A 57671-nucleotide genomic window follows, 5' to 3' on the forward strand; every position below is an offset into this window, starting at 1 on the left:
GCCAGCTTCGGCAGCTTGACCATCAACGCCGACGGCAGCTACCGCTACGTCATCGACAACAGCAACGCCACCGTGCAGGCGCTCTCCCCTGGCCAGACGCTGGTCGAGCAGTTCACCTATCAGGTGGTCGATACCGACGGCCTGACCGCCGTCACCGTGCTGGTGATCACTATCCAGGGCGCCAACGATGCGCCGGTGGCCGTCGACGACCATGGTACGGCCAGCGCGGGCGCTACCGATGGCAGCCCGGCGCCAGTAAACGCCAGCGGTAACGTGATCACCGGCGATGGCGGCGTCGGTGCCGACACGGACGTCGATAACCTTGACCACCCCACCGCGACCCAGCTCAAAGTCGATGGCGTGCGCAGCGGCCTGGAAGTCACTGGTGGCACGCTCACCCCAGTGGCCAACGGCGCGCCGGCCACTATCACCGGTACGGTTGGCCGCCTGGCGGATAACAGCCTGATCAGTGGTAACTTCGGGCAGTTGATCCTCAATGAGGACGGCAGCTACACCTTCGAGGTCAACAGCGCAGACCCAACCCTCCTTGCTTTGACGGCTGGGCAAAGCCTGGACGTGATCTTCACCTATCAGATCCACGACAGCGGTGGCCTGACCGACCAGGCGCAACTGGTGATCACCGTCACCGGCGTCAACGACCCACCCGTGGTCAACTCGGTCACGGTTGACGCCATCGAGGCGGGCGGGCCCAACAACACAAGCCCCGGCCTGGATCCGAGCGGCAATATCCAGGGCGCGTATACCGACCCGGACGGCGATACCCTGAGCGTCAGCACCGTGGTCAGCCCGAATGGCATCAATGGCACACCGGGCCAAGCCCTGGCTGGCAACTACGGCAGCCTGGTACTCGATGCCCAAGGCAACTACCGCTACATGGTGGACAACAGCAACGCTGCGGTCCAGGCCCTGCGCACCGATGCCGATCGGCTGACCGAGGTGTTCCAGTACAGCGTCAGCGATGGCAACGGCAAAGTCGTCACGGCCACCTTCACCGTGGTCATCCATGGCCGCAACGACACCCCCGTCGCAGCCGATGACAACGCCATTGCCATCGAAGCGGGCGGCACCAATAACACAACGCCTGGCCAGCAGGGCAGCGGCAACGCGTTGAGCAACGACAGCGACGTCGATGCCGGCGACAGCAAGACAGTCGATGGCATCTACCTGGGCACCCTCGCCGCAGGCGGCACGTTCATTGAGGTGTCTGCGGGCCCGACCCTGGTAGCCGGCACCTACGGCACCCTGAGCATCGATGCCAACGGCAACTACGTCTACACCGTCAACGACAGCCTGGCCACCGTGCAGGCGCTCAAGGCCGGCGAGCAACTGCGCGAAACGTTCACCTACCGCATGCACGACACCGACGGCGCCGCCGCCCAAGCGCAGATCAACATCACCCTCGAAGGCCGCTACGACACCCCAGTGGCCCACGACGACTTCGCCTACGCCGTGGCGGTGGACGACGATGGCAGCGGCGGGCGCAATCCCACCGGCAATGTGCTGAACAACGACACCGATGTCGATGCCAACGACAGCAAAGTGGTCACCGCCGTGGGCCTGGACGAAGAAAGCAGCAACCCGGCCCTCGACCCGCTGACCGGCAGCGCCACCGTCACCACTACCTACGGCACCCTCACCCTCAACGCCGACGGCAGCTACCGCTTTGTGGTCAACTCCAACGACCCCGAAATCATTGCCCTCGGCCCGCTGGGCTTCGTCATCCAGCGCTATACCTACCAAGTCACCGACGGCGGCGGGCTGAGTGACACCGCGACCTTGACCGTCTTCATCCGCGGCGAAAACCAGCCGCCGATTGCCGGCCCCGACCAGGGCTTGGCCGTGGAGGCCGGCGGTGTCGACAACAACATCCCCGGCAGCAACCCCAGCGGCAACGTGATGGACAATGACAGCGACCCGGACACCGTCAACATCCTGTTCCCGGAAACCCTCGAAGTGCTGGCGTTCTGGAGTGGCGACGGCCCGCTGCCGGGCAATGCCAGCCTGGTCGGGCAAACCCTGCGCGGGCAGTATGGCGATCTCACGCTCAATGGCGACGGCTCCTGGCTCTACGTGCTGGACAACAGCCTGCAGGCCGTTCAGCAACTGCGCGTCAGCGGCCAGACCCTGGTAGACAACTTCACCTACTTACTGGCCGACTTCTGGGGCGGCACCGCCAACGGCCTGCTGACCATCACCATCGACGGCCGCAACGATTACCCCGTGGCCAATGACGATACCGCCATCGCAGTGGAGGCCGGCGGCGTGAACAACGGCACGGCTGGCGTCGACCCCCGCGGCAACGTGCTGGATAACGACACCGATGTCGACGGCGTGCAGTACGGCGAGACCAAGACGGTGCTGCAATACACCGGCGAAAATGGCCAGACCGCGTCTGCCGGGCAGGTGCTGCAGGGTCTCTATGGCACGCTGCTGATCACTGCCGACGGCAGCTACCAATATGTCGTCGACAATACCAACCCCACCGTGCAGGCCATGCGCAGCGCCGGCGAATCGCTGCGGGAGGTGTTCACCTACCGCATGCGCGACACTGCAGGCATCACTGCCGATGCCCGCCTGACCGTGACCATCCAGGGCGCCAACGACAACCCGGTGGCCCGCGACGACAGCAACACCGCCAGCGATCAGGTGCCGGCACCGCACACCAGCGGCAACGTGCTGCCCAATGACAGCGATGTAGACGGCGGCGACGGGCTGAGCGTGACCGGCATCCGCAGCGGCCAGGAGGCCGGTAGCGGCACTGTCGGCGTCATCGGCCAGCCCATCAAAGGCCAGTACGGCACCCTGGTGCTGAACGCCGATGGCAGCTACACCTACACCATCGACCTGAGCAACCGCGACGTGCTGGCGGTGGCCGGCCTGGGGCAGGTGCTCAAGGACTACTTCACCTACACGCTCAGCGACCTGGCAGGTGCCACCGACCAGGCCCAGTTGACCATCACCCTGGATATCTCCACCCCGTACATCCCGCCAGGGCCGTACGTGGACCGCGACAGCCGCACTGGGCTGTCGTCGCAGCCACTGCCAGACGTGACCCCGGCGATCTTCGTGGCACCGGTGGTGCAGCGGGTCGACGAAACTCTGACCCTGTCCGCCTGGGGCGCCGACGGCAGCGATGTGCGCCTGTTCGCCACCCCCGAAATCGAAAGCCAGTCGCTCGGCAGCCAACTTGGCCAGGTCCATGGCCAGTTCGTTGCCCGCGCTGTGGCCGAGAGCCGGCGCGGCAGCGCGCAGGAACAAGATTGGGTCGACGGCCGCCACGGGGTCATCAGCCTGACCGCCGATGGCCTGCTGCCGGACCCTTCGCTGTGGGCACCGCTGCCCACTGACATGGCGGCGCCACCGGAGCAAACGCCACAGCCTGCGCACGGCTTCCGTGCGCAATTGCGCGAAGCCGCCCAGCGCCGCGGCAGCAATGCCCCATGAAGCTGATGCCTATTTCACGGAAGGATCAAGGACTGCCTATGTCAGTATCAACATTGAAAAGCCTGAGCACCTTCACCGCTGTCAGCATCCTGCTCAGCGCCTGCTCGGCCTTCGAACCCAAGCCGTTCACCGAGGACGAAATGCGCCAGCGGGTGATCGAAGACCAGGCGCGGATGTACAAGGAACAGGAGCCGGTGAACGGGCCAATCACCTTCTACGAAGCCTCGGCACGGGCGTTGAAGTACAACCTCGACTACCGCCTGAAGCTGCTGGAAAGCGCGCTGGCGTCGGACCTGCGCGATGTCTCCAGCCACGAGATGCTGCCGCGCCTGGTCGCTTCGGCCGGTTACGCCGGGCGTAACAACGATTCCGGTGGCACATCGATCGGCATCGAGGACCGTCAGGTCAGCTTGCGCCCGTCCACGTCCGAAGAGCGCTACCGCACCCTCTACAGCCTCGGGCTGTCGTGGAGCCTGCTGGACTTCGGGGTCGCCTACTTCCGCACGCAGCAGAAGAATGACCAAATTCTGATGGCCGAAGAGCGCCGTGAAAAAGTCGCGCAGAATGTGTTGCAGGACGTGCGCAACGCCTACTGGCGCGCCCTTGGCGCGCAGCGCCTGCTGCCCCAGGTGGACGGCCTGCTGATGCGCACCCACCGCGCCCTGACGTCGGCCCGTGAAGCCGAGGGCAAAGGCCTGCTGCCACGCCAGGACATCCTCGCCTACCAGCGCGCCCTGCTCGATTCGGTGTACATGCTCACCGTGCGTCGCCAGGACCTGGAGTTCGCCCGCGCCGAACTGGCCGCGCTGATGTCGCTACCGCCCAATACCCGCATGGTCTTGGCCGATACCAGCGAACCGCCGCTGCCGCAGCTGAAAAGCAACGTCGAGCAACTGGAGCGCCTGTCGCTGGAACGCCGCCCGGAAATCATGGAAGAGTGGTACCGCAAACGCGTGAGCATGAACGACCTGAAGATCGCCAAGGCCCAACTGTGGCCTAACGTGAGCTTCAACTATGGCTACGAGTACGACTCCAACAAGTACCTGTACAACAGCGACTGGAACCAGACCGGTATCAATGTCTCGATGAACCTGCTACGCCTGCTGCAATACCCGGACATCACCGCGGCGGAGAAAAGCCAGGAGAAAACCGACGACATGCGCCGCACGGCCCTGTCGATGGCAATCCTCACCCAGGTCCGCGTTGGCCTGCTGCGCTACCAGTTGGCGCGCCAGGAGGTGGAGTTTGCCGACGAGAGCCTGCGGGTGGACCAGAGCCTGCTCAACTACGCGCAGTCGTCGCGCAGTGCCGCGCTGGGTAGCGAACTGGAACTGATCCGCGCCGAAGGCCGCCTGCTGCTGTCACGTTACCAGCGCGAAGCGGCCTACTCCGACGCCCAAGCTGCCTGGGGCCGGCTGTACAACTCGATCGGGTTCCAGGTCATGCCCAAGGAAATTGCCCAGCATGATGTAAAGGCCCTGGCACGTGAGATCCAGAACACCGTTGAGCAACAGACCCGCGACAACCTGCTGGCCGCCGGCCAATAAGGCCTACATTGATGCAGAAACAGGCAGACCTGCCTGTTTCTGCATGCGCTCATCCAATCCCGACGAAGTTCGCGTCATCGTTACCCTGGAACTCATTGCGGCACGCACATTCGAACTCCGCCTCGGCGCGTGTCGAAAAGCTCAGGCTGAGCCGCACTTTCTCTTGTGTATCGTAAAGGTCATAGCCCTCCCCCAAGGCACTGGGAAAACCAATGCGCCGAGGGAAGATCTCTTTATGGCGAGGTACCGCGGGAACCACAACGAAGCGCATGTGCATGATCAGCCCTCTCCGGCAGTTCTTTAGTATTAGTCTGCATATGGGAAAGACTCAAGCTGGCTCATGCAAAGAATGCGGTTAAACCCAAAAAGCTCAGGATTATTGGAGCCATAAATACCGGGCCGGCGGTTGTTCAGGCGTTTTGTCAGAATCCCCAACAATAAATGCACCGCCCAAGAATGCCCCGAAGTCACAACTGAACACAGACCTTCCTGTGTGTGAACAGAGGTATGCAGTCATGGCGAACAATCAAGACTGGGGTGCAAACCAAGGCGGCAACGCCAATACCGGTGCCGGCGATGCCGGTCAGAAAGGCGGCCAGGGTGCCGGGGGCGACATGCCCGACAAACAGAAAGGCGGCCAGCAACCAGGACAGAAACCTGAAGACAAGATGAACAAGGACTGGGACCGCTCAACTGACACGGGGCGCCAAGGTGGGCAGCCCGGCACTGACCAAGCCAACCGCCAAGACCCCGCGGACAAGGGCCGCATGGGTGGCCAGGCCGACCAAGGGGATGCTCAGCAACGGGATGAAGACCGCTGATGCCTTTGGCCCCGGGGTGGCAATACGGCCCTGGGGCTAAAGTTTGAAACGCACATGGATCGTGCTTTTTGCTTGCGCACGGTCAACCGTGATCGCCTGGTTGCCATAACCCGAATAGCTTTTAACCAAGCGCATACCCAGGCCGGTACCCGTTGGTTTTGGGTAGGACTCCGGAAAACCATCGCCCTCGTCGGTGACGGTGATCAGCGCATGATCCCCTTGGCCACTCACGCTGACTTCTACCGTGCCTTTGCCATACTTCAAGGCGTTGGTGATGAGTTCGGAAATCACCAAACCCAGTGGCGCCATCCGTTCGGCGGGTAGGATGAACGTGTCCGCGTTGAGCAAGATTCTGCGCTCGGCCAAGGCTTTGCCCAGATCACCCAATAACGCCGCAAGGTAGTCACAGGCCCGCACGGCTTGGGCCTCGGCGTTCTGATAAAGCCGCTCGTGCACGCTGGCGATGGTCAATACCCGAGTCGCCGCCGTCTCAAGCTGCAGCTTTACCGCTTCATCCTGGGCCATGTTCGCCTGCAGCAACAGCAACGTGTTGACCAGGTGCAGGCTGTTTTTGACCCGGTGATGGATTTCTTCCAGGTACAGGTCGCTTTTGCTCAGCTTGATGTTCTGCGCGTCGATCAACGACAGCAGCTGGGCTTCATGATGACGTCGCTCGGTGATGTCGCGTGAAACAGCGATCATCTTTTGAAAGTCCCCTTGCTCGCCAAAAATCGGCGCAACCGTCACGTCCCACCACTTAGGCTCCTGTTGCTGGGTTGGGCAAAAAGCCTCGAACCGGGTCGACTCGCCGCCTGTGACTTTACTGATCGCTTCCAGCACCAGGTTTCGGGATTCGTCAGGCCATAGCTGCGACCACGCCACACCGCGAACCTGTGCCAGGTCGCCAATGTGCATCAGGCACATGCCGGCATCGTTCATGAATTCTATGTCGCCGCTCGCGGACAGGATCTTCACGCAATCGGGGCTGGCGTTGAGCACGCTCTCCGAATAAGGGTCGGACGAATGCATCTCCGAGCTTGCAGAAATTCGCTCGACCGCCATGGAGATGACGTTGGAGATGCCCTCCAGGAACACCAGGTCGCTTTCGATGAAGTCTTCGCCATTGCTGCTGTCGGCTTCGAGCACGCCGAACGGGGCGGATGGCCCGCGAATGGGTACGTTGATCGCACGCTCGATGCCGTACTTTTTAAGCAATGAAGGGGTTCTGAAGCGTTGCTCCTGCCCCAGGTGGTTCGACAGCACTGGCCGGTAGGTGGAAATGGCATAGCCTGCGGGGCTGGCAATGTCCCCGCCCACCGTGGCATGCCCGATGTCGGCCTCATCCCAACCCACGCCATGGGACAGCAAAAACTCGTCGCTGTCCGCCACCGGCGTGAGCACCTTGGCGAATGGCGTCTCCATGCCCTTGGCCACGACATCGCACGCCAGCGTCAGCAGCGCATCCAGGTTAGACGACTTCAGTGACATGACGCCGTACTCGACGACCAGTTCGTGCTGCCGCCGGAGCCTGGCATGCGACTTCTGCAACGCGGCGCGAATGGTTTCGTCGGGAGATTGATGCTGCATGGGGACTATTTCCAGAAACGAGATAAAGATGCACGCTGAAGCGCTTTCGCCAGTGCGTCAGCACTGTGGTTTACACCGCGCATTGCCCTGATGCAACAACGAAATCAGTCTAACCCCGCCGCTCATGCGCGCCGAACACATGGCAGGTCATCTGCTCAACTCACCAAGATGGCCTGATGGTGTTCGATAGAGGGTATGGATACCTCCTCTCGCCGGGCGGCAAGCCACGCCCGCATGCGCTCGGTATCGAAAATCTGCCCCTCCTCCATCATCACTAGAATCAGTGATTGAGACATTCTGTAACACCCGCATTGCGAGCAGCGTCGCTCTTCCCACCCGAGCGGGCATTCGACGGAATCAGCATGTCCAGCGCAAATCAGACAACTCATGAAGCCCCCTTATGCTCTTTTTGGCGTGGGAAGTTGTGTACAGGTCGACAGGATGGGTCGCATAACGGTTAGGCATGAGATTTTCATGCCAACTTTAAAATCCCCCTCATGTCATGACCGCACATCGAGTTGTGCTAGCCAAGGCTAAGTCGCACCTTGTCGAGCAGATCACCAATCTGGAAGGGTTTGATCAAGAGGTCCATCCCCGTTTCCAGAAATGCCTGCCGATCCAGCGCCGTCTCGGCGTAACCGGTCATGAACAAGACCGGCAGCCCAGGGCGGTAAGTACGCGCCATGTCGGCAAGTTCGCGCCCACTCATGCCCGGCAGCCCGACATCGGTCAGCAACAACTCGATGTCGGCGTCTTCGCGCAGGTGGTCCAGCGCTTGCTCGATGGTCTCGGCCAGGGTGCAGCGATAACCCGCGTCGGCCAGCACTTCTGCAACCGACAGGCGCACAGAGGCCATGTCTTCTACCACCAGCACATGCTCGCCAGCGCCGCGCTGGTCCAATTGTGGCACCTGTGCCTCACAGGTGACCTGGTGGCTGCTGGCCGGCAACATCAACGTCACCTCGGTCCCCTGCCCTGGCACGCTGCAGATCGACACATGCCCACCCGACTGGCGGGCGAAGCCATAGATGGTCGATAGCCCAAGCCCGGTCCCTTGGCCGACCGGTTTGGTGGTGAAGAACGGGTCGAACACCCGCTCCAGCACCTCCGGTTCGATGCCGCCGCCATCATCGCGCACGCTCACCGCCACATAGGGGCCGTCCTGCAGGTAAGGGTTGCCATGCGACCAGCTCGCCGCGGTGTTGACCCAGATATGCCCGCCTTTGGCCAGGGCATCGCGGGCGTTGATCACCAGGTTGAGCACCGCACTCTCCAGCTGGATCGGGTCGACCAGGGCGATGGTCGGCTCGCTGGAAAGCTCCAGTACCAGCACGATCCGTTCGCCGATGGTGCGGGTGATAAGCTCTTCAAGCGAGCGCACGCGCTCGTTGATGTCCACCGGGCGGGTGTCCAACGGCTGCTGGCGCGCAAATGCCAACAGCCGGTGGGTCAGCGAGGCGGCGCTCATGGCTGAACTGAGCGCGGCGTCCGCGTAACTCGGGATCTTTTCCAGACGGTTCTGCGCCACCCGTTTGCGGATCAGCTCCAGGCTGGTGATGATGCCGGTCAGCAGGTTGTTGAAGTCATGGGCAATCCCCCCTGTCAGGCTGCCCAAGGCGTCCATCTTTTGTAACTGCAGCAGTTGCGCCTCGGTCTGCGCCCGCTGCGCCATTTCTCGCGCCAGCTGGGTGTTGGCGTCATCCAGGCGTGCCAGGTGCGAGCGTTCGCGGTGGCGGTGTTCGGTGACGTCCTCGACGAACACCAGGCAGAACCCTGGCGCTCGGTAGGGCGAAAGCTGCCACTCGGTGTCCCGTGGCTGGCCGTGCACGCTCATGCCCAGCGTGCCACGCCAGCGCTGGCCAGCGGCCAGGTGCTGGCGCAAGGCGGCGATGGCGGTTTGCTGACCGTCGACAAAGCACTCCTGCAGCGCCTTGGGGTTACGGTTGTCTTGGGTCAGCTGGGCGAATGCATGGTTGCACTCATGCACCTTGAGCTCGGCATCGAGCACGGCGATGGGTGCCGAGACATTGGTGAAGATTTCCCGAAAGTTGGCCTCGCTTGCACGCAGCGCCCGCTCGGTATCGCGCACCCGCATCAGGGTCCGCAGGGTCGCCACCAGCACATCCGGGTCCACTGGATGCACCAGGTAAGCGTCGGCACCGGCATCGAGCCCGGTAATGATGTCGCCGGTCTGGATCGAAGCCGCCGACACGTGAATCACCGGCAACAATGCAGTCTCAGGGTCCGCGCGCAGCAACCGGACGATATCGAAACCGCTCATGTCCGGCAGGTTGACGTCGAGGATCAGCCCGTCTATCTGCTCGCTGCCGATCATGGCCAGCCCCTCGCCACCGGTGCCCGCCTCCAGCACCTGGTAGCCATGCAGGGCCAGGCGCCGACGCAGCGCATAACGCGTGGCGACGTTGTCGTCGACAATTAGCAGGCGAATGTCAGGGTTCATCAACGCTCTCCTGGGCCAGCGCCAGCGGGATGACGACAAAGAACGACGACCCTTCGCCCGGCACACTGTCCACCCCTACTTCACCGCCCAGCAAGGCCGCGAAGCGCTTGCACAGTGACAAGCCGAGGCCGGTGCCGCGCAGGCGTTTCTGCAGCGGCGAGTCGATTTGGGCGAAGTCTTCGAACAGCCCGCCTAGCAGCTCAGGTGCGATGCCGATGCCCGTGTCGGTCACAGCAAAACGAATCTGGTCGTTGCCCTGCAAGTGCGCCGACACCCGCACTTCGCCACGGGTGGTGAACTTCAGCGCGTTGGAGATGAAGTTGCGCAGAATCTGCGCCAGCTTCTTGTCATCGGTATACATCTTCGGCAGCCCGTGTGGCTCCTCAAAGATGAGGTCCACCGAGCCCATGTCGACGATCGGGCGGAACATCCCGCGCAAGGCAGCGAACAGGTCGAGCATGTCGAACCAGGCCGGCGAAATGGTGATGCGACCGGCTTCGATCTTGGCCAGGTCGAGCAAGTCGTCGACCATGTCGCTGAGTTCGCGCGTGGCGTTGCTGACGAACGCCACCTGCAATTGTTGCTCCTTGCTCAGCGGCCCATCCACTTCGTCGGCCAGCAGGCTGGTGATGCTCAGGATCGAGCCCAGGGGTGTGCGGAACTCGTGGCTCATGTAGGAAAGGAAGCGGCTTTTCAGGTCCGATGCCTGGCGCAACTGTTCGGCCTGGGTATCGAGCTCGGCGTAAAGCGCCAGCACACCCTGGTTGGTTTCTTCCAGCTCTGCGCGCAGGGCTTGGTTTTCGGCCTGCAGGTGTGCCACGCAGGCAGCCTGCTCGGCCTGGTTGTCGTCAGGCATGCACCGTCTCCAAATCGAGGACCAGCACGGTCACATCGTCCCGCCCACGGCAGAAGTCGCGATGCAATACCGCCGCGATCACGGCTGGGTGGCGGAGCACGAGGCCCGGGTAGGCTTGAAGGTTCCAACGGGACTGCAGGCCGTCACTGAACATGATCAACAGGTTTCCCTTCACGTGAGCGTAGTCGAACACTTGCCCTTTGCGGTATTGCCCGCCGACGATGCCGGGGTGCGAGGCCAGGCCCCGCGGGCGTTCGCCGCCGACCAGGGTGGCGCCGATGTTGCCGATACCGATGAACGCGACACTGTCGCGCGCACCCTCGTACTGGGCAATCGCGACGGCCCCGCCGCGCGTGCCGGCCATGGCATGGTGCAACTCGCCCAGCAGCTGCTGGGGCGCGCTGAAGGGGCTTTGGGCAAAAGCCTGCGCGCCTGCCTTGGCGGCGCGTTCCGCTTCTTCGCCATGGCCCAGGCCGTCGATCAACAAGGCACTCACGCGCTGCTCGCCGAGGGTCACGTGCCACGTATCGCCACAGGCTGGGTCGTCATGCAATGAATGCTGGCTGACGCCCAGGCGAATGTCCTTGGGCGTGCCGTCTTGTTTATAGACCCGCGCCAGTACCACCGCGCCTTGTGCGTCGGTGTGCACATCGAATACCTGTGCCAGGCGGCTCACAGCGCCCAGGCCGATACCTTGGGTGCCCCCGGTGGAATAGCCATCGACCAGGCAGTTGGCCAGGTCGAAGCCATGGCCGCGGTCTACCGCCAGCAACTCGATGCCAGGCTGTTCGCCATGGGCAAGCACGCGCAGGTGCAGTTCGCCGCGTGCGGCGTGCTTGAGCACATTGCTGGCAAGTTCGGTGGCGACGAGGGCTGCCCGGCCTGCATCGGCGGCATCGAAGCCCTGTTGTTCGGCAAGTTTCTGCACCACGCGTCGGGCGTGACCGACCTGGCTGGCATCGTCGAGGCGCAGCACCTGGGTCAGGCTTGCGCTCAGGCTCATATCCATCGGGTGATCATTACCCGGGTACCTTGCCCGGGCGCGGTGTCCAGCTCAAATTCGTCGACCAGGCGTCGTGCGCCGGTCAGGCCAAGGCCCAGGCCGCCGCCGGAGGTCCAGCCATCGGTCAGGGCCAGTTTGATGTCGGCAATACCCGGCCCTTCGTCACGGAACACCAGGCGTACGCCGACACGGCCGGCCTCTTCGATGACCTCCCAGTCCATGTCGCCGCCCCCGCCGTACACCACGGTGTTACGGGCAAGCTCACTGACGGCGGTGACCAGTTTGGTCAAGTCGACCAGGCGCATGCCGCAATCGCTGGCGATCTTGCGCGTCAATTGGCGGGCCAGTACCACGTCCTGCTCGATACGTACCGGCTGGCTGCCACGCTCGCGGGTGCTCATGAGTGGCCTACCCGCTTACGCAACAGGTGCATGCCGCGATCGACATTGAGCGCGGTGCTGACACCCGGCAGGGTCAGCCCTAGCTCCACCAGGGTGATCGCCACCGCCGGCTGCATGCCGACCAGCACGGTCTCGGCATCCATGATGCGCGACAGCCCCGAGATAGTGGCAATCATGCGGCCGATGAACGAGTCGACCATGTCCAGTGCCGAGATGTCGATCAGCACGCCACGGGCCGAGGTGTGTTCGATGCGATCGGTCAGGTCGTCCTGCAGGCGCAGCGCCAGTTGGTCATGCATATCGACCTGGATGGTCACCAGCAGGAACTCGCCCATTTGCAATATGGGGATTCGCTCCATGGGCTCAGCCCCGCTCGCCAGCAGCGGTACCCAGGCGCGCCAGCGCCAGCTTCAGGGCATCGGCGAGGTTGGACTTGGTGGTCAGCGTGCCCAGGTCCAGGCCCAGGTGCACGATGGTTTGCGCAATTTGCGGGCGCACGCCGCTGATAATGCAGTCGGCGCCCATGAGGCGGATGGCGGTCACGGTCTTGAGCAGGTGCTGGGCCACCAAGGTATCGACTGTTGGCACGCCCGTGATGTCGATGATGGCGATCTCGGAGCCTGTGTCGACGATGCGTTGCAACAGCGACTCCATCACGGTCTGGCTGCGATGGGAGTCCAGGGTGCCAATCAGTGGCAACGCCAGGACGCCTTCCCACAATTTGACCACGGGGGTCGACAGCTCCAGCAGCTCTTCCTGCTGACGCTTGATCACGGCTTCGCGATTCTTTTGGTAGGTGCGAATGGTGTGCAGGCCAAAGGCATCGAACAGCGACGAAATCTCCCACAGCTGCTCGGCCAGCAGCTGCGGCTGCTCGCGGTAATGGGCTTGCAGCAAGTTGAACAGCGGGCCCTTCAGCGCAAAGATGAAGAACGCGGTCTGATGGGACTCTTGGCCCACCTGGGCGCGGCTGGCAGACAGCTTCTCGAGGAAGCGGCGTGTCTCTTCCCAGCCTTCGGCAGCGATGTTGGTGCCGCTTTCATTGCGCAAGCCGTCGACCACCAACTGGAGGAATTCACGGGTTTCCTGGCGCAGGTCCTGTTCGCGGATGTTCCGCGTCGCCCCGTTGGCTTCGAGTGCGGCGTGCCACTCACTCAGCAGCTGCGCCTGATTGCTGACAATCGCTTCCAACGTACTGTTTTGCAGTGCTGCCATGTCGAGTTAGCTCCGTAAAATGCGTGGCCGGTGCCCCATAATTCGTACCGGCTCCGAGAAGTGACATTTGCCGAGGGAAATAGTTGTGGCGACTGGCAATTAATTGCATTGCGCCATCGCACGTGCCGCTAACTCTAGGCCAAGAATGCCTGGCGCGTTGCGAATCGAAGCCCGCCTACACCGGCAACTCGGTGGTGAGCTTGATTTTCTCCATGGGCACTTCGGTCTTGACGTTTTGCACCACACTCAGGCTGGTCAAGTGAGCGATCTGGAAGCGGCGATAGGCCTCAAGGTCCGCTGCTACCACTCGTAGCAGCAAGTCGCAGTCGCCCGCCATGACGTGGCACTCCACCACTTCGGGCAGCAGCCGCACGGCCTCGACGAACTCATCGGTGGTGTCCTGGTCCTGGCGCTTGAGCCACACCCGCACGAACAAGGTCAGGCCCAGCGCCACTTTGGCCGGGTCCACCAGCGCCACATAGCGCTCGATAACGCCGGCTTCTTCCAGCAGGCGCACCCGCCGCAGGCACGGTGAGGGCGACAACCCCACCTGTTTGGCCAGTTCCTGGTTCTGGAGGCGGCCGTCGCGTTGCAGCGCCCGCAGGATACGTCGATCGATGGCGTCGAGCTTGATTGGCATTGAAAACCTTTGATTGGAATATTTCGGCAGCAGATGCCGAATAATCACGCCAGTAGAGCCACTACGCAACCCGATTTCAGCGATTCATTGGAATAATTTGCCCCCACTGGAGGTGACCATGAATGCCCTTGAATCCGTAGTTGAAGATCCCCCTGCAACGCCAGAACGCGAATGCCCCGCTGCCGCGTCCACCGAGCCACCACCGCAATCGAGCCCGCGCACCGGCGCCACTTCTTCGAGGGGGTGTCAGTGGGTGGCCTGGGTCAGCTTCATCACGCTCGGCGCGTTGATCGGGCCGCTGCTGGGCGACCTGCACCCCTACGGCTTGGGCACGGCGTTTGCCGCCGTCTTGCTGGTACTGCTCAAGGGCCTGTGGAAAGGGGTGCACGCCGCCCTGCCCTGGCTGTTCAGCCTGGTGACTGCAGGGCTGTTCTACCTGCTGATTCCCGGTGGCGGGTACGTGCTGGCGGGCACGCTGGCCGGTCTGGTCAGCGCGTACCTGTGGGCCAAGCCATCCACCCAGGTGCTCAACGCCGCCCCTGGCTGCGTGCTGGTTGCCGTGATCGCGCCCGCCTTCGTTTCTGGCCACCCCGCAGACCTCATCGCCCTGGCACTTACCGCTTATGCCGCTTCACGGTTTTCAATCTTGCCAGTGATGCTGCTCGCCCTCGCCGTGACCGCTGCGATGCGTGCGCTACTGCCCGCCTGACGCCAGCACGCCGGCAGCCGGCAAGCTGTCGAGAAATGCGCCAATCTGTTGGCTGCCACGCACGTGCACGACAGGCACCTGCGGCCCTTTCGCCAGGCGCTGCGCCTCGATGCCTGGGCGGTAGCCGCGATCGAAGTTCCACACGAAGTTCAGGAAAGTCAGGAACGCCCGGTCGAGTTTCTCTGTGCAACCGGCGGGTAGGTCTGGACGGGGCCGGTTCATGACGCTGCGCAGGATCACCCGGGTGAAACAGGTAAGCCGGGGCGTATCGAGCCAGATGACCAGGTCGGCACGGGGCAAGCGCAGGTCGAATGTGCGCCGGGCGTAGTTGCCTTCACACACCCAGCTGTCCCCTGCTGTCGCCTCGCCGACCCGCTGGCGGAACTGCTCGGCATCCGGTTCGACCCAGCCGGGCTCCCAGAACAGGGTATCCAGGTGAACCACCGGCACGCCGAGCCGCTTGCCCACGGCACGAGCAAGGGTGGATTTACCACTGCCGGCATTTCCCAGAATCACAATCCGTTGCATGGCGGCTTCCTGTCGCGAAAAAGCCGACAATTGTGCAGGTTCTGGAGGGGCAGTCCAATCCCTACACAAAAATAGACTTCATTGGTTTAGCCGGCTTCCATAGGACAGCACATAACTTATTGGTTTAGCAGGGACCTGTGGGAGCAACTGTCTGCGCAATTTCTAAAAATTAACGCACGTGGGAGCGGGCTTGCCCCGCGAACACCGGCGAAGCCGGTGCCATGCACCGCGTAGCCCCATTCGCGGGGCAAGCCCGCTCCCACGTCAATTTTTAGAAATTGCGCAAGACAGTTGCTCCCACAGGATTGGGGGCTTGCTACAGACTGTTCCTCTACACCCCCATGTGCATCTCGCGAATCAGCTTCTTGTTGATCTTGCCGATGCTGGTCTTGGGGATGTCAGTAACGAAGTGCACCTGCCGGGGGATCGCCCACTTGTTGATCTGGCCCCGGTCGACGAACTGCTTGAGGTGCGCTTCGAGCATCGGCTGGTCAAGGCTGTCACCGGGCGCGCGGACCACCAGGGCAATCGGCCGCTCACCCCACTGTTCATCGGGAATGCCGACCACCGCCACGGCGCTGACCGCCTGGTGCTGGCTGATCAGGTTTTCCAGGGTCAGCGAGCTGATCCATTCACCGCCGGTCTTGATCACGTCCTTGATGCGGTCCTTGATCTCCAGCACGCCGTGGCGGTCGATCGAGCCCATGTCACCGGTGTGCAGCCAGCCGTCCTGCCACAGCTCGGCGCCTTTCTGCGGTTCGTGCAGGTAGCCCTGGGTCAACCAGGGCGAGCGCACCACGATTTCCCCCAGCGACTCACCGTCGTGTGGCATGTCGTTGCCTTGCGCATCGACGATACGCAAGTCGACCATCGCCACCGGGGCGCCGGTCCTGATGCGCTGCGCGACCTGCTCGCCCATGGGCAAGGCCAAGTCTTCTTCGCGCAAGTGGGTCAGGGTCAGCAGCGGGCAGGTCTCCGACATGCCGTAGCCACTGTAGATCAGCATGCCGCGCTCGCTAGCCTGACGGGCCAGGCCGTGGGTCAGCGCGCTGCCACCGAGCAGAATCTTCCAGCGGCTGAAATCGGTGTGCCGGCCTTGCTCGCAGTCCAGCATCATCTGCAACAGGGTCGGCACACAGTGCGAGAACGTCACCCCCTCGTCGCGGTACAGCCGGACCAGCGTGTTCGGCTCGTAGCGCCCCGGGTACACCTGCTTGACCCCCAGCACCGTGGCCACGTACGGCACACCCCAGGCGTGCACATGGAACATCGGCGTGATCGGCATGTACACGTCGCTCGAACGCAACAGCGGCTGGCCGTCGTAAGCGGCAAAGGTGCCCAGTTCGTTGAGGGTGTGCAGCACCAACTGACGGTGGGAGAAATACACCCCCTTGGGGTTGCCCGTGGTGCCGGTGGTGTAGAACAACGTGGCCACCGAGTGCTCGTCGAAGTCGTCGAACTCGGCCTGGCAACTGGCACTGGCCAGCAGCGCCTCGTACTCGCCCAGCACTGGCAGCGTGGTGGCCGTGGCCTGTTCGTCGGTCAGTTGCAGGTAACCTCGCACCGTGCCCAGCTGGCCCTGAATCTGCTCCAGCAGCGGCACGAAATCGTCGTGTACCAGCACCAGGTCGTCTTGCGCATGGTTCATGGTGTAGGCGACCTGCTCCGGCGATAGCCGCACGTTCACTGTGTGCAGCACGGCGCCCAGCATCGGCACGGCAAAAAAGCACTCCAGCGAGCGGTGGCTGTCCCAGTCCAGCAGCGCCACGGTGTCGCCCGCCTGCACCCCGGCAGCACGCAACACATTGGCCAGGCGCCGAACCCGCTGGTCGAGGTCGCGGTAGGTGTAGCGCAGCCTGTCGGCGTAGACGATCTCCTGCTCAGGATGCTGCCGAACCCCCGACATCAGCAGGCGCTTGATCAGCAAGGGGTAGGCATAGGCACCGGCTGCCGGCGGCATTATTTTTGTCTTGGCCATGAAGGTAGATTCCAGTTTCCGTGTTCGTTTCAACTAATAGGGCGCTCAAGCGCTCATCCGTGTGTGCGCCCGGGGTTCGCTCACCTGCTCACCCGGCGGCGCGGTAGGCGCGCAGGGTTGGGGCGCAGCCGCGACAAAGCGTTTGTCCGGCAGCAGGAAGTACGACAGCGCGGGGATCAGCACCAGGGCGCCGAACATGTTCCACAGGAACATGAAGGTCAGCAGGATGCCCATGTCGGCCTGGAACTTGATCGGCGACCACGCCCAGCCGACCACCCCCGCCGCCAGCGTAATGCCGACCAGCCCCACCACCCGGCCGGTGAAGGCCACGGCGTTCTGGTAGGCCTCGCCCAGCGAACGACCTTGGCGTTGGTAATGCAGCTGCACGCTGAGCAGGTACAAGGCGTAATCCACACCAATGCCGACGCCCAGGGCGATTACCGGCAACGTGGCCACTTTCACGCCAATGCCCATCACCACCATCAAGGCCTCGCACAGCACCGAGGTCAGCACCAGCGGCAACAGCGCTACCAGGGTCGCCCGCCAGCTGCGGAAAGTGATCAGGCAGAACAGCGTCACCGCCAGGTAGACGAACAGCAACATGGTGCGGTTGGCTTCACGGACCACAATGTTGGTTGCCGCCTCGATGCCGGCACTGCCGGCCGCGAGCATGAACTGGCGGTCGGGGCTGCTGTTATCGCGGGCAAAGCGGTCGGCGATGGCCACCACGTCGTCCAGGGTCTGGGCCTTGTGGTCTTTGAGGTAGGCGATCACCGGCATCATCGAACAGTCGGTGTTGAACAGCTCCGGCGCATTGACCGACGCTTGCTGGGCGGCGTAGTTGAGCATGTCCTGGTTGCGTTGCAGGCTGCTCATCTTCGGGTTGCCCTCGAATGAGCCCGCCGTGATCTGGCGCACGGCATTCACCAGCGACACCGTGGTCTGCACGCCCGGGTACTGCTGCAGCTCCCAGGCCAGGCGGTCGGCAAGCATCAGCGTCTGGTAGCTGAGGCAGCCTTCCGGCGGGGTTTTGATCATCACCGCGAACAGGTCGCTGGACAGCGCGTAATGCTGGGTGATGTAGGCGTTGTCGCGGTTGTAGCGGGAATCGGCGCGTAACTCTGGCGCCCCGCTGTCGAGGTCACCGATCTTCAACTGCAGGCTCACCCAGAACCCACCCACGCCCATCAGCGTGGCCACCAGCACGGCGCCCGTGGCCCACTTGCGCGTGGTGAAGCGGTCGAGCGCATCCCACAGTTTGCCGAAGCCGCGGTGCTCGGCAGCGCGCTGGTCGATGCGCAGCGCCCGTGCGGCGGCCTTGCGGCCCACGCCGACGTAGGACAACGCCACCGGTATCAACAGCAACGAGGTGAAGATCAGCACCGCGACACCAATACTGGCGGTGATTGCCAGGTCCTTGATCACCGGGATGTCGATCAACATCAGCACGGCAAAGCCCACGGCGTCGGCCAGCAACGCAGTGACCCCGGCCACGAACAGGCGGCGGAAGGTGTAACGCGCGGCGACCTGCCGGTGCGTGCCACGGCCAATGTCCTGCATGATGCCGTTCATCTTCTGCGCCGCATGGGACACGCCGATGGCGAAAATCAGGAACGGCACCAGGATTGAATAAGGGTCAATGGCATAGCCCAGCCAGCCGACGATACCCAGTTGCCACACCACCGCCGTGAGCGAACAGAACACCACCAGCAAGGTACTGCGCACACAGCGGGTGTACAGGAAGATGATCACCAGCGACGTGAGCACCGCCAGAGCAAAGAACATCATCACCTGGACCAGCCCGTCGCTCAGGTCGCCCATCAGCTTGGCAAACCCGATGACCCGCACCTTGTACTTGCCATGGCCCTCTTCGCCGGCCTTGCGCGCCGTGCTGTCCCCCGCGTACTCGTACTTGTCGCGCAGCTGCTGCTCGAGCATCTGCGAGAACTGCCGGTAATCAATGCCGCGGCCGGTGGCCAGGTCGTGGTCGAGCAGTGGCACCACCAGCATGCTCGATTTGAAATCGGTCGCCACCAGGCTACCGACAATGCCAGCGCGGTTGATGTTCTGGCGCAGTTGATCGATATCGGCGGGCTTGCCCTGGTAATCGTCGGGCATCACCGGGCCCCCCTGGAAGCCTTCTTCGGTGACTTCGGTCCAGCGCACCCCTGGGCTCCACAACGACTTCATCCAGGCGCGGTCCACGCCCTGGGCCAGAAACAGCTCGTCGTTGATCTGCTTGAGCACGTCCAGGTATTCAGGGTCGTAGATATCGCCCTGGGTGTTCTCCACCACAACCCGCACCGCGTTGCCCAGGCCGCGCAGCGACTTGCGGTTATCGAGGTAGTTCTGGATGTAAGGCTGGCTCTGCGGGATCATTTTTTCGAAGCTGGGCCGCAGCTCAAGGCGGGTCAGCGCCAGGTACCCCAACACCCCCGTGACCAGCACCATAAACAGCATGAACAGCGGGCGGTAATTGAAGACCATGCGCTCCAGCACGTTGCCGGAACGCGGGTCGAAATCCCTCAGGTCGCGGATGACCGGCAGGGTGTCTTGCTTGATGTTGGCCATCACTGGGTTCTCTTGGAATGCTTGGAGGCTTATCGGGCGGGCAGCACGCGTACACCGCGCTCGCCTACCAGCACGGTGGCATTTGCGCCGGTCTGCAGGGCGCCGGCCACCGGTGCCGGCGGCACCTGCGGTTGCACGGCAAAGCTCAGGCCGCCGTCGCGGCTGCGCAGCACCTGCCCGCCCTGGCTGAACAGCCAGTAGTCACCGTGGCTGTCGAGGCTGGCGGCGGTGATGCTCTGGGTCACCCCGGTGTCCACCTTGGCCCAGCTCTGCCCGCCATCGAGGCTGCGTGCCACATGGCCGCGCAGGCCATAGGCGAGCACCTCGCCAGGCTTGCCGAACACGCCAAACCAAGTACCTGGGTAGGGGCTGGGCAAGGCGACGAAGCGCTGCTGGCCGGCATCCCACTTCAGCAGCAGGCCCTGTTCGCCAACCAGGTACAGCGCATCGCCAACGGCGCGGATCGCATTCAGGTGAAAGCCTTGCGGGTTGTCGGTGCGGTCTTGCATCGGCACCCAGGTGCTGCCGCCGTCGTCGGTGCGCAGGATCAGGTTGAACACCCCCACCGCGTAGCCGTGGCGGGCGTCGGCGAACCACACACCGAGCAACGGCTTGTCGGCGCCCTCCTGCTCCAGGCGCTGGCCCTCGGCGGCGAACTGCGCCCATTGCGCGTCCTCGGGATGGGCCTTGGCCAAGGCCTGGTAATGGGCCGCCACCAAAGCGCCAATCTGCCGGCCATCGAGCTGCACCGCCCAGTTGGCGCCGCCGTCACGGCTGTGCAGGATCACCCCATCGTTGCCCACCGCCCAACCTTCCAGGGCTGTGGGGAACGCCAGGGCATTAAGGTCGGCACTGACCGGCACGCTGGCCTGGTGCCAATCCTGGCCCTGGTTGTCGGAATACACGATATGGCCACGCGGCCCTACCGCGACCAGTCGCTCACCGGCCAGTGCTACATCGCGCAGCGCACTGTGCACCACCAACGCACTGGTTTTGGCCGGCAAGTCCAATACATCGACATAGGCCGCCTGGGCCCCACCGCAAGCGCCGCCCAAGGTGAGCGCGACGGCCAGCGCCAACGGCGTAAACGTGTTCAAAGTAGCCATGCCACATCCTCTGCAAACCCTGCCGGCGGCCACCTGTGGCCAGCCGGCAGGCTGATCGTCGGGGTCAGCGAATACCGGCGCCGGCCAGGGCTTCCGGCGACCACTGCGCCTTGGACAGAGGGGCGATGTACTCGATACCGCCGTGCGGGCCGATCAGGCCATTGACGTTGTAGCTGCCACCCACCAGGTCGTAGACCACATGCGGGTTGTTGTTGGGGATCTGCACGTCGTAGCTCTGCGTGAAGAAGCTGAACGAGCCGCGATACAGCTGGCCACGGGCGTCGTACTGGTCGGAGGCCAGGGCGAACCAGCTGTCCTCGTCGAGGTAGAAGCGGCGCTTGGCATAGATGTGCCGCGCATTGCCCTTGAGCGTGCCTTCCACTACCCACACGCGGTGCTTCTCCCAACGCACCTGGTCAGGCGCCAGGTGGTTCGGCGTGGTCAGGGTTTTCGGGTCGTGGATGTAGGTCAGCCGGTAGGTGTTGTACGGCACGTACATCTCGCGCTTGCCTACCAGGTGCCAGTCGTAGCGGTCCAACGCGCCGTTGAACACGTACACGTCATCGAACGTGCCCGAGCCGGCGGTGCCCGGGTTGGGGGTGTCGTAGGCCAGGTTCGGCGCCAGCTTCACACGGCGCTGCCCCGGCAGGTACTGCCAGGCGCGACGTTCTTGCACCAGCGGGTTGGCGGCGTCCTTGAGCATCATCGACTCACCGGCACGGCGCGCCGGGCCTTCGAAGTACAGCTTGGTCTGGAAGTAGATGTCCTTGGCTTCGATGACCTTGTTCAGGTCTTCGTAGATCGGGTAGGCGTTGTAGGCCAGGCCCGTGGTCGCCAGGGCCGCGACACCGGCAGCGTCGACGTTCCAGGAGTCGTACTTGGCCTTCTGCGCCACGCCTTGGTAGCGCAGCAGGTGGTTCCACATAGCCTCGGCACCCGATTGCGGCACCGGGAACGGCACGCCGGGCAGGACATTTTCGATGGCCATGCCGTCCTGTAGGGACTTGGCATTGGCGGCGTTCTTCAGGGTGTTGTCGAGCAGTGCCTTGGGCAACGCGGCAGTGCGGTGGCTGGGGTAGACGTCGATGTGGAAAGTGGGGAAGCGCTTGGCCAGCTCCACGGTGGTGGCGGTCAGCGCGTCCTTGTACTGGTCGACGTTTTTGCCGTCGATCACCAGCAGCGGCTTTTCAGTGGCAAAGGGGTCGGGGCGCAGGGTATCGCCTTGCTTGAAGCCAGCGGGCGGGGTGTTCAGGCCGCCCTGGTAGGCCGGGATCGAACCGTCGGCGTTGCCCGCCTTGTCAGCACCCACCGCGGTCAGGTCCTTGCCCAGCCGGGCGACATCCTGGGCCGGGGCGGCCGCTTGGGCGCCCCCGGCGATAACGACCGCAAGCGAGGCCGACAGCAGGCTATTGAGATACTTCATCAGGTTTCTCCGCTTGTTGTTGTAATGGAGTTTCAGAAGGTGGTCTTGAACGAGGCAGTGACCATGCCGCGGTCCTTGAGCAGCGGCGCCAGGCCGGCCTGCGACGTGATCTGCCCGGGGATGCACTGGTAGCGCCCGTTGGTGCCTGGGGTGTTGTTGTCGGTACCGCTCGAGCAGGTATCGAACTTGCCGAAGGAGTCGACGTACTTCAGGTCAAATTTGTATTTTTGGTAGACATCGGCGGCGATCCCCACCGAATAGCTGCCAGAGTCCTCGTTACCGCCCAGCTGGATGGCCGAGTTGCCCTTGAGGCCGACGTTGTAGGACAGCGGCATCGACACATCGACCCCCGGCAGCGCCTGGAACCAGGTCGGGGTGAAGTTGACCGCCAGGGTGTAGGCGTTGGTGGTGACTTTATCGACGCCGTGGTAGGTGGAGTCGCCCTTGAAGGTCTGCTCACCCTTGTCGACGCTGACCAGGTGGGTCATCGCGCCCTCCACGGCCAACGACGATGCATTCCACAGCGGCGTGGCACCAAACGACACCAGGCCATTGAGCACCACATGGAAGGTCTTGCCGCGGGCCAGCCCGGTTTCACCGTGGCCTGGCACCTCGCCGATCAGGTTGGTGCCGCCGGCGGTGCCGGCCAAGGCCTCGTACAGCGGCCCGTTGATGGTGCTGAAGTTGCTGATCAGCGGCATGTTCTCGCGGTAGTTGACGTCCAACCCCACGCTGACCGGGCCGACGCTCTTCGCCAGGCTGATGCCGTAGATGTCGATATCGTCTGCGTAAGCGGCCATGTAGCTGCTGCCGGCCAGGCTGCCGGTGTGCAGGTTGGGGGCGTTGATCAGCACCGCCGGGGTCGGGTCGGAGGTGTTGCGGTAGTAGAAGCCCAGGGTGCCGTCGAGCCATTCCGGGCTCCACTTGGCCATCAGGCCGAAGTCACCCGTGTTGTGGGGGCGAATGTCATGCCCGCGCGGCGCGCCGTAGAAGGCACCGGCACCGCCGACGGCATTGGGCACCGGCAGCCAGAAAATCTCACCGCCGTCGCCCAGCATGTCATAGGCACCCATGTAGGTACCGCCTTCGGGCAGGCGCGAGTTCTCGAACTCGAGGAAGTACTGCGCCGCCAGGGTCAGTTCAGGGTTGACCGTGTAGCTCAGCGACAACTGCTTGCGCGGCAGGAACAGTTCTTTGGTTTCGGTACCCGGCACGTTGTACAGCTTGGCCAGGTCCAGGGCCGACTGGCCATAGTTGATGCCGTTGGCGGCGTTGAACAGGGTCTCGCCCCAGTACACCGAGTGCCAGCCCAGCTTGCCGCTCAGCATCGACTCGTCGCCGATTTCGGTGTTGTAGAACACGAAGGCATCCAGAAACTCGCCCGACGGCCCGTTGTAGTAACGGTCGCTGTAACGGCTCAGGCCATGGTGGCGTGCTGGGCCACCGGCCAGCACGGTACCCGCCGGCAAGCCACCGGCCGGGCGTGCCAGCACCAGGTTGCCAGCGTTAACCGCTTGGCCGGGGAACGGGTTGGAATTGGACCCCACGTCGTCATAGGCATGGTCGTACCAGCTGGCCGCACTGACGCGCATGCCCATGGTGTTCTGATAGACCACATCCAGCTCGGTGAGCAGGTCGAGGCGCTGGGTGACCGCGCTGCCGACACTGAAGTTCTTGTCACCGTCATTGAGGTTGGCGGTGCGGGCGATCTTGGCGTTTTCGCCTTCGACCCGCTGGCCGTAGCTGAGCTTGGCGGTGTTGTCGAAGCGCACGCTCCAGTCGGGGTTGGCGATGTCCAGCTGGAATGCCTGGGCAGCCGGCGCACCGGCGAACAGCAGCAACGTAGCCATCACGTTACGGCGGGGAAGGCAGAAGAGAACGTTTTTATTGTTGTTCATGCGATGTCTCTGCGTGGGGGTTAGGCGCGGCTCAGCGGTCGAGTTGCTGTATCAGGGCCTCGGCTTGGGGCCATGGGCCGTAGCCCGAGGCAGGGTTGAGGTGGCCAACGGCACCGAGCTCGACCAGCGCGCTGCCCCACTGCGTGGCCAGGCCGGCGACTGCGCTCAGGCTGGCCAGGTGGTCGTTGCTGCTGGCGGCTACCAGGCTGGGGAACGGCAGCGGGCCGCCTGGCAATGGCGCCCAACCCTGGGCGCGCAGGGAATCCGGGGTGGGATAGCCTTGCGGCCAATCGCTGTGCAGGTCTGGCGGTGCGGCCAGCAAGGCGCCCTTGATCGGCCGCTGATAGCGCGCCGCCCAATGCGCCACCATCAGCACGCCGGCGCTGTGCGCGACCAGGATCACCGGGCCCTCGATTTGCGCCAGCTCACGCTCGATCGCTTCGACCCGTGCCGTGCAACTGAGCTTGTCGGTTTCCAGTGGCGGCACCGCACGCACCTTGGCCAGGCGCGCCTGCAACAGGGTCTGCCAGTGTTCAGGTACATGGTCGCGCAGACCGGGAACGATCAGCACGGTGGCGGCGGTTTGCAGTTTTTCCATGTCAGGGCCCTTGCTCTGTTCACTCGGTCGATTGCCGACTGCTTGAGGGCCAGAGTAATGAGTCGGTCCGGCACACGCTTTACATTGCGCGTCACGGATTTTTCAGTTGATGACACGGCCGACGCGGCCGCCCGCAGCCCCCTCGCCACGGGCGACCAACGGCAGGAAAATGGCTTTGCATCTGATGACACAGGCGCTATAAGTGACTACCCGCCAGCGCAGCGGGATGCCCATCAAGAACACGTGGAAAACAACAATATGACCGTGCTCGCCCGAGCGGCTTCGCTCACCAATTACCTGGAAGTTTCCCGCCACCTGGGCCTCAACGGCCACGGCCTGCTGGCCCAGGCTGGCCTCAGTGCGTCCTTGCTCGAAGCGCCTGACCAGCGCATCCCGGTGGCTGCCGCCATCAGCGTACTTGAAGAATCGGCGCGGCTGTGCGGCTGCGAAGCCTTCGGCCTGCGCATGGCCGAACTGCGCCAGTTGTCGGATTTTGGTGAGGTCAGCCTGCTGATCAGCCACCAGCATTCGCTGCGCGATGCGCTGCAGGTGATCGTGCAGTACCGCCATGTGCTCAACAATGCGCTGGCGATCCACATCGAAGAAACCGGCAAGACGGTGATCATCCGCCAGGAGGTCATCACCGAGCAGCCGATACACAGCCGCCAGGCCATCGAGCTGGCCATCGGTGTGATGCACCGCTTCTGCTCAGCGCTGCTGGGCGCCCACTGGCACCCGATCAGCGTCAACTTCACCCATGCCGCCCCTGCCGACGTGGCCATCCACCGGCGCATTTTTGGCTGCAAGCTGGAGTTCAACAGCGACTTCAACGGCATCGTCTGCTCGGCCTCCGACCTGGACACGGCCAACCCGCAGGCCAACGAAGCCATGGCGCGGCTCGCCCAGCGCTACGTGTGTACGCTGCAGGATGACGGCAACCCCTCTCTGGTGCACGAGGTGCGCAAGTCGATCTTTTTGCTGATGCCCATGGGCCGCGCCACCATCGAACACATCGCCCAGACCCAAGGCATGAACGTGCGCACCTTGCAGCGCCGGCTGGAAGAAGAAGGCGCCACCTTCAGCGAGCTGGTCAATGGCGTGCGCCGCGACCTGGTGCTGCGCTACCTGGAAAGCCCCGGCTATTCGCTGGGGCGTATCGCCGACATGCTCGGCTATTCCATGCACAGTTCGTTCACCCGCTGGTTCATCAGCCAGTTCGGCCAGCCACCGGCCACCTGGCGTACTCAGCATGACCTGCCCACGCCACTCAAACGCGCCCGCAGCGCGGCCCAGGGGCCCGTCACCACGCGCTGAGCGCGTGGTGTTACAAGCCGAAGCGCAACAGCACCAGCACCAGCGCCACCAAAAACACCGTCTCGCCGACCATCAGCAAAATCGGCTTGATGCCCACGGCGGCCAGCTCCTTGAGCTGGGTCTTCATGCCCAGGGCACTGATCGACACCACCAGGCACCAGCGCGACAGCTCGTTGACCCCACCCTGCACGGCCAACGGCACCCAACCGGTGCTGTTGATGCAGGCCAGCGCCAGAAACCCCACCGCGAACCAGGGCAGCAATGGCGGGCGCTTGCCTGCGGTGTCGGTACCCTGGCGGCGCGAGATCATGGCCGCGACAACAATCACCGGCACCAGCATGGCGACGCGCATCAGCTTGACCACCGTGGCGGTGTCGCCGGTTTCGGGCGACATGCTGTAGCCCGCCCCCACTACCTGGGCGACATCATGGATCGTCGCGCCAAGAAAGACCCCGGCAGCCTGTGGCGACAGGCCGAGCGCGTTGGCGATCATTGGGTAGAGGATCATCGCCAAGGTCGACAACGCCGACACACCGATCACAGTGAACAGCGTCGCCCGCTCTTTTTGCGGGTGGCTGGGCAGCGCAGCGGCCAGCGCCAACGCCGCCGAGGCGCCGCAGATCGCCGTGGCGCCACCGGTGAGCATGCCGAACAGGCGCTGGAACCCCAGGGCCTTGGCCGCCACCATCGACACGCCGATGGTCACCACCACCAGAATCACCACCAGTGCGACAGCCTTCCAGCCCAGGCCTGCCATCTGCTCCAGGGTGATGCGCATGCCCAGCAATGCCACGCCCAGGCGCAATACCGTGCGTGCGGTGAATTCGATGCCGGCTTTGCATTTGCCATCGCTGGCCAGAAAATTCAGCGCCAGGCCTATCAGCAGGGCAAACAGCATGACTGGCGCGCCATAATGCTCCGCCAGAAAGCTCGCCGCCCCAGCGGCAATCAGGCTGACGCTAAGCCCCGGCGCCAACTCCCGCGCGCGGTGGTTGACCTGGGCAAGCGCAAGGGTGCTCATGACACCTCCTCCTGGCCGGCGATGACGATAAAGACCTGGTCGCCCTCCACCTCCACCGGGTAGCTGGCCACTTTGAGTGCCTTGGAGTTGAGTAGGTAGCCGCTGGCAAGGTCAAAGCGCAGGCCATGGGCGCGGCACTGGATCACGGCGCCGTCCAGTTGCCCGGCGCACAACGATGAACCCTGGTGCGGGCAGCTGTCGTCGATGGCCAGCAAACGCCCGTCGACATTGAACAGCGCCAGGCTTTTGCCCCCGTGTTCGAACAGCACACGCTCGCCGACGCCGGGCACGCGCTGGGCCGGTACCTCGATACGCCCGTTCACGCCTGCACCCCCGCCGAACGCGACAGCGCCAGGTGCATGGCGTCGAGCAGTTGTTCTGCCGGTTGGGCACCGAACACGCGCAGGTGGTCGTCGAAGACGAAACACGGCACGCCCCTGCTGGCGATGTCGGCGTTGGCACTGATGAACGGCCGGCCATCAGCGCTCAGGCTCCCGGCCAGCGCGGCAGGCGTAAAGCCGCACTGTTCGGCGATGCGCAACAGGGTGTCGCGATCGCCCAAGTCTTCGCCCTCGCGGAAATACGCGGCAAACAGCCGCTCCAGTAGCGCCTCGACCTGTTGCTCGCTGCCCAGTTCGACCGCATGCAGCAGCAGGCGATGGGCGTCGGCAGTATTGGGCATGCGCGCGATCCGGCTGAAGTCGATCAGCTCGCCCACGGCACGCGCAGCGTCCTGCACTTGCCCTTGGCGTTGCCGCACCGCCTCGTCGCTGCCCAGGCGGCGGCGGTAGAATTCGGCGAACGGCTGGCCGGTGGCGGGCAGGTCGGGCAACAGCTGCACGCCTTGCCAGGCCAGGTTGACCTCGACCTCGGGCCGGGCTTCGCGCAACTGAGCCAGCGCGGTTTGCAGTTGCCGCTTGCCGATCAGGCACCACGGGCAGATGAAATCGAAATACACGTCAATCGACAGCGAATGCTTCACGTACGGGCCTCCAGTACAGGCTCGACAGGCGCTTGCGGGCTATTGCCACAGGCCAGGCGCGCCATGTCAGGGTGGTAGTGGCGCTTGGCGTAGAAGAACACCCCCGCGGCGGCGATGCTGATCAACGGCACCAGTTGAAAGGCGGCTTGCAGGCCGATCAGGTCGGATACCTTGCCGGTGATCAACGGGCCTGTGGCCAGGCCGAGCAGGTTGTTGCTCAGGGTCAGGGTGGCGAATGCCGTGCCATGCACCGTGTAGTGGGTCAGGTTGGCGACCATGGCACTGGACGGGCCATTGGTGCCTGCGGCAATCATCATGCCCAGGCAGATCAGGACCAGTTGCGGCAGGCCCGCCGGCATGGCGAAGGCCACTGATAGCAGCACACAGCTGCCCAGGCAGTAGGCGATGGCCAGGCTGATCTTGCGATCAGGGCGATCGCGCCCCATGCGGTCGCACAACATGCCGCACAGCACGATGCCGACGCCGCTGCACAGCACGATGATTGCTGCCACGGCGCCGGCCCGGTCGGTGCTCATGGCGTAGTAGCGGTTCAGGTAGCTGGGGATCCAGACGATCACCGTGCCGCCGACGAACAGCTGCAAGCCGCTGCCGACATAGGCACTGATCACCGAGCGGCTTGAATAGAGGGTGCGCAGCGGGCGCAATGCCTTCAAGGCGGCCTTGTCGGTGGCGCTTGCCTGATTTTTCGGGGCAATGCGCGCCTCGCGCACGATCAGCGGGTAGAGCAGCGCCAGGGCCAGGCCGAAAAACGCCATGCCGGCGAACGCCCAGCGCCAACCCAGGTGCTGGGCCATCACCCCGCCCAAGGCCATGCCCAGCACCGAGCCGAACATGCCACCGGCCATGAACGACCCGGCCAAGGTGGCACGCATCTCACGCGGGAACACCGCTACCACCACGGCAATACCGACGCTGCCATAGGCAGCTTCGCCGACACCGACCAGAAAGCGCGCGATGAACATCTGCTGGTAGTTTTCGGCAACTGCGCAGCCCAGCGTGGCCAGGCTCCACATCACCGCCATGAAGGTCAGGCTCTTGATGCGGCCGATGCGGTCGGCGAGCAATGACAGCGGAAAGGTCAGCAGCCCGACCATCAGGGCAACGATGCCGCTGAGCAGGCCGAGCTGGCTGTCGCTGAGCTGCCATTCCTGCTTCAACAGGGGGAACACGGCGTTGAGCACCTGCCGCGACATGTAGTCGGAGATCAACAGGCCGAAGGTCAGGGCAAAGACGATCCAGGCATAGCGCCGGGGGATGCCCAGTGATGTATCCGTGCCTGGGTCCGTCGCACCGGTGTGATAGGTGGCCATGCTGCCTCCTCGGGTATCTGGCTTGGGTTGTTTTTGTTGTTATGAACAAATGCCAAAATCTGTGCTGCGGGTGCTGGCCTCATCGCCTCGCGTCAGACGCGCGCGCCTTGTAGGAGCAGCCTTGCGCTGCGAAGAGGCCGGTGAAAGAACCGCGAATCTTCGCAGTAATCACGGGCCTCTTCGCAGCACAAGGCTGCTCCTACAGGCTGCGAAGAGGCAGAACCGCGAATCTTCGCAGTAATCACGGGCCTCTTCGCAGCACAAGGCTGCTCCTACAAGGGAGTGAGGCCAGTGCCTTAGGCGCGCTGTGGCACGCCCTTCTGGCCTGGCCGGCGGTTCGGCGCCATGCCGTTGGCCAGCAAGGTTTCCTCGACGGATGCGTACTGCTCGCCGATCCGGTAGATCACCCGGGCTTCCTTGCCATTGGCCACTTCACGCCCCAGTTCATGCGCCACGCGCACGGTCTGCTGGATCTGCTGCACCGAGGTGAACGGCTTGCCGTGCTGGTCGATGATGGTGTCTTCGATACCACAGCGCGGGTGCAAGCCCATGGCCAGGGCCATGGTGTTGAACGGCAGCACGTTCTTGAGCAGCGACTCTGCGGTCAGGGTGCAGCCATCCGGCGCACGGTGCACAAAATTGAAGAAGTTGAACGGGTTCGGGCCATCGAAACCGCCACCAATGCCGATCCAGGTCAGGTTCAGCGGGCCTTTGTAAACGCCCTTGCGCACCAGGCGCTCGAGGGTTTCCAGGGCATGCATGCCGGTCAGCTGGAAATGCGGCTGGATATTGCTGGCCTGCAGCCGACGCAGGTGCTCCTCGACCCAGGCCGGCCCGGCGGGCACGGTCATTTCACTATAGGCGGCCTGGATCCCAGGGTTGGCCAGCGATGTACCTTCCAGATATTCGGGGTACAGCAGCTCCATGATGTTCATCTGGGTGGTGTTGATCGCCACCGTCACCTGGTCAGGCTTTGGGGTCAGCTCGGCCAGCATGTGGCGGGTGTCGTCGCTCAGCCACTTGGCCGCTTCACCCTCGCCTTCCGGCGCGAACGAAATCGAGCCGCCGACCTGGATGATCATGTCCGGCACCGCTTCACGCACCCCGGCGATCAGCTCGTTGAACTTGGACAGGCGCTTGGAGCCGGTGCCATCGAGTTCACGCACATGCAGGTGCAGTACAGTGGCGCCGGCTTCGTAGCAATCGACTGCCTTTTGCACCTGCTCGTCCATGGTCACCGGAATGTCCTGGGGGAAATCGTCGGGCATCCACTCGGGGCCATAGGGGGCCACGGTGATGACTACCTTTTCCATGTTTTCCGGGTGCAGCGAGTCGTCGAAGAATTGCATGTCTGATCCTCAGTCTTGTTCTTGTCTGTTCAGAAAGTGCTGTCGCCCATGATCCCGGCTCGCTCCATCTTGCGGTGGCAGGCCGGGTAGTCCATGACGGCGTAGTGCTGGGTGCTGCGGTTGTCCCAGATGGCGATGCTGTTGGGTGACCAGCGCCAGCGCACCTGGTACTCGGGGATGTACACCTGGCTCACCAGGTAGCGCAGCAGGTCGGCGGCGCCGGGGTTGGCGTCCTGGCCGAAGCGCACGCGCTCGGGGGTGTGGTAGTTGGTGAAGTGGGTGGCGAAGGCATTGACAAACAGCACCTTCTCGCCGGTTTCCGGGTGGGTGCGCACTACCGGGTGCTCGGCATCGGGGTAGCGGGCCTTGAGCGCCAGGCGCTTGTCGGTCGGCATGGCGGCGCCGAAGCTGGCCTCGATGCTGTGGCGGGCGCGCAAGCCCTCGATGCGGGCCTTGATCTCGGCCGGCAGGTTGTCGTAGGCCAGCACCATGTTCGCCCACATGGTGTCGCCGCCCACCGGCGGGCATTCCACGCAGCGCAGTACGCAGCCCATTGGCGGGGCTTCGCGCCAGGTGGCGTCGGTGTGCCAGGCGTTTTCGTAACGGTCGGCCGGCTGGTCGGGGCGTTTGTAGATTTGCACCAGGCCCGGGTGCTCCGGGTCGCTGCCAGCGACGGGGTGATCCTCCAGCTCACCGAAGCGACGGGCGAACGCCACGTGCTCGGCGCGGCTGATGGCCTGGTCGCGCAAGAACAGCACCCGGTGCTTGAGCAGCTGGGCGCGAATCTCAGCGAACAGGCCGTCATCGTGAATGGCATCGGCCAGCCTGACGCCGACCAGTTCGGCACCGATGGCGCAGGTCAGTTGTTCGACTTGCATGGCAGTGCCCTCAAATGACGAAGATCGACGAGCCGGTGGTCTTGCGCGACTCCAGGTCACGGTGCGCCTGCACCGCATCCTGCAAGGCGTAGTGCTGGTTGATCTCGATGCGGATGCGGCCGCTGCTGACATGGTCGAACAGCTCGGTGGCCAGGCGGGTCTTCTCTGCCGGGTCGGCGATGTAGTCGGCCAAGGCCGGCCGGGTCATGAACAACGAGCCTTTGATCGCCAGCAACTGCGGGTCGAACGGTTCGATCTTGCCGGACGCGGTGCCCACGCACACCATCAGGCCACGGCGCTTGAGCGAGTCCAGCGAGCCCATGAAGGTGTTGCGCCCGACACTGTCGAACACCACGTTGACGCCTACGCCATCGGTCAGCTCGCGCACGCGCTGGGCGACGTCTTCGTGGCTGTAGTTGATGGTGTGGTCGCAGCCATGGGCGCGGGCGACTGCCGCCTTGGCGTCGGTGGAGACGGTGCCGATCACGGTCAGGCCGAGCAGCTTGGCCCACTGCGAAACGATCAGGCCGACGCCACCCGCCGCCGCGTGCAGCAGGATGCTGTCCCCAGGCTTGAAGTCGTACAGGCGGCGCATCAGGTACGAGGCCGTCAGGCCGCGCATGGTCATGGCGGCCGCCGTCTCGAAGGAAATGGTTTCCGGCAGTTTGATCAACGGCGCGGCGGGGATCAGGCGCTCGGTGCTGTAGGCGCCGAGGGTGTTGAGGAAGCCGGTGTAGGTCACTCGGTCGCCGACCACCACATGGCTGACGCCCTCACCTACTGCCTGCACCACACCCGACGCTTCCACGCCCATGCCGTTGGCCAGCGGGATCGGGTAGGTGCCATTGCGAAAATAAGTGTCGGCGTAGTTCAGGCCAACCGCCACATGGCGCAAGCGCACCTGCCCAGGGCCGGGCTCGCCGACGTCGACGTCTTCGTAACGCAGGACCTCAGGCCCTCCGGTTTCGTAGAAACGTACCGCTTTGGCCATGCCAATCTCCCTTCTTGTCATTGTTGTTGAGCACACAAAGTGCGTCTTGAGGGGCAATTTAGGCCGTTGTGCCAAGCGCCGCTTATCATCGGACGACAACGGTTTTACAGTTGATGACAGCGCGCCTGGCGCAGGGGCTCAGAACGCCGAAAGGCCGCCGTCGACGGCGATGGCTACCTGGTCCTGATAGCTGTCGTGCTTCATTTGGCGGCCCCCGTGGCCGCGCGGGCGAGGATCTTTTTCGCCAGGCTCATCCGGTGCACTTCGTTGGGGCCGTCATAGATGCGGAAGCTGCGGGCATCGCGGAAGATCCGCTCGACGATCGACTCGCCGGTAACGCCCTGCCCGCCCAGCACCTGCACACTGCGGTCGATCACCCGCCAGATCGCCTCCGAGCTAAGCACCTTGGCCATGCTCGACTCGACGTTACCCCGCTCGCCCTGGTCCAACACCCAGGCGCAATGCCAGATCGCCAGGCGCGTGGCATGCAGGTCTATCTCGTTGTCGGCGAGCATGAAGCCCACCCCTTGGTGCTCGCCCAGCGGCTTGCCGAACGAGACCCGGCGGTTGGCGTAGGCACAGGCCTCGTCATGGGCGCGGCGGGCCTGGCCCAGCCAGCGCATGCAGTGGGTCAGGCGCGCTGGCGCCAGGCGCACCTGGGCGTAACGGAAGCCTTTGCCCACTTCGCCGAGCACATCGCTGGCCGGAACCCGCAGGTTTTCGAAACGCAACACCGCATGGCCGCCGGCAAAGCAGCTGTCCAGCGAGTCCATCATGCGCTCCAAGATGAAGCCCGGGCGGTCGGTGTCGGTCAGGAACATCGTCGCGCTGCCGTCTTCCATGCGCGCCATGATGATCGCCAGCTGCGCGCCTTCGGCCCCGGTGATGAACCATTTCTGGCCATTGATGATGTAGTCGTCACCGTCACGCACGGCCAAGGTGGTCAGCATCGAGGGGTCGGAGCCGGCGCCCGGGCTGGGCTCGGTCATGGCGAAGCACGAGCGGATATGGCCCTGCACCAGTGGCCGCAGCCAGCGGTCTTTTTGCGCCGGCGTGGCCACCTGCTCCAACAGGTGGATGTTGCCCTCGTCCGGGGCGTGGATGTTCAGGGCCAACGGGCCGAGTGGCGAATAGCCCGCTTCCTCGAAAATGATCGCCTTCTCGACATGGCTCAAGCCCAGGCCACCCATTTCACGCGCGGCATGCGGGGTCAGCAGGCCGTGCTCGCGGGCCCGATCGAGCAGCGCCTGGCGCAGTTCGGGCGAGGGGCCGTGGGCGGTCTGGCGGCGGTCGTGCTCCAGGGGGATGACGCTTTCGGCAATGAACTGCCGGGTCTTGGCTTGCAGGGCGAGCAGCTCGGCTGAAAGGGCGAAATGCATGGTGGGGTTCCTTGTAGAGGGAAAGGCTCAGGCGTGCAGGCGGCGCGGGTCGATGGCGGCATGCAGGTGCTCCATCACGGTTTTGTCGATCGAGGCCTTGCCGGGGTCGTACGGGGTGTAGTTGAGGGTGCGGATGAACGCGTGCTGTGCTTGCGTGCCGGCGATGTCGATATCGACGATGTTCAGGCAAGCAGGGTCTTGTTCGAAGGCGGCCAGCCCGCCCAGCCCCGCGCCGCTGGCCCAGGCCAGGAGGATGCGGTTGACGGCGTCGTGGCTGACCAGCAGCAACGATGTCCAGCCGGGCTCGGCCAGCAATTGCTGGAAGCTGTCCAGCACCCGTTGCTGGAACGCCACCCAAGGTTCGCCGCGCAAAAAGGCGGCGCCGGGGCGGTCGGCCAGGTGATAGGCCTGGGCCACTTCGCGGTGCAGGCAGCCTGGGGGTATTTCCCGCAGGCGGCCGGCCCGCACCTCGCGCAAGGCGGCGCGCTGCTCCACCGCCAAGGTGCGCGGGCCCAGCAGTTGGTCGAGGGTCTGGCGGGTGCGCGGGTAGTCCGAACACACCGCCCGGTCGAACCGGGTGTGCGCCAGCACCTGGCCCAACGCCTGGGCCTGGGCCACGCCTTGCGCGGACAGCGGTACATGGCGCGGGTCGAGGGGCCGGCCATCGGCGTCGAAGTAATCGACATGGCCATGCCGAACCAGGTAGCAGCGGCGACGCTGGGCGGGCTGGTCAGTCATGGGCCAGCACCTTCGGGTTGCTGATGCTCAACTGCGCCCGGTTGATCGCCCGCAGCGCCGCCAGTAAACGTGTTGGGTCCTGATCGTAGGCGCCTTGGCGAATGCGCCGCGCCAGCAACGCACGGGCCTGTTCAAGCCCCGTCGCTGCCTGGCAGTGCTGCGTCAGCAAGGCTGCCAGGGCCTGGCGCTCGACCTCGGCACAGTCCGCCGCCTGCGCCAGTTCGCGGCTGGCGATCAACATGGCGCTGGCAACCATCCGACCTTGATATTGCAACACTTTCGGCAACGCCGGCAGTAAATGGGTGAGCAGGGTGTCGCGCGCCGTCACAAGCAGGTCGCGGGCATCGGGCTGGTTCATGCGTGGCCTCCACAGGTGAGCAAGAGGATTTCCTGTTCGAGTTCGCTGACCATCCGCCCGGTCAGCGCCAGCTCCAGCGAGCGTTGCTGGCCAGACACATGGCGTTCGGCCTGCTGCAGGGCGATTACCGCCCAGCGCAGGTGGGCCATGACCTGCCAGAAGCGCAGCGCCTGGCTGTCCAGTTCCAGCGCCGACACGCTGCGGTATCCGGCGAGCAAGTCCTGCAGATGGCCGATGCCGCCCGCCTCCAGGTCCGGCCGGCCGAAGCGCCAGCAGCGCGCAGTGAACCAGCCCAGGTCTTCACGCGGGTCACCCCAGCCAGCGAACTCCCAATCCAGTACGCCGGTCAGTGCACCGGCCTCGACCATGTAGTTGCCGGTGCGGTAGTCGCGGTGCAGCAGGCACGTGGGCAAGGGCGCAGGCTTGTTCAGCTCACACCAGCGCAAGCCCCACTCCAGCACCGGGTGGCTGCCTGGCAAGGCATCCAGAAACTGGCGGTACTGGTCGACGCTGGCTTGCACCGTGTCGGGTGCAGCGGCGGGCAGAAACGCCAGCGCCTGCTGCGGCGGGCGTACCTGATGCAGGCGCGCCAGGTTGGCGCCCAACTGCCGGCACAGTGCCGGGTTGCCCTGGGGCGCGTCTTGTGCGGACGTCAGGCGGTGGCCACTGGCAGTGCCGGCCAGCGCCTGCATGATGAAAAAGTCGCGGCCGATGACCTGCGGGTCCTGGCACAGCCAAAGGGGCTTGGGTACGTTGACACCGGCTTGGTGGACCACGTCGAGCACCGCGAACTCCTGCTCGCGGGTCATGCTGGCGGCTACTGCGGAAGCGGCGTCGGTGCGCAGTACCCAACGCTGTGGTTGGCCTGCGACTTCGGCCTCGAGCAGCCAGTTTTCCTGGATGGCACCGCCTGACAATCGCTCGCTGCGGGTGAGGGTTACGGGGTGGCTGTCGAGTTGGTTTTGTAGGTAGGTAGAGAGCTGTGAATGGGCGTCTGGGATGTCGATGCGTGCGCTGGGGGGGAGCGCGGGATGGGTGATGGGCATGGTGGGTCCAATTGGCTGGTCGTTCGTGGACTAGCCGATTGCAAGATGATTGCCAGGTCGTTTTTTGGTTTTATTATTTGTTATTAATCAATGGGTTATTTCGATTTTTTGGCTTGATTTCATGGCGGATTTGACCGGGGCGGTTCAAATTTGAACGGGTTGTTCAGGGCTGATGTGTTCGCCACAACATTTGCAGCGCCTGGGAGATCGAGCGCCGCCCGCGCGGCGCTTCGCAGCACAAGGCTGCTCCCACATCTGTTTCGGGCCAGTGAGGCCTGTGAGATTTGCGCGCGACCGCCTTAGGAATAATTGGCCCGAGAAAAATGTAGGAGCAGCCTTGTGCTGCGAAGCGCCGCGCGGGCGGCGCTCGATCTCCCAGGCGCCAAAAATGTTGTGACAAACACCCACCACCCCCTACGATACCTGGCTGACCCGACGGAGCACTGCTCGCCATGCACCTTCCCGCGCTCAAACCCAACCAGCTGCGCCCACCCGCCGAACCACCCAGGGCCTTACAGCGCACCCGGTTGCTCGACCACCTGGCCAGCGCGCTGGACGACGGCGCTGTCATCCTCCTGCAAGCGCCCTTGGGCTACGGCAAAAGCACCCTGCTCGCCCAGTTCGCCCGCCGCCTCACCAGCCCCTTTGCATGGCTGCGCCTGACCCGCGCCGAAAACCAGCCCCTGGCCCTGCTGCTGCACCTGCACGCCGCCCTTCAGTTGCCGGCGTCACACCGCGAGTCCCCCCAGGCCGAACAGCTGTGGAGCCACATCCTCGCCGACCTCGAAGCCCGCCAGGCCCCGGTGACGTTACTGCTCGACGACCTGCACCTGCTCAACGCCGCCCAGGCCTGGCAGTACCTCGACACCCTACTGCACGACCCGCCGCCAGCACTGCGCCTGCTCGCCGCCAGCGAAGGCCCGCCGGCGTTACCCCTGGCCCACCTGCGCCGCGACGGCCGGCTGGCCGTGCTAAGCGCGCGTGAACTGGCCCTGGACAGCGAAGAGACCGGCCAGCTGGCACTGGCCCGTGACGTCCGCCTGGGCAGCGACGCGCTGTACCAACTGCGCGCCGGCAGCGAGGGCTGGCCCAGCGGCGTGCTGTTCTGGTTCGAGGCCTACCGCGAAGCGCTGCAGAGCACCGGCCAGCCGCCCGGCGACCTGCGCCCGATCACGCGTCAGGCCTACGCCCATGCCCGGCAGTTTCTGGAAGAAGAACGCCTGCAGCGCTTGCCCACCGCCTTGCGCGGCTTTCTTGAACACACCGCCGTGGCCCAGGTGTTCGATGCGGGGCTGGCGGGTGAATTGGCCACCGATACCGATGTGACGGCGGCGCTGCGCCAATTGCAGCGGCTGGACCTGATCATCGAAATGCCCCAGGCCAGCCACGCCGAATACCGCTACCACCCTGCCCTGCGCAACAGCCTTTACCAACGCCTCGAACAACGCGACCCGCAGCGCCTGCGGCAACTGCACCGCCAAGCCGCGAACTGGCTGCTGGCGCAGCGCCGCTTCACCGAGGCGATCTACCAGTTCGGCCGGGCCAGGGACCTGGACGCCGTGCTCGGCATCGTCGACCGGCATGGCTTCGAGCTGTTGCGCGAAGGTAAGGTCAACACCCTGGTCGATGTGCTCGACGAGGTGGCCGGCCATGCCGGCAACGACAGCTTCACCCTGGCCGTGACCGAAGCCTCCACGGTGATGGTCACCAACGACATCGCCCAGGCCTGCCAGTGCCTGCACCAGCTGTATGCCCTGCAGCGCCGCCACGCTGTGCCGCGCCACCCCGAGCGGGTGCAGCAGACGGTGATGTTCCTGCGTAGCCGCCTGGCCTACCTGGGCGGCAACTTGGCGCACGGCTTGGCCTTGGCTGCGCGTGCATTGCAGCAATTTGGGCAGCATAACGCCGCGCGCTCGGTGCTGTATTTCGACCGGGCCAACTGCCTGGCGGCCTTGGGTGAACTGCAACCGGCCCACGCCGAAGCCAGCCGCGCCCTGGTCGAACTGCAAGGCTTCGGGCTGAGCGGCTATACCAACTTGCTGCAACTGCTGCTGGGCCAGATCGAACTGGCCCAAGGCGCCAGCGAAGCGGCCTGGGAACGCCTGCAAGGCATGGCCGAGCAGCCCGCTGCCGGCAGTTCGGGGCGTTTCTATGAGCTGTTCCGCCACTTGGGCAAAGGCCTGGCCCTGCTGCAAGCCAACCAGCTGAGCCAGGCGCGCCACGCCCTGGCCCAGGCAGAAGTACTGGCGCTGGGCTTCCCGCACAGCGCCGCGCTGCCCTGGGTGTTCCACCACCAGGCCTGCCTGCACTGGGCGCTGGGCGAGACCGCCCAGGCCAAGGCGCGCTGGCAAGAAGTGCGCCGGCTGGCCTTGCAGTTCCGCCTGTTCACCCTGTACCGCCAGGCCGGGGCCTGGCTGGCGCGCCTGGCGCTGCGTGACAACGACACCGACTACCTGCCCGGCTGGCTTGACCAGTGGCACTGGTGCAGCCGCCAGTATGACCAGCAGTTGCTGCCTGAAGAGTGGCTGGCCTATGCCTGGGTGCAGCGCCACCTGGGGCAGCGCGACAAGGCGCGGCAGATCCAGGCGACACTGCACACCCAGGCCGAAGCGAACACCAACCGCCGCCTCTTGCTCGACACCCTGTTGCTCGACGCAGCCCTGCACCAGGACCGGGGCGCCCACGACCAGGCCCTGCACAGCCTCGAACAGGCCTTGCAACTGGCGTGTGAATACGGCTTCGGGCAACTGTTGCAATACGAAGGCGAAGCGTGCCTTGAACCCTTGCGCACATTGCTGCTGCCACAGGTTCGCGAGCGCCTGGCCCTGGCGGCCCCGCCACCGTCACGCGAGCGCCTCAATGCCCTGTTCCGCCCCCTGCTGGCAGGGCGAGACAGCACCGACAGCGCGTTGATCGTGCCGCTGTCGCGTCGTGAACTGGAGGTGCTGCAACGCATGGCACGCGGGCAGAGCAACGGGCAGATTGCCGAGGCGATGTTCATCAGCCTGAGCACGGTCAAGACCCACATCAACAACCTGTTCCGCAAACTCGACGTGGCCGACCGCGACAGCGCCTTGTGCTCAGCGCGCGAATTGCAATTGCTGAACTGATCTCCACCCGCACGCCACGCCGATTCCACCCCCCATTCCACCGGGGGGGTGGACGCGCCGCGCGGGGCCTGCCTGCTACAACATGCCGAATCCACCCAGCCAGGAGTCCGGCATGCCCAGCTACACCGCCCCGTTGCGCGATATCACCTTCGTTGCCCAGGAGCTGCTCGACCTGAGCGGCCACTATCAACAACTGTCTGGCTGCGAAGCCCCCGACGCGGACACCTTCGCCGCCATCGTCGAGGAAGGCGCCAAGTTCGCCGAGCAGGAACTGGCACCGCTCAACGCCGTGGGCGACCAGCACGGGTGCCAATGGCAGGATGGCAAGGTCAGTACCCCGCCGGGCTTCGCCGAGGCCTTCAAGCGCTTCGCCGCCAACGGCTGGCTGGGCCTGGACAAAGACCCAGCCTACGGCGGCCAGGGTTTGCCGCCCTCGCTGGGCTTCGTCAACCACGAGATGATCTGCAGCGCCAACCACGCCTGGGGCATGTACGGCAACCTCACCGGCGGCGCCATCAGCACCCTCAGCGAGCATGCCGACGAGGCCCTGCGCCAGCGTTTTCTGCCGCCAATGATCGCCGGCCGCTGGAGCGGCACCATGTGCCTGACCGAGGCCCATTGCGGCTCGGACCTCGGCCTGCTGCGTACCAGCGCCCGGCCCCAGGCCGACGGCAGCTACCGCATCAACGGCAGCAAGATCTTCATCTCGGCCGGTGAGCACGACCTGACGGAAAACATCGTGCACCTGGTACTCGCACGCATCGAAGGCGCACCGGCCGGGGTCAAGGGCATTTCGCTGTTTGCCGTGCCAAAGGTCCAGGTCGATGCCGAAGGCAGCCTGGGCGCCCCCAACGGCGTCAGCTGCGGGTCTATCGAACACAAGATGGGCATCCACGGCAACGCCACCTGCGTGCTCAACTTCGACGGCGCCACAGGCTACCTGCTGGGCGAAGCCAACCGTGGCCTGAACGCCATGTTCACCTACATCAACGAATCGCGCCTGGCAGTTTCACAGCAGGCTCAGGCCCACGCCGAAGCCTCGTTCCAGGGCGCCTTGGCCTATGCCCGCGACCGCGTGCAGATGCGTGCCACACCGCGCCTGCGCGCCGACCAGCCCGCCGACCCGATCATCGGCCATGCCGATGTCCGGCGCATGCTGCTGACCCAAAAGGCCTATGCCGAAGGCGGTCGCATGCTCGCCTACACCTGCGCCAAGGGCGTCGACCTGCTGCACCACGGCGCCACCCCAGGTGTGCGCCAGGCCGCCGCACGCCGGCTGGCCTTGCTCACGCCAATTGCCAAGGGCTTTTTGACCGAAACCGGCAACGAAGCTGCGCAGTTGGGCATCCAGGTCTTCGGCGGCCACGGTTTCATCCGCGAATGGGGCATGGAGCAGATCGCCCGCGATGTACGCATCACCGCGATTTACGAAGGCACCAACACCATCCAGGGTATCGACCTGCTGACCCGCAAAGTGCTGGCCGATGGCGGTGAGGCCCTGGACGAACTGCTCGGCGAAATCGAAGTATTCATTCAAAAAACCTCGGCCTCGGCCGACCTCGCCCAGGCCTTGCAACAGCGCGTCAGCGCCTGGCGCGACGTCAGCGAATGGCTGCGCGACGCCAGCAGCACCGACGCCAACCTGATCGGCGCCAGCGCCTTCGACTACCTGATGCTCTGCGGCTACACCCTGATCGGCTACCTGTGGCTGCGCGCCGCCTGCGTCGCTGAACAGGCACTGGCGGCCGGCAGCGACGACGTCGCGTTCTACCAAGGCAAGCGCGAAACCGCGCGTTTCTACCTGCAGCGCCTGCTGCCGCGGGCCAGCCTGCACGAGACGCTGATCCGCACGGGCAGTGACAACCTGATGAACATCAGCGACGCCGCCTTCGCCCGCTGACCCTGCCTGGCAGGCTCCGCTGCCGAGTCCCCCAGGGCAGCGGGTTTTTCGGCGGTGGCCAACGCTCCGGGCCGCCGCCTCGTTTTTTTCAGGACACCAACAGGAAGGTTCCCATGCCGCTGATCGACTATCGCCGCGATAACCAACTGGCCTTGATCGGCCTGTGCCACGCCCCCGTCAATGCCCTGGGCCACGACCTGCGCCAGGCACTGCTACAGGCCTGCACCCAGGCCGCCAGCGACCCTGAGGTAAAGGCAGTCATCCTGCATGGGCGCTCACTGCCGTTCAGTGCCGGCGCCGACATCAGCGAGTTCGGCAGCCCACGCACCTGGCAGGCACCCGCCCTGCCCGAATTGCTAGAAACGCTGACCTCCCTTGCCAAGCCACTGATCGCCGCCATCGATGGCGTGACGCTGGGCGGCGGGCTGGAACTGGCCCTGGCCTGCAGCCATCGCGTTGCCAGCGCCGCTGCCCGCCTGGGCCTGCCGGAAGTACGCCTGGGCCTGCTGCCCGGTGCCGGCGGTACCCAGCGCCTGCCACGGCTGATCGGCGTGGCGCCCGCGCTCGAGCTGATGCTCGGCGGCGAACCGATCGATGCCCGCCAAGGCCTGGCACTGGGGCTGGTAGACCGCCTGGTCGAACCCGGCCAGGACCTGCTCGACCAAGCCTGCGCCTTTGCCCACGAGCAGCTCGCCCACCCCGCCCCGCCAAGGGTTACACCCGCGCTCCCAGCCGAGGGCCTGTTCGCCACGCACGAGGCCCAGCTGGCTGCCCGCAAACCTGGCCAACGGGCGCCACTGCGGGTACTGGCGGCCGTGCGCGCGGCCTGCGAACTGCCGTTGGCCGAAGGCCTGGCCCGCGAACAGGCGCTGTTCCGCGAAGCGCTGCAAGACCCCCAGGCCACTGCACTGCGTCATCTGTTTTTTGCTGAGCGCGAGGCGCTGCGCATTCCCGGTATCGACGCGGCCACCGCGCTGCGCCACATCGCCCAGGTTGCCGTGATCGGCGCCGGCACCATGGGCGCCGGCATCGCCATGAACTTCATCAACGCCGGCCTCCCCGTGCGCTTGCTGGAGCTCAAGCCCGAGGCCCTGGACCGCGGCTTGGCGCAGATCCGCAAACACTACGAAAGCGCCATCAAGCGCGGCAAGCTCACCGCCGAGCAACTCGAACAGCGCATGAGCCTGCTGCAAGGCACCCTCGACTACGCCGACCTGGCTGACGCTGACCTGGTGATCGAAGCGGTGTTCGAAGACCTGTCGATCAAACAGTCGGTGTTCCGCACCCTCGACCGGGTGTGCAAGCCCGGCGCGATCCTGGCCAGCAACACCTCGACCCTGGATGTCGACCGCATCGCCGCCTGCACCCGCCGCCCGCAGGACGTGGTCGGCCTGCACTTCTTCAGCCCGGCCCATGTCATGCGCCTGCTCGAAGTGGTGCGCGGCCGCGCCACGGCGCCAGACGTGCTGGCCACCACGCTGAAAATCGCCAAGCGCATCGGCAAACTGCCGGTGGTGTCTGGCGTGTGCTTCGGCTTCATCGGCAACCGCATGCTCGAACCTTATGCCCGCGAGGCCCACCGCCTGGTCCTCGAAGGCGCCTCGCCGGCCCAGGTGGACAAGGTGCTGACCGACCTCGGCCTGGCCATGGGCGTCTTCGCCATGTACGACCTGGCCGGCATCGACGTCGGTTACCTGGTGCGCCAGGCGCGGCGCAGCGAGATCGCCCACGACCCGAGCTACTTCCGCCTGGCCGACGAACTCTACACGCTGGGCCGCCACGGGCAGAAAAGCGGGCGCGGCTTCTACCGCTACGAGGGCCGCGAACGCATCGAAGACCCCGAGGTGGTGCAGCTCGCGGCGCAACTGGCCGCCAAGCTGGGCATCACCCGGCGCACCATCAGCGACGCGGAAATCCACGACCGCTGCCTGTTCATGCTGATCAACGAAGGCCTGCAATTGCTCGACGAAGGCATCGCCCTGCGCAGTGGTGACATCGACCTGGTGTGGGTCAACGGCTACGGCTTCCCGGGTTGGCGTGGTGGGCCGCTGCATTACGCCCGCGACATCGGCCTGGATACCGTGCTGGCTGGCATCGAGCAACTGCGCGATCGCCTGGGTGCCTACGGCCACCTGTGGTTGCAGCCAGCCCCCTTGCTGCGGCGCCTGGCGAGCAGCACCGGCAAGTTGCGCGCGCAACACCGTTGAGCTGCCCTCTTCTGGCCATCAAGGAACCCCGTTCATGAAAGACGCCGTCATTCTCTCTACCGCCCGCACCCCGATCGGCAAGGCCTTTCGCGGTACCCTCAACAACCTGCGCTCGCCCAGCCTGGCCGCCCATGCCATCCAGGCGGCCGTTGCACGGGCCGGCATCGCTGCCGACGAAATCGAAGACCTGGTGATGGGCACCGCCATGCCCGCTGGCACCGCCGGCTGGAACCTGGGCCGCATGAGCGCGCTGGCGGCCGGGCTGCCCGTGTCGGTCAGCGGCCAGACCCTCGACCGCCAGTGCGCCTCAGGGCTGATGGCGATCGCCACCGCCGCCAAGCAGATCATCGTCGATGGCATGCACGTCACCGTTGGCGCCGGCCACGAAAACATCAGCGCGGTACAAGTGCGCAACCTCGAATGGGCGCTGGGCGAGCAGGACGACGCGGTTATCCAGCAGGTGCCGCACGCCTACATGCCGATGCTGCACACCGCCGAGCACGTCGCCCGGCGCTACGGCATCAGCCGTGACGCGCAAGATGCCTATGCGCTGCAATCGCAGCTGCGCACTGCCGCCGCCCAGCAGGCTGGGTTGTTCGAGGCCGAGATCGTGCCGGTGACTGCGCAGCAAAGGGTCAAGGACAAGCACACCGGCGAGATCAGCTACCGCCAGGTAACCCTGGCGCAGGACGAGGGCAACCGCCCGCAGACCCGCCTGGACGACCTGGCGCGCTTGCAGCCGGTGCTCGACGGTGGCTGCATCACCGCCGGCAACGCCAGCCAGCTGTCCGACGGCGCCAGCGCCTGCGTGCTGATGGACGCGCGCCTGGCCGAGCAGCGCAACCTCAGGCCGCTGGGCCTGTACCGGGGCATCGCCGTGGCCGGCCTGGCGCCGGAAGAGATGGGCATCGGCCCGGTGTACGCGGTGCCGCGCCTGCTCAGGCAGCATGGGCTGAACGTCGACGATATCGGCCTGTGGGAGCTGAACGAAGCCTTCGCCTGCCAGGTGTTGTATTGCCGCGACACCTTGGGCATCGACCCTGAGCGCCTGAACGTCAACGGTGGCGCCATCGCCATTGGCCACCCCTATGGCATGAGCGGCGCGCGGATGGTCGGGCATGCGCTGCTCGAAGGTAAACGGCGCCGGGTGCGGTATGTGGTGGTGACCATGTGCGTGGGCGGTGGCATGGGGGCGGCGGGCCTGTTTGAAGTGCTGTGAACACAACCGGACCGCAAGGGCTCCCACACCGCCCCTGCCCACTCACTAAAAGATGAGGATCGCTCCATGCTAGCAACCCCTTTTTCCCTGGCCGGCAAGACCGTTTTGGTAACCGGCGCCTCCAGCGGCCTGGGTGCCCACTTCGCACGCTTGGCCCAGGCCGCTGGCGCCCGTGTGGTGCTGGCGGCGCGGCGGGTCGAGCGCTTGCAGGCGCTGGTCGAGCAACTTGAAAACCAAGGCGGCGAAGCGTTGGCCGTGGCGCTCGACGTCACTCAACGCGACAGTGTCGAACAGGCCTTCGACCAGGCCGAGGCCCGCTTCGGTGTGGTCGATGTGGTCATCAACAACGCCGGCATCGGCGACCCTGGGCGCTTTCTCGAACTGAGCGGGCAGGACTGGCAGCGCATGCTCTCGACCAACCTCGATGGCGTGTTCCATGTCGCCCAATGCGCTGGCCAGCGCCTGGTCAAGGCCGGCCGCGCCGGGAGCATCGTCAACATCGCCTCGATCCTGGGCCTGCGCGTAGGGGCCGGGCTGAGCCACTACTGCACGGCCAAGGCCGGTGTGGTGCAGTTGACCAAGGCCATGGCGCTGGAGCTGGCCCGCTACCGGATCCGCGTCAATGCCATCGCCCCCGGTTACTTCAAGACCGAGATGAACGAGGCCTACTTCGACAGCGAGGCCGGCCAGGGTTACATCAAAGACCACGTGCCGATGCGCCGCCTGGGCCAATTGAGCGAGCTCGACGGCCCCTTGCTGTTGCTGGCCAGTGACGCCGGTGCGTTCATGACCGGCAGCGTCCTCGCCGTGGATGGCGGGCACTTGGTCAACCCGTTGTAACAAGGAGCCTGCATGCCCACCGCCGCTTACCGGCCCCGCGTGGTCGCGCTGGTCACCCACTTGCGCTGCCCTGGAGCACCCAGCCCCATGGCCCGGCTGATCGAGCAGGTCAGCGCCGACTACCGGCAGCAGGCCCATGTCGAGGTGATTGAAACCACCCTCGGCAAGCTGCTGCCGCTGGCGCGCGAGCTGGAGAGGCGCCAGCAGGCCGACGTCATCCTGTGTTCCGGGGCCGCCGCCGACTACTTGCGCCAGCACTTGTCGACCTCGGTGCAGGCCCTGCACCTGGGCGAGCACGACCTGATCCGCGCCCTCGCCCTGGCCCACACGCGCACCCGGCGCGTCGGCGTGCTCAGCTTTGGCCAGCCCCACCCCGGGCTGGCGGCGATGCAAGCGTTGCTCAACCTCAAGGTCCACGAGCACACCTACACCCGCCTGGAACAGGCCCGGGCGCAGGTCGCGCAGCTGGTCGCAGACGGTGTCCAGGTCATCATCGGGTCACCGACGGTGTGCCAGCTGGCCGACGCGGCCGGTGCTCAGGGGGTGCTGGCCCTCGACAGCGACAGCCTGCGCCATGCGTTCGACAACCTGCGCGTACAGCCCCGGCGCAGCCGCAAGCCGCCTGCCGCGCAGCCGTTCATGACGCGCTATCGTTTCGATCAGTTGCTGGGTGATGCCCCGGCGTTCCGCGCGACCGTGCAGCTGGCGCAGCGCTACGCCGCGACCGACGCGACGGTACTGATCACCGGTGAAAGCGGCACGGGCAAGGAGTTGCTCGCACAAAGCCTGCACCACGCCAGCGCCCGCCAGCAGGGGCCGTTCGTGGCGATCAACTGCGCGGCCCTGCCGGAGTCGCTGCTCGAGAGCGAGCTGTTTGGCTTTGAAGACGGCGCGTTCACCGGCTCGCGCAAGGGGGGCAAACCCGGCCTGATCGAGCTGGCGCACGGTGGCACATTGTTCCTCGACGAAGTCGGCGACATGCCCGCGCCGCTGCAAACCCGTTTACTGCGTGTGTTGCAGGAGCGCGAGGTGCTGCGCCTGGGTGGCTGCGCGCCGACACCGGTGGACATCCGCGTGATTGCCGCCACCCATTGCGACTTGCCAGCACGCATCGCCAACCGGCAGTTTCGCGCCGACCTGTTCTACCGCCTGAACATCCTGCGCCTTGCCGTGCCGCCCCTGCGCGATCGGCTCCAAGACATCCTGCCCCTGTTCGAGGCGCTGCTCGCACGGCACGGTGCAACACCGCTCGCCACACCGCAATTGCAACCCCTGCTGCCCCTGCTGCTGCGCCACCGCTGGCCAGGGAACATCCGCGAGCTCGACAACATCGCCGAGCGCGCCGCGCTGTGTGCCCAGGCCTTGGTGGGCGCCGATGGCATCGGCCTGGCCACGCTCTTCCCGGAATTTTTCGAGCATGTGCAGGCCCCCGCCCAGCCGCTGCCCGCTAGCGACAACCTGCGCAGCCTGGGCAAGGCCGCCGAGGCGGCGCACGCCCGGCGCATGCTGGACAGCTGCGACGGCAACATGGACCAGGCTGCGCGTTGCCTGGGTGTCAGCCGCAGCACCCTGTGGCGGCGTTTGCGCGCATCCTGCGGATGACTTATCGCGAGGCGCCCGATACCCTTGGCCTCTGGTGGCCTGACGGTTTCGGGCCCAATCCTTTTTGCGCAGACGAGCATGTCATGAAAACCGCCGCAGGTTTGCTGCTGTCGGCCATCGAGCTGGACCGTGCCAGTGCCATCCCCTTGTACCGCCAGCTGTACCTGCAGATTCGCAAGCAGATACTCAATGGCAGGATCCAAGGTGGCGTGCGCCTGCCCTCGACCCGCACCTTGAGCAACGAGTTGGGGTTGTCGCGGATCACCATTCTCAATGCGTTCGATCAGCTGATTGCCGAAGGCTTCCTGGCCTCGCGCACCGGCGCCGGCACCTATGTCGGCACGGAATGGGAAAGCCGCGGCAGCGAGCCCGAGCAGCCCCAGCCGCCGCCGCGCCTGTCCGACCTGAGCCAGTCGATGCTGTCGCTGCGCAGCGATCATTTTCGCGGCGTCTCGTACACCGACTGGGACCCGGCCACCCCGACCTCGTTCCTGCCCAGCCACAGCACCTACGAAGCCTTCCCCCAGGCGATATGGCGGCGGCTGATGAACCAGCACCTGCTGAAGCCCACCAAGGCGATGCTGGGCTACGGTGAGCTGCAAGGTTTGCAGGCCTTGCGCAGCGCCATTGCCGAGTATGTGTTCGATGCCCGTGGCATCGACTGCGATGCCGGGCAGGTGGTGATCGTGTCTGGCGCGCAGCAAGCGTTCAACTTGCTGGGCATGTTGCTGCTCAACCCCCAGGACAGTGTATGGATGGAAGACCCGGGGCACATCGCCGCGCGCATTGCCTTGCAGGCGCAAGGGGCGCGGGTGACCGCGTTGCGTGTCGATGAACACGGGATCGACGTGGAGCAAGGCCTGCGCGAATGCCCTGAGGCCCGGTTGGTGTTCTGCACCCCCTCGCGCCAGCACCCATTAGGCGTCACCTTGAGTTACGCGCGGCGCCAGGCCTTGATCGACTGGGCCGCGCAACAACAAAGCTGGATCATCGAAGACGATTGCGACAGCGAGTTCCGCTACAGTGGCCGTCTGCTGCCCGCCCTGTATGCCCTGGACCAGATGGCCCGGGTGATCTATGTCGGCACCTTCAGCAAAGTGCTGTTTCCGTCACTCCGGCTGGGCTACGTGATCCTGCCGCCGGCGCTGGTCGAACCCTTCTGCACCCTGCGTGCGGTCATGGACCGCAGCCCGCCCACGCTGCTGCAGGCCACCACCGCTGACTTCATGGCGCAAGGCCATTTCATTGGCCACATCCGCCGCATGCGCGCGTTGTACAAGGCACGCCAGCAGGCCTTGATCGCACAGCTCGAACAGCACATGGGCGGCTTCTTCACCCTCACCCCGGCCGATGCGGGCATGCACCTGATCGCCTGGCTGCCCCCTGAGCTCAACGATGCCGACATCGCCCGGCAACTGGCTGAGCACGGCATCCACACCTACCCCTTGAGCGACTACAGCATCCAGCATGCGCAACCGCCTGCGCTGCTGATCGGCTTTGCCGGCACGCCGGAAAACCAGGCCGCAGCACGCGTCCAGGCACTGGCCCAGGCCTTGCGCACACTGGGGTACCTGCCCGCAAACACCTGAGGCCAGGCAAGTGGTCCTATCGATTGGCGGATAATGGATCTATCGAACGTTCCTCACTGGCGCGATAAAGGTTGCGCCGGTAGACCCCGGCGTCTGAACCAGGAACGACGCTAATGAACAATAAGATCCAGGAACGTTTCAACGCCTTGCTGAGCCACAACGTGGTGGAACAGGCGCCAGCCCCCGTGCTGACGCAGGCACTGGCCCAGCGCTTGCTCGAACGCCTCGGGCAACTGCGCCTGTTTGCCCACGCCTACCCGCTGCTGACCAACCTCACCCACGGCCGGGTCACCCCCGCCGACCTGCTCGACTTCGCCTATCGCCATGAGTTGCAAGGCCTGAGCCTGCACGTGCTCGACGGCGAGCAGAACAGCCTGAGCCAGATGACACCCGCCCAGCTTCAGGCATTTGCCGACAAGGCCAAGGCGCTGGGGCTGGACGTGCATGTGGAAATCAGCAGCACGCTGAAAAAAGACGTTGACCAGGTAATCGCCATCGCCAAGGCCCTGGGGGTGCGCAACATCCGCGTCTACTCGCGTTACGAGGGCCCACTATCGCGGGTCATGGACATCATCGAGAGCGACCTGCACTACCTGGCGCAGCAGGCCGACGCCCACGACCTGTACTTTGACTTCGAGCAACACGAAGAGCTCAAGAGCGACGAGATCGCCCAGTTGCTCAAGCGCCTCGACCACCCTCGCCTGCATGCCCTGTTCGACTTTGGCAACATGATCAATGCCTGCGAACAGCCCCTGCAGGCCCTGCGCAACCTGGCGCCGCACATCCGCCAAAGCCACCTCAAGGGTGTGCGCATCGTGGCCGAACACAACGGCTTCGGCCATTACGGCGTGCTGCAAGGCAGCGCCGATGACGACCTGCCCAGTGCCCGCATGCTGTTCGAGCTACTGATGCTGGGCGACACCGCCCCGCAGGTGATCGCCTTCATCCTCGAGCAGGAAAACCACTACGTGGCCCCGGCCTTCCGCCAACAGCAAGAAGCGGCCGACCCCTTCATCGCGTATCGGGAAATGAGCGACACCCCCCTGCCGGCCGGCTTCACCCTGGAACGCATGCTGGCTGACGAACACCGTTGGGCGAACAACCAGGTGGCCTACGTGCGCGGCCTGTTGAACGAGTTTCGCACCCTGGCCGAGCTGACCTTGGCCAACGCTTGAACCTGGCGACCCGACTACCTGCGGAGAACAACAATGACAGCCCAGAACAAAGCCAAATGGCTCCGATTCCTGATCCTCGTCCTTGGCGGCGGTACCGTCTACAAGCTGGCGAACCTCAAGGATGCCTTCTACGTCCCCATGCAGGAATTCATGGGCCTGAGCCACACTGAAATCGGCCTGCTACTTAGCGCCAACGCGATCATCGCCACCGCACTGTTCGTGGTCGGCGGCATGCTCGCCGACCGCTTCGAGACGCGCAGGCTGATCCCCCTAGGCCTGATCGGCACCGGCTGCCTGGGTGTGTACCTGGCCACCTTCCCGCCGTTCAGCAGCTTGCTGATCGTGTTCAGCCTGCTGGCCGTGTGTGCCGACTGCCTGTTCTGGCCATCGCTGCTCAAGGCCATCCGCAACCTGGGTAACGACCAGGAACAAGGGCGCCTGTTCGGCCTGCTCGAAGGCGGGCGCGGCGTGGTCGATACGCTGGTCGCGTTTGCCGCACTGGGGGTGTTCGTGGCCATGGGCTCGGGCGAAAGCGGCTTGAAGTCAGCGATCCTGTTCTACTCGGTCATCGACCTGCTGGCCGGCACCCTCACCTGGTTCCTGCTCAAGGGCGACAGCGCGCCGTCGCTGGCCAAGCCGAAAAATGGCCTGGCCAACCTGATGGAGGCGATCAAGGTGCCGGGTATCTGGCTGGTCAGCCTGAATGTGTTCATGGTCTACATCGTTTATTGCGGCCTGACCTACTTCATTCCCTACCTCAAGGAGATGTACGGCTTGCCCGTGGCGCTGGTGGGTGCCTATGGGATCATCAACCAGTACTTCCTGAAGATTCTGGGCGGGCCTGCCGGTGGGTTCATTGCCGACAAGCAGTTCAAGAGCACCAGCCGCTACCTGAAGTGGGCCTTTCTGGCACTGTTGCCGCTGATGGCGGTGATCATGCTGATTCCGAAAAGCCCGACCTTCATCTATGCCGGCATGGCCGCCACCCTGTCCTTTGCGCTGATCGTGTTCTCCATGCGCGGCGTGTTCTGGGCGCCGATGGGCGAAGTCGGTATTCCCCAGCACATCACCGGTTCCGCCTTCGGTATCGGCTGCCTGATCGGTTACGCGCCGGGCATGTTTGCCTACGTCATCTACGGTGCGATCCTCGACCACTTCCCCGGCCAGCAGGGGTACAACTGGGTCTTCACCTTGATGAGTATCCTGGCCGTTGCAGGGTTCATGGTGTCCAGCCTGCTGTACCGGGCCGTTAGAAAGAATGCCCTGGCTGCAGGCGGGATGAATGCGGCGCAAGCGTGAAGCATGAACACCTCGGCCAGCTTCGACGGTGGAGGCTGGCCTAGGGTTCCTTAGGGTTAAGGTTTGCATGTCGGTCTGGCGCCTGACGCCAGCACGGGGTACAACTGGACCTTTTAGGAGGCCACCATGCTCCGTGTGTTTGAACGACGGCTAGACCCCTTCCCACCCGACGAGGCCCCGCCGCCACCGGTCGGCCTGCTGCGTTTTCTGTGGGCCTGCACGCGCGGCGCGCGTGGTTACGTACTGGCGCTGGCGCTGCTCAGCGCCGGTGTGTCGATCTACGAAGCCTGGCTGTTTTCCTTTCTCGGCCAGGTCGTCGACCTGCTCTCGACCTGGCAAACGGGCGGCGCTGAAGCGGCTCAGGAAAGCCGCGTGCTGTGGGGCATTGGCATCGTATTGCTGACCAGCATCGGGCTGGTGGCGCTGCGCACGATGGTGCAGCACCAGGTACTGGCGATCAATTTGCCGCTGCGGCTGCGCTGGGACTTCCATCGGCTGATGCTGCGGCAAAGCCTTTCTTTCTTTTCTGACGAGTTTTCCGGCCGTGTCACCACCAAGGTGATGCAGACCGCACTGGCCGTGCGCGAAGTGCTGTTCACCCTGATCGAAATCGCCCCCGGCATCGGCGTGTACTTCATCGCCATCATCGCGCTGGCGGGCGGTTTTGCCTTGAAGCTGATGCTGCCATTCATTGCTTGGGTCGCGCTGTTTGGGCTGGCCTTGCTGTACTTCGTGCCGCGCCTGGGCAAAGTCGGCCAGGAACAGGCCCATGCGCGCTCATCAATGACCGGGCGCATCTCGGACGCCTACACCAACATCACCACCGTGAAGCTGTTTTCGCATTCCAAACGCGAAGCGCACTTTGCGCGGGCAGCGATGGAGGACTTCAAACAGACCGGTTTTCGCCAGATGCGCCTGGTCAGCCAGTTCGAAATCGTCAATCAGGCCTTGGTGGTCGGGTTGATCATCGGCGCTGGCGGCTATGCCCTGTGGTTGTGGCACCAAGGCGAAGTCGGCACCGGTGCGGTGGCAGCGATTACCGCCATGGCCTTGCGCATCAACGGCATGTCGCACTGGATCATGTGGCAGATGACCTCACTGTTCGAGAACATCGGCACCGTGCAGGACGGCATGGCCACCTTGACCCGCGGCCCCAAGGTGCAAGATGCGCCGAATGCCGGGGTGTTGGTGACGTCGGGCGGCGCGGTGAGCTTCGACAATGTCAGCTTCAACTACAACGGTGAGCGGCAGGTGCTCGATGGCCTGAGCCTGAACATTCGCGCCGGTGAGAAAGTCGGCCTGGTGGGGCGGTCCGGTGCGGGCAAGTCGACGCTGATCAACCTGCTGCTGCGCTTTTACGACGTGGACCACGGCGCCATTCGCATCGATGGGCAAAACATTGCCCAGGTGACCCAGGACAGCCTGCGCAGCGCCATCGGCATGGTCACGCAAGACACCTCCCTGCTGCACCGCTCGATTCGCGACAACATCGCCTACGGCCGCCCCGACGCGAGCGACGCGCAAATCCGCGAGGCCGCCGCCAATGCCCAGGCTGACGGGTTCATCAACCAGCTGAGCGACCGCCAAGGCCACAGCGGCTACGACACGCTGGTGGGTGAGCGCGGCATCAAGCTGTCCGGTGGCCAACGTCAGCGCATTGCCATCGCCCGGGTAATGCTCAAGAACGCTCCGATCCTGCTGCTCGACGAGGCGACCAGTGCGCTGGACTCCGAGGTCGAAGTCGCCATCCAAGAAAGCCTTAATGAGATGATGCACGGCAAGACCGTCATCGCCATCGCCCATCGGCTGTCCACAATCGCTGCCATGGACCGGCTGATCGTGATGGATGAAGGGCGGATCATCGAACAAGGCACCCACGCCGAACTGCTGGCCCGCAACGGCACCTATGCACGGCTTTGGCAGCACCAGAGTGGCGGCTTCTTGGGTGAAGACCAAGGCGTAGCGGAGGCCATGGAGTGAGCCTGCGGGGTGGCAGCCGGTTGCGGCTGCCACCTGCCCTGCGCTGTTTGCATCGGGTCAGCATCGGTTATACTTCTTAATCATTTTTTACCCTTACCGTCGCTGACACACGAGATCGCATGAACACATCCCCTGCACTGCAACCGGGCGCCGACAGCAGCGAGGCCACTGCGCCGACCGACCTGAATGATCTGGTTGGCTACGCCTTGCGCCGCGTGCAGATGAAGGTGTTTCAGCACCTTGTCGAGTGCCTGACGCCCTACGACCTGCGGCCTGCACAGTTTTCTGCGTTGGCCATCATCGCGCAAAACCCAGGCCCTACGCAGGCCGAGCTGGCCAAGGCGTTGAACATCGAGCCGCCCCAAGTGGTGCCGCTGCTCAACAAGCTTGAAGAAGCGGGCCTGGCCCTGCGCGTGCGCAGCAAGGCAGACAAGCGCTCTTATGGTCTGTACCTGAGCAAAGCGGGTGAGAAGCTGCTGAAAACGCTGTATGGGGTAGCTGAAGAAAGCGACCGTGCCGCTACGGCCAATCTGGATGATGACGAGCGGCGGCAGTTGCTTGCCCTGCTGCGCAAGGTCTATTAGGCCCTGTACGCCTGCGCCTTAACGCATCCCCAGTTCGGCATCATCCATCAGCGCCTTGGCCAAGGCGCTTAGATAATGAGAGGCCCAGATCAGCTGGGGGTTGTCGTCCATTACGCCGGCGACGGTCAGGTCTCGCACAACGCCCATCAGTTCTGAGGCTTGCTCACGGGCGTCTTGGCAAGGGATGCCGGGCTCGATGCAGAACAGCGGCTGGGTCTTTTTTTCGCCCTGGTAGAACTTGGTCTTGCCGACCGTGGTTGGGGCTTTGTTGGCGTCTGTGGTCATTGTTCGGTCTCCCTGAAATTTCACCGCCTGTACGGGCCTCTTCGCGGGGCAAGCCCGCTCCCACAGATATACACAGGCCTTGAGACCTGCGGTGTACCTGTGGGAGCGGGCTTGCCCCGCGAAGAGGCCCGTACAGGCAACTCATTACCTGTGGCTTAATGCTGAGTCCGTGGCTGATGCGCCGGCATCTGCACCTGGATCAACGCCGACTCCAGCAGCACACGCAGTGCCTCCAGCTCATGCATCGTCGCCATCATCAAGATCGACACGGGTGATTTGGGCTGTAGGAGAATGGCCTGATTAGCCACGGACTGTGCGCACAGGGCGTAGTCCGCGGCCTGGATGAGGGTGTCTTCGAGGGAATGGTGGTTGTGGGGTGGATCGGGGACTATCTTCAACATCTTATGATTCCTTCTAAGTGGCAACCACCCGCCTGCTGTCAAACAGAAGGGTGGCAGCTGTACGTGGGTTGACAGACCGGCGGAATCACGAAGCTCCGGCGCACGCAAGCGTGCCCACACGTACAGCTGCCATAAAGGACGAACCGTATGCATGATTACCGTCGCGGCCTGTCAAAGCCGTGTCGTTGATGTGCAACGACACGCCGAGACTAGAGCGCTGCCTGAACAGCCGCAACGGAAAAAAGGCGGCAGGAGTATGTTTGGGAAATGCCCTACAAGGAAGGGGTTAAATCTGATTTCTTCTCTCCGAAGTTTCACAGCTGGACCTCTTCGCAGCGGTCATGCGCGGTCTGGGTAGGAGCAGCCTTGTGCTGCGAAGAGGCCGGTAGCAGCCCTGAAGATTCCCGGTTTGGTCACGGGCCTCTTCGCAGCACAAGGCTGCTCCTACACTGATATGCGTAAGCGTTGAGGACCAAATGACTTTGTGGGAGCGGGTTAACCCGCGAAGAGGCCAGACCAGGCAACACAGTAGCTGTGCTTTAGTGCTGGGGCCGCAGCCACCTGTACCGCGCTGTCGCTTGATCACTCGGAGTGGATGTTCAACTTTAGCTCGTCGGCGCCTGCTTCGGCTCATTCACCGGGTCGCCGTTGCAGTACACGTACGGCGAGCCATTTTGAGTAGCAAGCAAACCTGCACCCGCAGGCACCTGATAGCGGTGCAGTTGCCCATCGTACAAACGATCGCCATTGCCCAAGTGGTAAAAGCTCAAAGGGTTAAGCGGTTCGCCTTTAAAACCCAGCCAGGTGGTTGATGCTAAGTCGCGAACACGAAACCCATAGGGCAGGTAGCTGAAATAGACCGGGGCGGTAGATTGGCCGTGCTTGAGGCTGGCGAACACGGTGCCCGCAGCATCACGCAGTTCGAACGTGCAGGTCGTTGAGTCCCACACGTCATCAGTGGCCTCTGTGATTTGCTGCAAAAAGCACGAGGGGCTGTTATTGAGCAGTACCATCCGCCGTTTCGCTGACTTGCCGGTAAAGTGATCGCCCAGTTGTTGAACGGCATAGATCGACCCTTCCCGGTAGTGATACACCTCCCGCTGCTCACCTAGCACCACTTCCCTGATCCGCCCCTGAATGTCATAGGCAAACTGGTAATCCGCGCCCTCCCCCCCTGCCTGGCTGCTGTATGACTTGATCTGTCCATTCGCGTGATAACCGAGCTTGCGCTTACTGCGTTTCAAGGTGCGGCCGCGTTGATCGTTGACTTGCGGGTCGCCGTTCGATGAGATCAGTGCACCTGGGCGGTCTGGGTCATAGCCGTAAGTAGAAACACCTGGCCCCTTGCTCGACTTGTGGCTGCGCGACACAACGTTGCCATCGGTGTCGTACGTAAATATCTGCTCGGTATAGGCTTTGTTGCTGCTGCTGACAGGCGCATTCTCGCCCGTGCAGTACCATTTATGCAGACGCTCATCGCTGTCGTACGTGTAATGGTCGCTGCGGTACTCCTTGTCATCGACCTTTAGCACAGACTGCTTCAGCCGCCCATCACTAAGCAACGTTCGCTCAAGGCTCAGCGTAGGAAAGCCATCGCCACTGAAGGTGCGCGTAGTTTCATTGCCTGACGGGTCATAGGCGTAACTCACCGTGATCAAGGCGCCGCTGCAGACATCCTTGATAGTTTCCTGAGTGAGTTGGCCTTCGTCGCTGTAGGTGCTGGTTGTCTGGCATGCCGAACTGGCTGAACCGACGACGCGGTGATTGGTGTCGTACGTGAACGTTGTGGTAGTACCCGTAATGTCGTCGAAGCTGAGCAACTGGCCGGCCGCCGAGTAGATGTGCAGGGAGGTGGCCGTTTGCTTCGTACCCTTGAAGGTGGGCGCGCAGGCTTCACTGAATTGGCGCTTGGCAAGGTCCAGCGTGCCACTGTAGCCAGCAGCAAGGTAATCTGGCATGTCCTTAGGCTCAGCGTCTTGAAACAGCGTGGTGAGCGGCCCATCGCTGCCAACGGCGAGTGATTGTTGGCTCGCAAACTCCAAGCGCACGTTACCTACTGCACTATTAAAAAGAAGGAAGCGCGGGGTATTTTCTGCAGATTGATTGTCCATATTAAGCTATCACCTTTGGCACAAGAAGGATTTCGCCACCTAAGAAACAGTCACCACCTAAACTTTTTACGAGCAGCTCCACTGCGTTCACAGCGTCAGCACACCGTCAACCCGCTGCAGCACTCAGCACCTCGCTGCAGCGCTGATCATCTACTTGATCTTCCGAATAGTAAGAAAAGGAATTATACGCCGTTAAACCTTCAGCCCTAGGCGCGATGCTTTTGACTGCCGCCCTCAACGTGCCATGTTCAAAGGCCATGTTCTTAAGCGCTGGGTACACTTCAGCCCACAGTGGGTTAACCTTTTGGATCCTGTCCTCGAAGGGCTCGAGATTTACCTGAAGTATCATCCTACGCAGAATAGGAACTTTACGCCCCGTCACGCGATTGAATCGGCACTGATTAAATTGTGCAATGGGCAGCCCAATTGCCCTATCCTTCACATTATAGAAAAAAGCTTCAACGGGAAGCGCTCCGGCTGTTTCAGCCGTCCACGAGGTCACCTTGAAGTCATTAGGCACGGTGGTCTTTTCGGACGCCCGCTCAACGACCGCCAGTGCCGTCATGAACGCCTCCGTTACATCTGGCCCCTTAAGGGAGAACGCGCACCGCTTGTCGTAGGCCTTATCTTCAATGGGTGAATGGGCCTCAAACCAGGCCTTTGCATCTTTATCAATGTCACTCGACACCACACATGGCGCACTGCTGTCCTTCTTGTCCTCATACGCTCCACAACCTTTGTCTGAGCGTTTGTCCGAGGCACCATCAACGGGATAGACGCAGGTTGGCTGCAACTTCAATTGATCCGGTTGTTCTTGACCTGGCGGTGACACAATATAACCATTGGTGTATTCATACGCTAACCGTTCAAAGGATATACCGATGCGCACGTAACTAAACGAGGTATCGTGCGTCGCTCCCTTTCGGGGGGGATCCCACGCGTTAAAATGCTTTCCACGCGGATCGCCCACACCTCTTATCAATAGACCGGAACATTCGTAAGCCGGGCGATTATTCGGACAGGACTCTACATAAGCTTGATAGCGCAATGTAACTTTTCTCTCTATTTCCTTACCGTATCTATTGAGCTCAGGCCATGCCTGTACAGGCCCGATCATCGCCAGCATTATCAACCCTACACAATGTACACGCATCTATTAACCTCCATTTCTCAAG

Annotated in this window: 46 protein-coding genes and 1 pseudogene; 16 read left to right on the top strand and 31 right to left on the bottom strand. The window is 64.0% G+C overall.

Features of this window, described 5'->3' with window-relative positions; translation table 11 throughout:
* Together AC5PZ0_RS19290 and AC5PZ0_RS19295 are read left to right on the top strand one after the other, a co-directional pair.
* On the top strand, positions 1 to 3465 hold a 3465-nt coding region (locus tag AC5PZ0_RS19290; protein ID WP_493855521.1), incomplete at its 5' end, for a cadherin-like domain-containing protein.
* A gap of 38 nt (positions 3466 to 3503) precedes the next feature.
* Positions 3504 to 5012: a TolC family protein gene (locus AC5PZ0_RS19295; RefSeq protein WP_265968297.1), complete on the top strand. Its 1509-nt coding sequence runs from the start codon at positions 3504 to 3506 to the stop codon at positions 5010 to 5012.
* A 49-nt stretch (positions 5013 to 5061) separates the two neighbouring features.
* On the opposite strand, the gene AC5PZ0_RS19300 is transcribed toward AC5PZ0_RS19295, so the two are convergent.
* Positions 5062 to 5295 (bottom strand): hypothetical protein, encoded by a 234-nt coding sequence (locus tag AC5PZ0_RS19300; RefSeq protein WP_186703479.1) that lies wholly within the window; start codon positions 5293 to 5295, stop codon positions 5062 to 5064.
* A 232-nt stretch (positions 5296 to 5527) separates the two neighbouring features.
* Between AC5PZ0_RS19300 and AC5PZ0_RS19305 the strand changes: the two genes are divergently transcribed.
* Positions 5528 to 5833, top strand: a complete 306-nt coding sequence (locus AC5PZ0_RS19305) for a hypothetical protein (RefSeq protein WP_085273817.1) — start codon at positions 5528 to 5530, stop codon at positions 5831 to 5833.
* 36 nt (positions 5834 to 5869) lie between these two features.
* Here AC5PZ0_RS19305 and AC5PZ0_RS19310 read toward each other — a convergent pair whose 3' ends face one another.
* The 8 genes from AC5PZ0_RS19310 to AC5PZ0_RS19345 form a co-directional block, all read right to left on the bottom strand.
* Positions 5870 to 7420, bottom strand: a complete 1551-nt coding sequence (locus tag AC5PZ0_RS19310) for a sensor histidine kinase (protein WP_274887865.1) — start codon at positions 7418 to 7420, stop codon at positions 5870 to 5872.
* Positions 7421 to 7943: 523 nt separating this feature from the next.
* On the bottom strand, positions 7944 to 9881 hold the full coding sequence (locus tag AC5PZ0_RS19315) for a response regulator (RefSeq protein WP_274887866.1): 1938 nt from the start codon (positions 9879 to 9881) through the stop codon (positions 7944 to 7946).
* Positions 9871 to 10737 (bottom strand): sensor histidine kinase, encoded by an 867-nt coding sequence (locus tag AC5PZ0_RS19320; RefSeq protein ID WP_265968291.1) that lies wholly within the window; start codon positions 10735 to 10737, stop codon positions 9871 to 9873. Before AC5PZ0_RS19320 ends, AC5PZ0_RS19315 begins: the two co-directional genes overlap by 11 nt.
* Positions 10730 to 11746 carry an ATP-binding protein gene (locus AC5PZ0_RS19325; RefSeq protein WP_493855522.1) on the bottom strand — a complete coding sequence of 339 codons (1017 nt, stop codon included), beginning with the start codon at positions 11744 to 11746 and terminating at the stop codon, positions 10730 to 10732. The genes AC5PZ0_RS19320 and AC5PZ0_RS19325 overlap by 8 nt, the downstream gene beginning before the upstream one ends.
* Positions 11737 to 12141, bottom strand: coding sequence for an anti-sigma regulatory factor (locus AC5PZ0_RS19330; RefSeq protein ID WP_099429624.1), 405 nt, complete (start codon positions 12139 to 12141; stop codon positions 11737 to 11739). The genes AC5PZ0_RS19325 and AC5PZ0_RS19330 overlap by 10 nt, the downstream gene beginning before the upstream one ends.
* Positions 12138 to 12500, bottom strand: coding sequence for an STAS domain-containing protein (locus tag AC5PZ0_RS19335; protein WP_027596405.1), 363 nt, complete (start codon positions 12498 to 12500; stop codon positions 12138 to 12140). The genes AC5PZ0_RS19330 and AC5PZ0_RS19335 overlap by 4 nt, the downstream gene beginning before the upstream one ends.
* 4 nt (positions 12501 to 12504) lie before the next feature.
* The gene (locus tag AC5PZ0_RS19340) at positions 12505 to 13356 is read right to left on the bottom strand and encodes an STAS domain-containing protein (protein WP_099429625.1); all 852 of its coding nucleotides are present in this window, start codon (positions 13354 to 13356) and stop codon (positions 12505 to 12507) included.
* Positions 13357 to 13531: 175 nt separating this feature from the next.
* The gene (locus AC5PZ0_RS19345) at positions 13532 to 13996 is read right to left on the bottom strand and encodes an Lrp/AsnC family transcriptional regulator (protein WP_081717555.1); all 465 of its coding nucleotides are present in this window, start codon (positions 13994 to 13996) and stop codon (positions 13532 to 13534) included.
* 517 nt (positions 13997 to 14513) lie between these two features.
* Here AC5PZ0_RS19345 and AC5PZ0_RS19350 point away from each other — a divergent pair.
* Positions 14514 to 14705 (top strand): annotated as a pseudogene (locus tag AC5PZ0_RS19350) (AzlD family protein); the annotation flags it as partial.
* On the opposite strand, the gene AC5PZ0_RS19355 reads toward AC5PZ0_RS19350, so the two are convergent.
* The 7 genes from AC5PZ0_RS19355 to AC5PZ0_RS19385 form a co-directional block, all read right to left on the bottom strand.
* Positions 14691 to 15233 carry an AAA family ATPase gene (locus AC5PZ0_RS19355; protein WP_493855523.1) on the bottom strand — a complete coding sequence of 181 codons (543 nt, stop codon included), beginning with the start codon at positions 15231 to 15233 and terminating at the stop codon, positions 14691 to 14693. The pseudogene AC5PZ0_RS19350 and the gene AC5PZ0_RS19355 overlap by 15 nt on opposite strands.
* 331 nt (positions 15234 to 15564) lie before the next feature.
* Positions 15565 to 17211 (bottom strand): fatty acid--CoA ligase, encoded by a 1647-nt coding sequence (locus tag AC5PZ0_RS19360; RefSeq protein WP_238211569.1) that lies wholly within the window; start codon positions 17209 to 17211, stop codon positions 15565 to 15567.
* Positions 17212 to 17256: 45 nt separating this feature from the next.
* Positions 17257 to 19782: an efflux RND transporter permease subunit gene (locus AC5PZ0_RS19365; RefSeq protein ID WP_493855524.1), complete on the bottom strand. Its 2526-nt coding sequence runs from the start codon at positions 19780 to 19782 to the stop codon at positions 17257 to 17259.
* Between the two features lie 29 nt (positions 19783 to 19811).
* Complete coding sequence (locus AC5PZ0_RS19370; RefSeq protein ID WP_493855525.1) at positions 19812 to 20888, bottom strand: WD40/YVTN/BNR-like repeat-containing protein; 1077 nt, start codon at positions 20886 to 20888, stop codon at positions 19812 to 19814.
* A gap of 64 nt (positions 20889 to 20952) precedes the next feature.
* Positions 20953 to 22311 (bottom strand): DUF1329 domain-containing protein, encoded by a 1359-nt coding sequence (locus AC5PZ0_RS19375; RefSeq protein ID WP_099453819.1) that lies wholly within the window; start codon positions 22309 to 22311, stop codon positions 20953 to 20955.
* A 32-nt stretch (positions 22312 to 22343) separates the two neighbouring features.
* Positions 22344 to 24209 (bottom strand): DUF1302 domain-containing protein, encoded by a 1866-nt coding sequence (locus AC5PZ0_RS19380; protein WP_493855526.1) that lies wholly within the window; start codon positions 24207 to 24209, stop codon positions 22344 to 22346.
* A gap of 31 nt (positions 24210 to 24240) precedes the next feature.
* Positions 24241 to 24807, bottom strand: coding sequence for an RBBP9/YdeN family alpha/beta hydrolase (locus AC5PZ0_RS19385; protein ID WP_454243535.1), 567 nt, complete (start codon positions 24805 to 24807; stop codon positions 24241 to 24243).
* A gap of 258 nt (positions 24808 to 25065) precedes the next feature.
* Between AC5PZ0_RS19385 and AC5PZ0_RS19390 the strand changes: the two genes are divergently transcribed.
* Positions 25066 to 26121, top strand: a complete 1056-nt coding sequence (locus AC5PZ0_RS19390) for an AraC family transcriptional regulator (protein ID WP_493855527.1) — start codon at positions 25066 to 25068, stop codon at positions 26119 to 26121.
* A gap of 10 nt (positions 26122 to 26131) precedes the next feature.
* On the opposite strand, the gene AC5PZ0_RS19395 is transcribed toward AC5PZ0_RS19390, so the two are convergent.
* From AC5PZ0_RS19395 to AC5PZ0_RS19445, 11 genes are all read right to left on the bottom strand, one after another.
* On the bottom strand, positions 26132 to 27142 hold the full coding sequence (locus AC5PZ0_RS19395) for a YeiH family protein (RefSeq protein ID WP_493855528.1): 1011 nt from the start codon (positions 27140 to 27142) through the stop codon (positions 26132 to 26134).
* Positions 27139 to 27465, bottom strand: coding sequence for a Rieske (2Fe-2S) protein (locus AC5PZ0_RS19400; protein ID WP_493855529.1), 327 nt, complete (start codon positions 27463 to 27465; stop codon positions 27139 to 27141). The genes AC5PZ0_RS19395 and AC5PZ0_RS19400 overlap by 4 nt, the downstream gene beginning before the upstream one ends.
* Positions 27462 to 28124, bottom strand: coding sequence for a DsbA family oxidoreductase (locus AC5PZ0_RS19405; protein WP_493855530.1), 663 nt, complete (start codon positions 28122 to 28124; stop codon positions 27462 to 27464). Before AC5PZ0_RS19405 ends, AC5PZ0_RS19400 begins: the two co-directional genes overlap by 4 nt.
* Positions 28121 to 29455, bottom strand: coding sequence for an MFS transporter (locus tag AC5PZ0_RS19410; RefSeq protein ID WP_493855531.1), 1335 nt, complete (start codon positions 29453 to 29455; stop codon positions 28121 to 28123). Before AC5PZ0_RS19410 ends, AC5PZ0_RS19405 begins: the two co-directional genes overlap by 4 nt.
* Positions 29456 to 29751: 296 nt before the next feature.
* Positions 29752 to 30804: a beta-keto acid cleavage family enzyme gene (locus tag AC5PZ0_RS19415; RefSeq protein ID WP_493855532.1), complete on the bottom strand. Its 1053-nt coding sequence runs from the start codon at positions 30802 to 30804 to the stop codon at positions 29752 to 29754.
* A 29-nt stretch (positions 30805 to 30833) separates the two neighbouring features.
* Entirely contained in the window at positions 30834 to 31682 is an 849-nt protein-coding gene (locus AC5PZ0_RS19420; RefSeq protein ID WP_238211540.1) for a TauD/TfdA dioxygenase family protein, read from the bottom strand.
* 10 nt (positions 31683 to 31692) lie between these two features.
* Positions 31693 to 32673, bottom strand: a complete 981-nt coding sequence (locus AC5PZ0_RS19425) for a quinone oxidoreductase family protein (protein ID WP_027596388.1) — start codon at positions 32671 to 32673, stop codon at positions 31693 to 31695.
* A gap of 200 nt (positions 32674 to 32873) precedes the next feature.
* Positions 32874 to 34052 carry an acyl-CoA dehydrogenase family protein gene (locus AC5PZ0_RS19430; RefSeq protein ID WP_493855533.1) on the bottom strand — a complete coding sequence of 393 codons (1179 nt, stop codon included), beginning with the start codon at positions 34050 to 34052 and terminating at the stop codon, positions 32874 to 32876.
* A gap of 27 nt (positions 34053 to 34079) precedes the next feature.
* Positions 34080 to 34790 (bottom strand): histidine phosphatase family protein, encoded by a 711-nt coding sequence (locus tag AC5PZ0_RS19435; RefSeq protein WP_493855534.1) that lies wholly within the window; start codon positions 34788 to 34790, stop codon positions 34080 to 34082.
* Positions 34783 to 35148, bottom strand: a complete 366-nt coding sequence (locus tag AC5PZ0_RS19440; RefSeq protein WP_493855535.1) for a DUF6285 domain-containing protein — start codon at positions 35146 to 35148, stop codon at positions 34783 to 34785. Before AC5PZ0_RS19440 ends, AC5PZ0_RS19435 begins: the two co-directional genes overlap by 8 nt.
* The gene (locus AC5PZ0_RS19445; RefSeq protein WP_493855536.1) at positions 35145 to 36194 is read right to left on the bottom strand and encodes a phosphotransferase family protein; all 1050 of its coding nucleotides are present in this window, start codon (positions 36192 to 36194) and stop codon (positions 35145 to 35147) included. The genes AC5PZ0_RS19440 and AC5PZ0_RS19445 overlap by 4 nt, the downstream gene beginning before the upstream one ends.
* Before the next feature lie 452 nt (positions 36195 to 36646).
* On the opposite strand from AC5PZ0_RS19445, the gene AC5PZ0_RS19450 reads away from it, so the two are divergent.
* The 11 genes from AC5PZ0_RS19450 (at position 36647) to AC5PZ0_RS19500 (ending at position 53699) form a co-directional block, all read left to right on the top strand.
* The gene (locus AC5PZ0_RS19450; RefSeq protein WP_493855537.1) at positions 36647 to 39304 is read left to right on the top strand and encodes a LuxR C-terminal-related transcriptional regulator; all 2658 of its coding nucleotides are present in this window, start codon (positions 36647 to 36649) and stop codon (positions 39302 to 39304) included.
* Between the two features lie 112 nt (positions 39305 to 39416).
* On the top strand, positions 39417 to 41204 hold the full coding sequence (locus AC5PZ0_RS19455) for an acyl-CoA dehydrogenase C-terminal domain-containing protein (RefSeq protein ID WP_493855538.1): 1788 nt from the start codon (positions 39417 to 39419) through the stop codon (positions 41202 to 41204).
* A 113-nt stretch (positions 41205 to 41317) separates the two neighbouring features.
* Positions 41318 to 43411: a 3-hydroxyacyl-CoA dehydrogenase NAD-binding domain-containing protein gene (locus AC5PZ0_RS19460; protein WP_493855539.1), complete on the top strand. Its 2094-nt coding sequence runs from the start codon at positions 41318 to 41320 to the stop codon at positions 43409 to 43411.
* Positions 43412 to 43445: 34 nt separating this feature from the next.
* Positions 43446 to 44630 carry an acetyl-CoA C-acyltransferase gene (locus AC5PZ0_RS19465; protein WP_099429643.1) on the top strand — a complete coding sequence of 395 codons (1185 nt, stop codon included), beginning with the start codon at positions 43446 to 43448 and terminating at the stop codon, positions 44628 to 44630.
* A gap of 66 nt (positions 44631 to 44696) precedes the next feature.
* The gene (locus tag AC5PZ0_RS19470; RefSeq protein WP_493855540.1) at positions 44697 to 45470 is read left to right on the top strand and encodes an SDR family NAD(P)-dependent oxidoreductase; all 774 of its coding nucleotides are present in this window, start codon (positions 44697 to 44699) and stop codon (positions 45468 to 45470) included.
* A 12-nt stretch (positions 45471 to 45482) separates the two neighbouring features.
* The gene (locus AC5PZ0_RS19475) at positions 45483 to 47072 is read left to right on the top strand and encodes a sigma 54-interacting transcriptional regulator (RefSeq protein ID WP_493855541.1); all 1590 of its coding nucleotides are present in this window, start codon (positions 45483 to 45485) and stop codon (positions 47070 to 47072) included.
* Between the two features lie 83 nt (positions 47073 to 47155).
* Entirely contained in the window at positions 47156 to 48661 is a 1506-nt protein-coding gene (gene pdxR, locus AC5PZ0_RS19480; RefSeq protein WP_493855542.1) for a MocR-like pyridoxine biosynthesis transcription factor PdxR, read from the top strand.
* A gap of 113 nt (positions 48662 to 48774) precedes the next feature.
* Positions 48775 to 49836 carry a sugar phosphate isomerase/epimerase family protein gene (locus AC5PZ0_RS19485; RefSeq protein ID WP_274887887.1) on the top strand — a complete coding sequence of 354 codons (1062 nt, stop codon included), beginning with the start codon at positions 48775 to 48777 and terminating at the stop codon, positions 49834 to 49836.
* A 33-nt stretch (positions 49837 to 49869) separates the two neighbouring features.
* Positions 49870 to 51135 (top strand): MFS transporter, encoded by a 1266-nt coding sequence (locus AC5PZ0_RS19490; RefSeq protein ID WP_099429648.1) that lies wholly within the window; start codon positions 49870 to 49872, stop codon positions 51133 to 51135.
* A 126-nt stretch (positions 51136 to 51261) separates the two neighbouring features.
* Positions 51262 to 53115, top strand: coding sequence for an ABC transporter ATP-binding protein (locus AC5PZ0_RS19495; RefSeq protein ID WP_265968264.1), 1854 nt, complete (start codon positions 51262 to 51264; stop codon positions 53113 to 53115).
* 119 nt (positions 53116 to 53234) lie between these two features.
* Positions 53235 to 53699 carry a MarR family winged helix-turn-helix transcriptional regulator gene (locus AC5PZ0_RS19500; protein ID WP_050580787.1) on the top strand — a complete coding sequence of 155 codons (465 nt, stop codon included), beginning with the start codon at positions 53235 to 53237 and terminating at the stop codon, positions 53697 to 53699.
* 18 nt (positions 53700 to 53717) lie between these two features.
* On the opposite strand, the gene AC5PZ0_RS19505 is transcribed toward AC5PZ0_RS19500, so the two are convergent.
* From AC5PZ0_RS19505 to AC5PZ0_RS19520, 4 genes are all read right to left on the bottom strand, one after another.
* Complete coding sequence (locus AC5PZ0_RS19505; RefSeq protein ID WP_493855543.1) at positions 53718 to 53984, bottom strand: DUF3077 domain-containing protein; 267 nt, start codon at positions 53982 to 53984, stop codon at positions 53718 to 53720.
* Positions 53985 to 54139: 155 nt separating this feature from the next.
* Entirely contained in the window at positions 54140 to 54385 is a 246-nt protein-coding gene (locus tag AC5PZ0_RS19510; RefSeq protein ID WP_027596371.1) for a hypothetical protein, read from the bottom strand.
* A 605-nt stretch (positions 54386 to 54990) separates the two neighbouring features.
* Positions 54991 to 56496, bottom strand: a complete 1506-nt coding sequence (locus tag AC5PZ0_RS19515) for a hypothetical protein (protein ID WP_493855544.1) — start codon at positions 56494 to 56496, stop codon at positions 54991 to 54993.
* Positions 56497 to 56602: 106 nt separating this feature from the next.
* Positions 56603 to 57622: a hypothetical protein gene (locus AC5PZ0_RS19520; protein ID WP_493855545.1), complete on the bottom strand. Its 1020-nt coding sequence runs from the start codon at positions 57620 to 57622 to the stop codon at positions 56603 to 56605.
* Between the last annotated feature and the right edge of the window lie 49 nt (positions 57623 to 57671).

This window comes from Pseudomonas sp. 5.2 (assembly GCF_059025405.1).

Excerpts from the sequence above, each read along its gene's own strand:
- AC5PZ0_RS19295 (WP_265968297.1), top strand. The coding sequence starts at position 3,504 with ATGTCAGTATCAACATTGAAAAGCCTGAGCACCTTCACCGCTGTCAGC.
- AC5PZ0_RS19305 (WP_085273817.1), top strand. The coding sequence starts at position 5,528 with ATGGCGAACAATCAAGACTGGGGTGCAAACCAAGGCGGCAACGCCAAT.
- AC5PZ0_RS19310 (WP_274887865.1), bottom strand. The coding sequence starts at position 7,420 with ATGCAGCATCAATCTCCCGACGAAACCATTCGCGCCGCGTTGCAGAAG.
- AC5PZ0_RS19315 (WP_274887866.1), bottom strand. The coding sequence starts at position 9,881 with ATGAACCCTGACATTCGCCTGCTAATTGTCGACGACAACGTCGCCACG.
- AC5PZ0_RS19320 (WP_265968291.1), bottom strand. The coding sequence starts at position 10,737 with ATGCCTGACGACAACCAGGCCGAGCAGGCTGCCTGCGTGGCACACCTG.
- AC5PZ0_RS19325 (WP_493855522.1), bottom strand. The coding sequence starts at position 11,746 with ATGGATATGAGCCTGAGCGCAAGCCTGACCCAGGTGCTGCGCCTCGAC.
- AC5PZ0_RS19330 (WP_099429624.1), bottom strand. The coding sequence starts at position 12,141 with ATGAGCACCCGCGAGCGTGGCAGCCAGCCGGTACGTATCGAGCAGGAC.
- AC5PZ0_RS19335 (WP_027596405.1), bottom strand. The coding sequence starts at position 12,500 with ATGGAGCGAATCCCCATATTGCAAATGGGCGAGTTCCTGCTGGTGACC.
- AC5PZ0_RS19340 (WP_099429625.1), bottom strand. The coding sequence starts at position 13,356 with ATGGCAGCACTGCAAAACAGTACGTTGGAAGCGATTGTCAGCAATCAG.
- AC5PZ0_RS19345 (WP_081717555.1), bottom strand. The coding sequence starts at position 13,996 with ATGCCAATCAAGCTCGACGCCATCGATCGACGTATCCTGCGGGCGCTG.
- AC5PZ0_RS19355 (WP_493855523.1), bottom strand. The coding sequence starts at position 15,233 with ATGCAACGGATTGTGATTCTGGGAAATGCCGGCAGTGGTAAATCCACC.
- AC5PZ0_RS19360 (WP_238211569.1), bottom strand. The coding sequence starts at position 17,211 with ATGGCCAAGACAAAAATAATGCCGCCGGCAGCCGGTGCCTATGCCTAC.
- AC5PZ0_RS19365 (WP_493855524.1), bottom strand. The coding sequence starts at position 19,782 with ATGGCCAACATCAAGCAAGACACCCTGCCGGTCATCCGCGACCTGAGG.
- AC5PZ0_RS19370 (WP_493855525.1), bottom strand. The coding sequence starts at position 20,888 with ATGGCTACTTTGAACACGTTTACGCCGTTGGCGCTGGCCGTCGCGCTC.
- AC5PZ0_RS19375 (WP_099453819.1), bottom strand. The coding sequence starts at position 22,311 with ATGAAGTATCTCAATAGCCTGCTGTCGGCCTCGCTTGCGGTCGTTATC.
- AC5PZ0_RS19380 (WP_493855526.1), bottom strand. The coding sequence starts at position 24,209 with ATGAACAACAATAAAAACGTTCTCTTCTGCCTTCCCCGCCGTAACGTG.
- AC5PZ0_RS19385 (WP_454243535.1), bottom strand. The coding sequence starts at position 24,807 with ATGGAAAAACTGCAAACCGCCGCCACCGTGCTGATCGTTCCCGGTCTG.
- AC5PZ0_RS19390 (WP_493855527.1), top strand. The coding sequence starts at position 25,066 with ATGACCGTGCTCGCCCGAGCGGCTTCGCTCACCAATTACCTGGAAGTT.
- AC5PZ0_RS19395 (WP_493855528.1), bottom strand. The coding sequence starts at position 27,142 with ATGAGCACCCTTGCGCTTGCCCAGGTCAACCACCGCGCGCGGGAGTTG.
- AC5PZ0_RS19410 (WP_493855531.1), bottom strand. The coding sequence starts at position 29,455 with ATGGCCACCTATCACACCGGTGCGACGGACCCAGGCACGGATACATCA.
- AC5PZ0_RS19415 (WP_493855532.1), bottom strand. The coding sequence starts at position 30,804 with ATGCAATTCTTCGACGACTCGCTGCACCCGGAAAACATGGAAAAGGTA.
- AC5PZ0_RS19420 (WP_238211540.1), bottom strand. The coding sequence starts at position 31,682 with ATGCAAGTCGAACAACTGACCTGCGCCATCGGTGCCGAACTGGTCGGC.
- AC5PZ0_RS19425 (WP_027596388.1), bottom strand. The coding sequence starts at position 32,673 with ATGGCCAAAGCGGTACGTTTCTACGAAACCGGAGGGCCTGAGGTCCTG.
- AC5PZ0_RS19430 (WP_493855533.1), bottom strand. The coding sequence starts at position 34,052 with ATGCATTTCGCCCTTTCAGCCGAGCTGCTCGCCCTGCAAGCCAAGACC.
- AC5PZ0_RS19435 (WP_493855534.1), bottom strand. The coding sequence starts at position 34,790 with ATGACTGACCAGCCCGCCCAGCGTCGCCGCTGCTACCTGGTTCGGCAT.
- AC5PZ0_RS19440 (WP_493855535.1), bottom strand. The coding sequence starts at position 35,148 with ATGAACCAGCCCGATGCCCGCGACCTGCTTGTGACGGCGCGCGACACC.
- AC5PZ0_RS19445 (WP_493855536.1), bottom strand. The coding sequence starts at position 36,194 with ATGCCCATCACCCATCCCGCGCTCCCCCCCAGCGCACGCATCGACATC.
- AC5PZ0_RS19450 (WP_493855537.1), top strand. The coding sequence starts at position 36,647 with ATGCACCTTCCCGCGCTCAAACCCAACCAGCTGCGCCCACCCGCCGAA.
- AC5PZ0_RS19455 (WP_493855538.1), top strand. The coding sequence starts at position 39,417 with ATGCCCAGCTACACCGCCCCGTTGCGCGATATCACCTTCGTTGCCCAG.
- AC5PZ0_RS19460 (WP_493855539.1), top strand. The coding sequence starts at position 41,318 with ATGCCGCTGATCGACTATCGCCGCGATAACCAACTGGCCTTGATCGGC.
- AC5PZ0_RS19465 (WP_099429643.1), top strand. The coding sequence starts at position 43,446 with ATGAAAGACGCCGTCATTCTCTCTACCGCCCGCACCCCGATCGGCAAG.
- AC5PZ0_RS19470 (WP_493855540.1), top strand. The coding sequence starts at position 44,697 with ATGCTAGCAACCCCTTTTTCCCTGGCCGGCAAGACCGTTTTGGTAACC.
- AC5PZ0_RS19475 (WP_493855541.1), top strand. The coding sequence starts at position 45,483 with ATGCCCACCGCCGCTTACCGGCCCCGCGTGGTCGCGCTGGTCACCCAC.
- pdxR (WP_493855542.1), top strand. The coding sequence starts at position 47,156 with ATGAAAACCGCCGCAGGTTTGCTGCTGTCGGCCATCGAGCTGGACCGT.
- AC5PZ0_RS19485 (WP_274887887.1), top strand. The coding sequence starts at position 48,775 with ATGAACAATAAGATCCAGGAACGTTTCAACGCCTTGCTGAGCCACAAC.
- AC5PZ0_RS19490 (WP_099429648.1), top strand. The coding sequence starts at position 49,870 with ATGACAGCCCAGAACAAAGCCAAATGGCTCCGATTCCTGATCCTCGTC.
- AC5PZ0_RS19495 (WP_265968264.1), top strand. The coding sequence starts at position 51,262 with ATGCTCCGTGTGTTTGAACGACGGCTAGACCCCTTCCCACCCGACGAG.
- AC5PZ0_RS19500 (WP_050580787.1), top strand. The coding sequence starts at position 53,235 with ATGAACACATCCCCTGCACTGCAACCGGGCGCCGACAGCAGCGAGGCC.
- AC5PZ0_RS19505 (WP_493855543.1), bottom strand. The coding sequence starts at position 53,984 with ATGACCACAGACGCCAACAAAGCCCCAACCACGGTCGGCAAGACCAAG.
- AC5PZ0_RS19510 (WP_027596371.1), bottom strand. The coding sequence starts at position 54,385 with ATGTTGAAGATAGTCCCCGATCCACCCCACAACCACCATTCCCTCGAA.
- AC5PZ0_RS19515 (WP_493855544.1), bottom strand. The coding sequence starts at position 56,496 with ATGGACAATCAATCTGCAGAAAATACCCCGCGCTTCCTTCTTTTTAAT.
- AC5PZ0_RS19520 (WP_493855545.1), bottom strand. The coding sequence starts at position 57,622 with ATGCTGGCGATGATCGGGCCTGTACAGGCATGGCCTGAGCTCAATAGA.